Annotated in this window: 54 protein-coding genes, 1 tRNA gene and 1 pseudogene (1 of these 56 running past the window's edge); 30 read left to right on the top strand and 26 right to left on the bottom strand. The window is 58.8% G+C overall.

The window, feature by feature from the left end:
* From QRN20_RS21045 to QRN20_RS20995, 11 genes are all read right to left on the bottom strand, one after another.
* On the bottom strand, nt 1–306 hold the 5' portion of the coding sequence (locus QRN20_RS21045; RefSeq protein WP_004884656.1) for a NuoB/complex I 20 kDa subunit family protein. The gene continues 369 nt to the left of window position 1, outside the view; only the first 306 of its 675 coding nucleotides appear in the window; it begins with the start codon at nt 304–306; the stop codon falls past the left edge of the window.
* A 10-nt stretch (nt 307–316) separates the two neighbouring features.
* Nucleotides 317–730: an NADH-quinone oxidoreductase subunit A gene (locus tag QRN20_RS21040; RefSeq protein ID WP_002554011.1), complete on the bottom strand. Its 414-nt coding sequence runs from the start codon at nt 728–730 to the stop codon at nt 317–319.
* 453 nt (nt 731–1,183) lie between these two features.
* On the bottom strand, nt 1,184–2,509 hold the full coding sequence (aceA, locus tag QRN20_RS21035) for an isocitrate lyase (protein ID WP_058430517.1): 1,326 nt from the start codon (nt 2,507–2,509) through the stop codon (nt 1,184–1,186).
* Nucleotides 2,510–3,038: 529 nt separating this feature from the next.
* A complete protein-coding gene (locus QRN20_RS21030) occupies nt 3,039–3,770 on the bottom strand; it encodes a secretin N-terminal domain-containing protein (protein ID WP_025993063.1) in 732 nt (243 codons plus the stop codon).
* 185 nt (nt 3,771–3,955) lie between these two features.
* On the bottom strand, nt 3,956–4,378 hold the full coding sequence (locus QRN20_RS21025; protein ID WP_004884663.1) for a GNAT family N-acetyltransferase: 423 nt from the start codon (nt 4,376–4,378) through the stop codon (nt 3,956–3,958).
* On the bottom strand, nt 4,371–5,537 hold the full coding sequence (locus tag QRN20_RS21020) for a ribosomal protein uL16 3-hydroxylase (protein ID WP_004884664.1): 1,167 nt from the start codon (nt 5,535–5,537) through the stop codon (nt 4,371–4,373). Before QRN20_RS21020 ends, QRN20_RS21025 begins: the two co-directional genes overlap by 8 nt.
* A gap of 61 nt (nt 5,538–5,598) precedes the next feature.
* The gene (gene purB / locus QRN20_RS21015; protein ID WP_025993065.1) at nt 5,599–6,969 is read right to left on the bottom strand and encodes an adenylosuccinate lyase; all 1,371 of its coding nucleotides are present in this window, start codon (nt 6,967–6,969) and stop codon (nt 5,599–5,601) included.
* A gap of 130 nt (nt 6,970–7,099) precedes the next feature.
* A complete protein-coding gene (hflD, locus tag QRN20_RS21010; RefSeq protein ID WP_029241633.1) occupies nt 7,100–7,720 on the bottom strand; it encodes a high frequency lysogenization protein HflD in 621 nt (206 codons plus the stop codon).
* Nucleotides 7,720–8,850 (bottom strand): tRNA 2-thiouridine(34) synthase MnmA, encoded by a 1,131-nt coding sequence (gene mnmA, locus QRN20_RS21005; protein ID WP_096767790.1) that lies wholly within the window; start codon nt 8,848–8,850, stop codon nt 7,720–7,722. Before mnmA ends, hflD begins: the two co-directional genes overlap by 1 nt.
* Before the next feature lie 60 nt (nt 8,851–8,910).
* On the bottom strand, nt 8,911–9,357 hold the full coding sequence (locus QRN20_RS21000; protein WP_004884674.1) for an NUDIX hydrolase: 447 nt from the start codon (nt 9,355–9,357) through the stop codon (nt 8,911–8,913).
* Nucleotides 9,358–9,492: 135 nt separating this feature from the next.
* Nucleotides 9,493–11,718, bottom strand: coding sequence for an NADP-dependent isocitrate dehydrogenase (locus QRN20_RS20995; RefSeq protein ID WP_058430521.1), 2,226 nt, complete (start codon nt 11,716–11,718; stop codon nt 9,493–9,495).
* A 440-nt stretch (nt 11,719–12,158) separates the two neighbouring features.
* Here QRN20_RS20995 and QRN20_RS20990 point away from each other — a divergent pair.
* Nucleotides 12,159–12,781: pseudogene (locus tag QRN20_RS20990) on the top strand (isocitrate/isopropylmalate family dehydrogenase).
* An 82-nt stretch (nt 12,782–12,863) separates the two neighbouring features.
* Here the strand turns inward: QRN20_RS20990 and cspD are convergent.
* Nucleotides 12,864–13,133, bottom strand: coding sequence for a cold shock domain-containing protein CspD (gene cspD / locus QRN20_RS20985; protein WP_029241639.1), 270 nt, complete (start codon nt 13,131–13,133; stop codon nt 12,864–12,866).
* Between the two features lie 222 nt (nt 13,134–13,355).
* Between cspD and clpS the strand changes: the two genes are divergently transcribed.
* Together clpS and clpA are read left to right on the top strand one after the other, a co-directional pair.
* Entirely contained in the window at nt 13,356–13,718 is a 363-nt protein-coding gene (clpS, locus tag QRN20_RS20980; RefSeq protein ID WP_004884680.1) for an ATP-dependent Clp protease adapter ClpS, read from the top strand.
* Nucleotides 13,719–13,748: 30 nt separating this feature from the next.
* Nucleotides 13,749–16,022 carry an ATP-dependent Clp protease ATP-binding subunit ClpA gene (gene clpA, locus QRN20_RS20975; RefSeq protein ID WP_004884681.1) on the top strand — a complete coding sequence of 758 codons (2,274 nt, stop codon included), beginning with the start codon at nt 13,749–13,751 and terminating at the stop codon, nt 16,020–16,022.
* Nucleotides 16,023–16,135: 113 nt separating this feature from the next.
* On the opposite strand, the gene infA is transcribed toward clpA, so the two are convergent.
* The 3 genes from infA to aat form a co-directional block, all read right to left on the bottom strand.
* The gene (gene infA / locus QRN20_RS20970) at nt 16,136–16,354 is read right to left on the bottom strand and encodes a translation initiation factor IF-1 (protein WP_002553999.1); all 219 of its coding nucleotides are present in this window, start codon (nt 16,352–16,354) and stop codon (nt 16,136–16,138) included.
* Between the two features lie 101 nt (nt 16,355–16,455).
* Complete coding sequence (locus QRN20_RS20965; RefSeq protein WP_004884684.1) at nt 16,456–17,163, bottom strand: arginyltransferase; 708 nt, start codon at nt 17,161–17,163, stop codon at nt 16,456–16,458.
* A 49-nt stretch (nt 17,164–17,212) separates the two neighbouring features.
* Complete coding sequence (gene aat / locus QRN20_RS20960) at nt 17,213–17,902, bottom strand: leucyl/phenylalanyl-tRNA--protein transferase (protein ID WP_029244552.1); 690 nt, start codon at nt 17,900–17,902, stop codon at nt 17,213–17,215.
* 479 nt (nt 17,903–18,381) lie between these two features.
* Here aat and ftsK point away from each other — a divergent pair, with 479 nt between their 5' ends.
* The 6 genes from ftsK (at nt 18,382) to cysG (ending at nt 25,885) form a co-directional block, all read left to right on the top strand.
* Entirely contained in the window at nt 18,382–20,784 is a 2,403-nt protein-coding gene (gene ftsK / locus QRN20_RS20955) for a DNA translocase FtsK (RefSeq protein ID WP_025993122.1), read from the top strand.
* A 69-nt stretch (nt 20,785–20,853) separates the two neighbouring features.
* Nucleotides 20,854–21,477, top strand: a complete 624-nt coding sequence (gene lolA, locus QRN20_RS20950; RefSeq protein WP_004884692.1) for an outer membrane lipoprotein periplasmic chaperone LolA — start codon at nt 20,854–20,856, stop codon at nt 21,475–21,477.
* Nucleotides 21,478–21,496: 19 nt separating this feature from the next.
* On the top strand, nt 21,497–22,819 hold the full coding sequence (locus QRN20_RS20945; RefSeq protein WP_004884694.1) for a replication-associated recombination protein A: 1,323 nt from the start codon (nt 21,497–21,499) through the stop codon (nt 22,817–22,819).
* Nucleotides 22,819–23,193, top strand: a complete 375-nt coding sequence (crcB, locus tag QRN20_RS20940) for a fluoride efflux transporter CrcB (protein ID WP_122428966.1) — start codon at nt 22,819–22,821, stop codon at nt 23,191–23,193. The genes QRN20_RS20945 and crcB overlap by 1 nt, the downstream gene beginning before the upstream one ends.
* Before the next feature lie 16 nt (nt 23,194–23,209).
* Entirely contained in the window at nt 23,210–24,490 is a 1,281-nt protein-coding gene (gene serS / locus QRN20_RS20935; protein WP_004884697.1) for a serine--tRNA ligase, read from the top strand.
* Complete coding sequence (cysG, locus tag QRN20_RS20930) at nt 24,491–25,885, top strand: siroheme synthase CysG (protein WP_025993118.1); 1,395 nt, start codon at nt 24,491–24,493, stop codon at nt 25,883–25,885. It begins immediately after the preceding gene.
* Nucleotides 25,886–25,930: 45 nt separating this feature from the next.
* Here cysG and QRN20_RS20925 read toward each other — a convergent pair whose 3' ends face one another.
* From QRN20_RS20925 to QRN20_RS20880, 10 genes are all read right to left on the bottom strand, one after another.
* Complete coding sequence (locus QRN20_RS20925; protein WP_122413142.1) at nt 25,931–26,929, bottom strand: glutathione S-transferase family protein; 999 nt, start codon at nt 26,927–26,929, stop codon at nt 25,931–25,933.
* Between the two features lie 109 nt (nt 26,930–27,038).
* Nucleotides 27,039–28,040, bottom strand: a complete 1,002-nt coding sequence (locus QRN20_RS20920; RefSeq protein WP_029244550.1) for a glycosyl transferase family protein — start codon at nt 28,038–28,040, stop codon at nt 27,039–27,041.
* Nucleotides 28,037–28,372 carry a TusE/DsrC/DsvC family sulfur relay protein gene (locus tag QRN20_RS20915; RefSeq protein WP_058430525.1) on the bottom strand — a complete coding sequence of 112 codons (336 nt, stop codon included), beginning with the start codon at nt 28,370–28,372 and terminating at the stop codon, nt 28,037–28,039. The genes QRN20_RS20920 and QRN20_RS20915 overlap by 4 nt, the downstream gene beginning before the upstream one ends.
* The gene (gene tusB, locus QRN20_RS20910; RefSeq protein ID WP_088235502.1) at nt 28,369–28,665 is read right to left on the bottom strand and encodes a sulfurtransferase complex subunit TusB; all 297 of its coding nucleotides are present in this window, start codon (nt 28,663–28,665) and stop codon (nt 28,369–28,371) included. Before tusB ends, QRN20_RS20915 begins: the two co-directional genes overlap by 4 nt.
* A complete protein-coding gene (tusC, locus tag QRN20_RS20905) occupies nt 28,665–29,027 on the bottom strand; it encodes a sulfurtransferase complex subunit TusC (RefSeq protein ID WP_058430527.1) in 363 nt (120 codons plus the stop codon). The genes tusB and tusC overlap by 1 nt, the downstream gene beginning before the upstream one ends.
* A 1-nt stretch (nt 29,028) precedes the next feature.
* The gene (gene tusD / locus QRN20_RS20900) at nt 29,029–29,421 is read right to left on the bottom strand and encodes a sulfurtransferase complex subunit TusD (RefSeq protein WP_025993112.1); all 393 of its coding nucleotides are present in this window, start codon (nt 29,419–29,421) and stop codon (nt 29,029–29,031) included.
* Between the two features lie 141 nt (nt 29,422–29,562).
* The gene (locus QRN20_RS20895) at nt 29,563–31,815 is read right to left on the bottom strand and encodes a DEAD/DEAH box helicase (protein ID WP_122605941.1); all 2,253 of its coding nucleotides are present in this window, start codon (nt 31,813–31,815) and stop codon (nt 29,563–29,565) included.
* The gene (locus tag QRN20_RS20890) at nt 31,790–33,085 is read right to left on the bottom strand and encodes an ATP-binding protein (protein WP_122605939.1); all 1,296 of its coding nucleotides are present in this window, start codon (nt 33,083–33,085) and stop codon (nt 31,790–31,792) included. The genes QRN20_RS20895 and QRN20_RS20890 overlap by 26 nt, the downstream gene beginning before the upstream one ends.
* Complete coding sequence (locus QRN20_RS20885) at nt 33,082–35,520, bottom strand: tellurite resistance TerB family protein (RefSeq protein WP_285361112.1); 2,439 nt, start codon at nt 35,518–35,520, stop codon at nt 33,082–33,084. The genes QRN20_RS20890 and QRN20_RS20885 overlap by 4 nt, the downstream gene beginning before the upstream one ends.
* A 173-nt stretch (nt 35,521–35,693) precedes the next feature.
* Nucleotides 35,694–35,781: transfer RNA gene (locus tag QRN20_RS20880), tRNA-Ser, on the bottom strand.
* A 121-nt stretch (nt 35,782–35,902) separates the two neighbouring features.
* Between QRN20_RS20880 and QRN20_RS20875 the strand changes: the two genes are divergently transcribed.
* The 6 genes from QRN20_RS20875 to QRN20_RS20850 all read left to right on the top strand — a co-directional run bounded on the left by QRN20_RS20875 (nt 35,903) and on the right by QRN20_RS20850 (nt 43,512).
* A complete protein-coding gene (locus QRN20_RS20875; protein ID WP_004884720.1) occupies nt 35,903–36,574 on the top strand; it encodes a Bax inhibitor-1/YccA family protein in 672 nt (223 codons plus the stop codon).
* 496 nt (nt 36,575–37,070) lie between these two features.
* Nucleotides 37,071–38,510: a serralysin family metalloprotease gene (locus QRN20_RS20870; RefSeq protein WP_029244543.1), complete on the top strand. Its 1,440-nt coding sequence runs from the start codon at nt 37,071–37,073 to the stop codon at nt 38,508–38,510.
* A 57-nt stretch (nt 38,511–38,567) separates the two neighbouring features.
* Complete coding sequence (locus tag QRN20_RS20865; protein WP_285361126.1) at nt 38,568–38,957, top strand: protease inhibitor Inh/omp19 family protein; 390 nt, start codon at nt 38,568–38,570, stop codon at nt 38,955–38,957.
* A gap of 73 nt (nt 38,958–39,030) precedes the next feature.
* A complete protein-coding gene (locus QRN20_RS20860; protein WP_032664510.1) occupies nt 39,031–40,827 on the top strand; it encodes a type I secretion system permease/ATPase in 1,797 nt (598 codons plus the stop codon).
* Complete coding sequence (locus QRN20_RS20855) at nt 40,824–42,161, top strand: HlyD family type I secretion periplasmic adaptor subunit (protein WP_029244540.1); 1,338 nt, start codon at nt 40,824–40,826, stop codon at nt 42,159–42,161. Before QRN20_RS20860 ends, QRN20_RS20855 begins: the two co-directional genes overlap by 4 nt.
* A 1-nt stretch (nt 42,162) precedes the next feature.
* Entirely contained in the window at nt 42,163–43,512 is a 1,350-nt protein-coding gene (locus QRN20_RS20850) for a TolC family outer membrane protein (RefSeq protein ID WP_043305817.1), read from the top strand.
* Nucleotides 43,513–43,519: 7 nt separating this feature from the next.
* Here the strand turns inward: QRN20_RS20850 and solA are convergent, their stop codons facing one another.
* Nucleotides 43,520–44,695, bottom strand: coding sequence for an N-methyl-L-tryptophan oxidase (solA, locus tag QRN20_RS20845; RefSeq protein ID WP_096767798.1), 1,176 nt, complete (start codon nt 44,693–44,695; stop codon nt 43,520–43,522).
* 1,019 nt (nt 44,696–45,714) lie between these two features.
* On the opposite strand from solA, the gene QRN20_RS20840 reads away from it, so the two are divergent.
* From QRN20_RS20840 to QRN20_RS20770, 15 genes are all read left to right on the top strand, one after another.
* Nucleotides 45,715–46,638 carry a sigma 54-interacting transcriptional regulator gene (locus tag QRN20_RS20840; protein WP_029244537.1) on the top strand — a complete coding sequence of 308 codons (924 nt, stop codon included), beginning with the start codon at nt 45,715–45,717 and terminating at the stop codon, nt 46,636–46,638.
* 115 nt (nt 46,639–46,753) lie between these two features.
* Nucleotides 46,754–46,960 (top strand): type III secretion system major pilin HrpA, encoded by a 207-nt coding sequence (locus QRN20_RS20835; protein ID WP_004884739.1) that lies wholly within the window; start codon nt 46,754–46,756, stop codon nt 46,958–46,960.
* Nucleotides 46,961–47,029: 69 nt separating this feature from the next.
* The gene (locus tag QRN20_RS20830) at nt 47,030–47,980 is read left to right on the top strand and encodes a DNA-binding protein (RefSeq protein WP_122414548.1); all 951 of its coding nucleotides are present in this window, start codon (nt 47,030–47,032) and stop codon (nt 47,978–47,980) included.
* A 34-nt stretch (nt 47,981–48,014) separates the two neighbouring features.
* A complete protein-coding gene (gene sctI / locus QRN20_RS20825; protein WP_029244535.1) occupies nt 48,015–48,374 on the top strand; it encodes a type III secretion system inner rod subunit SctI in 360 nt (119 codons plus the stop codon).
* A 9-nt stretch (nt 48,375–48,383) separates the two neighbouring features.
* Complete coding sequence (gene sctJ / locus QRN20_RS20820; protein ID WP_029244534.1) at nt 48,384–49,175, top strand: type III secretion system inner membrane ring lipoprotein SctJ; 792 nt, start codon at nt 48,384–48,386, stop codon at nt 49,173–49,175.
* Nucleotides 49,172–49,789 (top strand): hypothetical protein, encoded by a 618-nt coding sequence (locus tag QRN20_RS20815; RefSeq protein WP_043305819.1) that lies wholly within the window; start codon nt 49,172–49,174, stop codon nt 49,787–49,789. The genes sctJ and QRN20_RS20815 overlap by 4 nt, the downstream gene beginning before the upstream one ends.
* Nucleotides 49,755–50,333, top strand: a complete 579-nt coding sequence (gene sctL, locus QRN20_RS20810) for a type III secretion system stator protein SctL (RefSeq protein WP_043305820.1) — start codon at nt 49,755–49,757, stop codon at nt 50,331–50,333. The genes QRN20_RS20815 and sctL overlap by 35 nt, the downstream gene beginning before the upstream one ends.
* A 70-nt stretch (nt 50,334–50,403) precedes the next feature.
* Entirely contained in the window at nt 50,404–50,625 is a 222-nt protein-coding gene (locus QRN20_RS20805) for an HrpF family protein (protein ID WP_004884749.1), read from the top strand.
* Entirely contained in the window at nt 50,612–51,022 is a 411-nt protein-coding gene (locus QRN20_RS20800) for a type III secretion system chaperone (RefSeq protein WP_285361105.1), read from the top strand. Before QRN20_RS20805 ends, QRN20_RS20800 begins: the two co-directional genes overlap by 14 nt.
* Nucleotides 51,015–53,030, top strand: a complete 2,016-nt coding sequence (gene sctC, locus QRN20_RS20795; RefSeq protein WP_032664507.1) for a type III secretion system outer membrane ring subunit SctC — start codon at nt 51,015–51,017, stop codon at nt 53,028–53,030. Before QRN20_RS20800 ends, sctC begins: the two co-directional genes overlap by 8 nt.
* A gap of 116 nt (nt 53,031–53,146) precedes the next feature.
* Entirely contained in the window at nt 53,147–53,338 is a 192-nt protein-coding gene (locus QRN20_RS20790) for a hypothetical protein (protein ID WP_122781932.1), read from the top strand.
* Nucleotides 53,331–53,684, top strand: a complete 354-nt coding sequence (locus QRN20_RS20785; protein WP_025993095.1) for a hypothetical protein — start codon at nt 53,331–53,333, stop codon at nt 53,682–53,684. Before QRN20_RS20790 ends, QRN20_RS20785 begins: the two co-directional genes overlap by 8 nt.
* A 100-nt stretch (nt 53,685–53,784) precedes the next feature.
* Nucleotides 53,785–54,183, top strand: coding sequence for a type III secretion system chaperone (locus QRN20_RS20780; RefSeq protein ID WP_025993094.1), 399 nt, complete (start codon nt 53,785–53,787; stop codon nt 54,181–54,183).
* A 140-nt stretch (nt 54,184–54,323) separates the two neighbouring features.
* Entirely contained in the window at nt 54,324–56,069 is a 1,746-nt protein-coding gene (locus QRN20_RS20775) for a pectate lyase (protein WP_285361100.1), read from the top strand.
* A gap of 1 nt (nt 56,070) precedes the next feature.
* Nucleotides 56,071–56,427 (top strand): hypothetical protein, encoded by a 357-nt coding sequence (locus QRN20_RS20770; RefSeq protein WP_004884774.1) that lies wholly within the window; start codon nt 56,071–56,073, stop codon nt 56,425–56,427.
* Nucleotides 56,428–56,612: the final 185 nt, after the last annotated feature.

The following is a 56,612-nucleotide window of genomic DNA, read 5'->3' as shown; positions in this document are numbered from 1 at the left end:
GATTACCATGAAATCCGCCTGACGTGGCGAAGCCCGGATAACCTCGGCGCCAAAGCGCGCGATGTCGTGAGGAGCCGTGAAGGCGGTGGTCATTTCCACGTAGCAGCACGACAGGCCGAAGTTGTAGGGCCAAAGAGAGTTCTTGCGCCCCCAGTTGACCGCACCGTTCAGCACGTCTTCAAGCTTGCCCATGAAAATGTTTTTGTGGACTTGATCTTCTAACGGATCGGAAACGGTTTCCCGTTTGCCGATGGGGTACTGCTCGTTAGGAGCGTCCGGGTCGATCCTTGTAAGGTTGTATTGCATCGCCAAAGCCTCATTGTTTCAGCTTCGCTTGCCGGTTACGGCGACCTTCAGGAGCCCAATCAAGTGCTCCAACCCGCCATAGGTAGACAAGACCTGCCAACAGAATTGCTATGAAAACGAGAGCTTCGACGAATCCGGTCCAGCCGCTTTCGCGGACGGACACAGACCAGGCAAAGAGAAAAAGGGCTTCAATGTCAAAGATCACGAAAAGCATCGCGACCAGATAGAATTTTGCGGAGAGACGCAGACGCGCGCTGCCGGTAGGCAACATGCCGGATTCGAAAGGTTCGTTCTTGCTGCGGCCCCACGCCTTGCTTCCGAGCAGGCTGGAGAGACCGAGCATGAAGGCGCAAAGGCCGACAACACCCAAAAGGAAAATGGCGAAGCCCCAGTTGTGGGCAATCAATCCTGTCGATTCGGGCATGCTGGCAGTCCTTGTTAGAGAGCAAAGGTCTCTGTGCTTGATAAAGAGTCGAGGCAGTGACGAAATGTCGCAGAGCAGTCAACGCGATGATTTTATGTGCAAACAGTTGGCAAGTAAATTTTCTACATCAAATTTATTCAACGAATCAATCGGCTATAAGCCCTTTGAGAGGCTGCAGGGCCTGCCAGGCGGGCGTTACAGGGCTTTTCATCCATTATGTATCAACCGGTCGAAAATGAATGAAACGCAATTTGAATGATAATTGATATCATTTGAGGGGTGCTGTAAGTTCTGCTTGCCATAGTTACGCCATGAGTTGATTAAACGCCTGCAGATTTATCGCATTACGTGCAGCGGCTTACATTGTCCCGGATCAATACCGCGCATCGATGCTCTGGAATAAAAAAACCGCCCCTTGGGGCGGTTTTTTCATCGAGCGCGTTGCCGGGTGGATCAGTGGAACTGTTCTTCTTCTGTCGAGCCGGTCAGGGCGGTGACCGATGACACGCCGCCCTGGATCACGGTGGTCATGTCGTCGAAGTAGCCGGTGCCCACTTCCTGCTGGTGGGCCACGAAGGTGTAGCCCTTGGCGGCGTCAGCGAACTCCTGCTCCTGCAGTTTTACGTAGGCGGTCATGTCGTTGCGGGCGTAGTCATGCGCCAGGTTGAACATGCTGTGCCACATATTGTGGATGCCCGCCAGCGTGATGAACTGGTGCTTGTAGCCCATCGCCGACAGCTCGCGCTGGAATTTCGCGATGGTCGAGTCGTCCAGGTTCTTCTTCCAGTTGAAGGAAGGCGAGCAGTTATAGGACAGCAACTGGTCCGGGTATTCCTTCTTGATCGCCTCGGCGAAGCGACGTGCTTCGTCCAGATCCGGTTTGGCAGTCTCGCACCAGATCAGATCGGCGTATGGCGCGTAGGCCAGGCCGCGTGAGATCGCCTGATCCAGGCCGGCACGTACCTTGTAGAAACCTTCCGGCGTGCGCTGGCCGGTCACGAACTGCTCGTCGTAAGGGTCGCAGTCCGAGGTCAGCAGGTCTGCCGCGTTGGCATCCGTACGAGCCAGAATGATGGTCGGCACGCCAGCGACGTCGGCAGCCAGGCGGGCAGCCACCAGCTTCTGAATGGCTTCCTGGGTGGGCACCAATACCTTGCCGCCCATGTGGCCGCATTTTTTCACCGAGGCCAACTGATCTTCGAAGTGCACGCCGGCAGCACCGGCCTCGATCATGCTTTTCATCAGCTCGTAGGCGTTCAGTACGCCGCCGAAACCGGCTTCGGCGTCTGCCACGATGGGCGCGAAGTAGTCGATATAGCCTTCGTCACCCGGGTTCTTGCCGGCTTTCCACTGGATCTGGTCGGCACGGCGGAACGAGTTATTGATGCGCTTGACCACGGTCGGGACTGAGTCAACCGGGTATAGCGACTGGTCCGGGTACATGGATTCGGCGGAGTTGTTGTCGGCGGCAACCTGCCAGCCGGAGAGGTAGATCGCCTGAATGCCGGCCTTGACCTGTTGAACCGCCTGACCGCCGGTCAGCGCGCCCATGCAGTTGACGAAGTCCTTGTCAGGCCGGAAGGATGGCCTGGCACCTTGCGTGACCAGATTCCAGAGCTTGTCAGCGCCCATTTTTGCGAGGGTGTGTTCCGGTTGAACCGAGCCACGCAAGCGGACCACATCGGCGGCGGAATAGGTACGGGTCACGTGTTTCCAGCGCGGATTTTCAGCCCAGTCTTTCTCGAGAGCCGCTATTTGTTGTTCGCGTGTCAGTGCCATGGAGATAAACCTCTAGAAGTAGGTCTTGTTGGAAAGTCCTGCTCCGCCAAAACGCCTTGTTTATCGAAGGCACGGTAGATGGCTGCTCGCTGACAGGAAACCCTGGATCGGGCCGCCGGTTAACGGATGGCGATGGGTGAACGATGGCTCGAGGAGAGAGAGCAGGGTGCCGGGCATGACTCAGTCAAGTGGACAGTCTGGCTCGTGGATGCCGTTATGCGTCACCAAAAAGCCTTGCCGGGTTACCGTTTACGCTTCCGTCCCTCGGGACAACTTCGTTCCAGTCGCAACCTCGTCAAACTGCCTTGTGGGCGGTGCGGACACGAATCGGCTCTAGTGGGTGAGTCAGAGCGGCGATTCGAAGGCCTGTTCAGGACCTCTGATCAGCGGGAGCGAGGCAATCATGCCTCGCGATTTTTGACCCGTCAAACAATTTGTAGTGCTTTTTAAAAATCACTACATATCTGTTTGAAAGCGACCGGCTGGTCATTAAAAGCCCCGCAGGTGCTGGGCTTCAGGCATGCGCACGCTATTCGAGGGTTTGCACCATCACGCGCAGTACCATGTCGTCCCGACCCTGGGTCGAATAGCGTTGAGCGACGCCGTTCTGATCGGCCATCGACTGGTCGCTGCTGCTGGCCAGCGTGATCCATTCGCCGAGGCGACCGCTGACCTGGCTGTCAGTGCTTTGTACCTTGATGGCGTCAGGCCGCTCCTGGCTCATCCGGTCGCGGTTGGTGCTGATATTCAGGTGCACCGTCTCGCCTGTGACGCTGGCGGTGACGTAAAACCCCTGAGTCACGTTGCGGTATTCGGTATTGCTCTGCGCGTAGCCATAGGAGTCGGTTGACGAGGTGGTCAGGGGCACGCTTTGTCCGACCTGAATGAGCGCTGGCGCACCCTCGGTGGCCTGTATCTGTTGCACCCCGCCTTCGCGACTGACTGTGCCATAGTTGATGACCCGGGACCCATTGGCGCTGCGCGAGGCGTTCTCACTGGTGTCCACGCTGATCAGCAAGCGCTTCGGCGCTGTGTCGAGCTGCGAAATCAAGGTGCGAAGTTCTTCGATCTTGCGCGAATCCGCGTTGACGACAAGCTGGTTTCCATAGGCGCTGACCGTGCCGTCCTGGCCCAGAAAAGACTTGGCAACGGGCAGCAGATCGGCGCTGGTCCGGTAATTGAGCGGCACGACTTCCGTCGCCGCGAGTGTGCAGGTGCTGAATAGGATCAGCAGCGAGGCGAGCAGGGTACGTCCTGACATGTCCAGTCTCCGCAATGATTGCGTAAAGCATGAGTGTGCCATGTTGTCGGCCTGTGGAGGGCAAGCTGAATGTCCGGATGGCAAAACGCCCCGACATTTGTGTTCCAGCATAGTCCGGCTGGAACAGGAAAATCGGGGCGTCATGTTTTTGTAGTGCGCTTTTTAACGCCTACATACCTTGGTGCTCAGGCCTGGCGTACCATGTTCACGTGTGGCAGTCCTGCTTCGAGAAACTCGTCACTGACCACGGTGAAGCCAAAGCGCTCGTAAAACGCGATGGCCTGAACCTGAGCGCTGAGTTTCTGCTCCTTCAGGCCGCGCTTCTCGGCCTCATTGATCGCAGCGGTCAGCAACGCTTCGCCGACTTTCAGCCCTCGCCAGTCCTTGAGCACAGACAGTCGACCAATTTCACCATCCTGCAGCAGGCGGGCAGTGCCGATCGGGTAATCGCCCTCTGATGCCAGGAAGTGCACGGCGTCCATGTCTTCCGAGTCCCACTCGAGTTCCGGCGGAACCGATTGCTCGGCGATGAAGACCGCATCGCGGATGCGCCTGATATCGGCGTTTTTTCTCTGCCAGTCTGCAACAGATACGGTGACTTTATTCATCGGCAAATCCCAGGCTTCCTTGTTTTACGAGTTCGCAAAGCAGATTGCGTCCTTCGTCATCGGCCAACCATTGGCCAAGGTTTTCGCTGTGCAGCGCATCGGCAGCGCAGATCAGTTTGAGCAGTTCGCGCAGGTTGCCCGGCAACAGGCGGCTCTGGCCACTGGCAAACAGTAGCAGATCATCGTCCACTTCCGACCAGGCCAGGCGTGCGCTCGGGTTGCGAATGAGCACTGCGCCCTGTTCCAGGCTGTCGAGCAGGTCTTCTTCGGCCAGTTCCGGGCCGGTCACCAGTTCCGGGTAGCGTGGCTCGGTCATGAACTGGCCGAACCAGGTCAGCAGCAGGCGCTCGTCGCCCATGTGCTCGGCCAGCAAAGCCTTGAGGCGGTCGAGTGCGTCATGCTGGATCTGGTGAGGATCACTAACCGGCTGTGCGTCGGCGTCGGTATAGCGCTCTTCATCAGTGATGAATTGGCTGAGGAAGTCGGTGAAATGGGTCAGCACTTCGGCTGCCCCAGGGGCGCGGAAGCCGACCGAGTAGGTCAGGCAGTCGTCCACGGCCACGCCGCAGTGGGCCAGACGCGGCGGCAGGTAAAGCATGTCGCCCGGCTCCAGCGTCCATTCTTCGGTCGCTTCGAAGTCGGCAAGAATGCGCAGGTCTGCATGCTGCAGGAGAGGGCTGTCGGAGTCGCACATCTGGCCGATCTGCCAGTGCCGCTTGCCGTGGCCCTGAAGCAGGAACACGTCGTAATTGTCGAAATGCGGGCCGACGCTGCCGCCGGGTGCGGCGTAGCTGATCATCACATCGTCGATACGCCAGCTTGGCAGGAACCGGAAGTGCTCCAGCAGTTCGCTGACTTCCGGAACGAACTGATCCACTGCCTGGACCAGCAGCGTCCACTCGCGCTCAGGCAGTTTGCTGAATTCGTCTTCGGCGAACGGGCCGCGACGCAGCTCCCAGGGACGCTCGCCTTTTTCGATGACCAGTCGCGACTCGACCTCTTCTTCCAGGGCCAGACCAGCCAGCTCGTCTGCATCGATCGGACTCTGGAAGTCCGGCAATGCCTGACGGATCAGCAATGGCTTTTTCTGCCAGTAATCACGCATGAAGACGCGCGCGCTGATGCCGCCCAGAAGTTGAAGAGGAATATCAGGATTCATGTGTAAGCCCTTGAAATGAAAACGCCCGGCACAGCCGGGCGTGTGCAAATTGTCTTGCGTGTCAGATGCGCTTGGCTTGAGCTGCCGCGTTGCCGATGTAATTGGCGGGGGTGAGCTTTTTCAGCTCGGCCTTCGCTTCGGCAGGCATGTCCAGGCCGTCGATGAAAGTTTGCAACGCTTCTGGGCTGATGCCCTTGCCGCGTGTCAGTTCTTTCAGCTTTTCGTACGGGTTTTCGATGTTATAGCGACGCATGACCGTCTGGATCGGCTCGGCCAGGACTTCCCAGCAGGCGTCCAGATCAGCCGCGATGCGCTGTTCGTTCAGTTCCAGCTTGCCAATGCCCTTGAGGCTGGCTTCGTAGGCAATCACGCTGTGGGCAAAACCTACGCCCAGATTGCGCAGCACGGTGGAGTCGGTCAGGTCGCGCTGCCAGCGGGAGATTGGCAATTTGCTAGCCAGATGCTGGAACAATGCGTTGGCGATGCCCAGGTTGCCTTCGGAGTTCTCGAAGTCGATCGGGTTGACCTTGTGCGGCATGGTCGAAGAGCCGATCTCGCCCGCGATGGTGCGCTGCTTGAAATAACCCAGGGAGATGTAGCCCCAGATGTCGCGGTCGAAGTCGATCAGAATGGTGTTGAAGCGTGCAACGGCATCGAACAGCTCGGCTATGTAGTCGTGCGGCTCGATCTGAGTGGTGTAGGGGTTGAAGCCCAGACCCAGTTCGTCTTCGATGAACGCGCGCGCGTTCGCTTCCCAATCGATATCGGCATAGGCCGACAGGTGAGCGTTGTAGTTGCCCACTGCACCGTTGATCTTGCCCAGCAGGGGCACTGCCGCGATCTGTGCGATCTGGCGTTCCAGTCGGTAAACGACGTTGGCCAGTTCCTTGCCCAGCGTAGTGGGGGAGGCTGGCTGGCCGTGGGTGCGCGACAGCATTGGCACGTCGGCGAAACGGATGGCCAGTTCACGGATGGAATCGGCGATCTGGCGCATCAGCGGCAGCATGACGGTGTCGCGGCCTTCGCGCAGCATCAGGGCGTGGGACAGGTTGTTGATGTCCTCGCTGGTGCAGGCGAAATGGATGAACTCGCTGACGTTTTCCAGTTCGGGCAGCTTTGCGGCCTGTTCCTTGAGCAGGTATTCCACGGCTTTCACGTCGTGGTTGGTGGTGCGCTCGATCTCTTTCACGCGCTCGGCGTGTTCCACGGAGAAGTCTTCGGCCAGCGTGTTGAGGATGGCGTTGGCCTGCGCGGAGAATGCCGGCACTTCAGTGACCTGCGGATGAGCCGCCAGACGCTGAAGCCAGCGCACTTCGACCATCACGCGAAAACGGATCAGGCCGTATTCGCTGAAAATAGGGCGTAGGGCCTGGGTTTTGCCGGCGTAGCGGCCATCAACAGGGGAAACCGCGGTGAGCGAAGAAAGCTGCATGGGGTGCTCTCGGACAGTCGGGCAACGAAAAGGGCGCGTATCATACATGAAAAATCAGTCCGACTGAGGCGGACTGACCAGCGTAGATCGCACCGTGCCTGTGGTGGTGGGGATCATTGCGGCGCGGCGGTCAGCCGTGCAGCAATGGGTAAAGTTCTTTCAATAGCTTGCGTCGATTGAAGACCAGCTGCCAGCGATGACCGCCAACCTGCCGCCACAGCCGCGCCGAGCGAATCCCGGCCAGCAGCAGGGCGCGAATCTTCGATGCATTGTTGGGTTGCTGCAGGTTGCGCATATCGCCATGTACCTGAATACGCTGGCGCAATGTGCTCAGCGTGTCCTGATACAGGGCGCCGGTAGCAGCGATCACGTTCTCGTGGGCCACGCCAAAGTGCTCGGCCTGGGACTGAATCACCGGAATCCGCTTGCCGATCACTTCCAGCATGTCGTCACGCTTGGCCAGTTGGCGTTCCAGGCCCAGCATGGCCAAGGCGTAGCGCAACGGCTCGCGTTGCAGTGTCGCGGGGTCGCGTTCCAGAGCGCTGACCATTGCGCGATAGCCTTCATGCAGGTTCAGATCGTCGCCGCCGTACACGTCCAGCGTGTCCTTGGGGTCGATCACCAGCAGGCTACCGATCATGCAGCTCATCGCCGCTTCGCTGACCTGACCGGTCTTGGCGATCCGGTCGACCAGTACGGCGGCCTGGAACACGCCACCCAGGGCGGTCAGTTGTTCCTGAGTCGGGGTCATCAACGCTTGTCCTTGCTGGTCCAGGGTTCGGCGACTTCGATTACGCCACCGCCCAGACAGATTTCACCCTCGTAGAACACGACGGACTGGCCGGGTGTGACCGCACGTTGCGGCTCGTCGAACGTGGCGCGATAGCCATCAGCGGTCTTTTCCAGCGTGCAATGCTGGTCGCCCTGGCGATAGCGGACCTTGGCGGTCAGCTTGCGCGGGCTGCTCAGGTCGATGGGATTGACCCAATAGATCTCCGAGGAGACCAGCGCCCGGGAGAACAGCCATGGATGATCATTGCCCTGGCCCACGATCAGCTCGTTATGTTCCAGGTCCTTGACCAGCACGTACCACGGATCATCGCTGGCGTCTTTCAGGCCGCCGATGCCCAGGCCCTGGCGCTGGCCGATGGTGTGGTACATCAGGCCGCTGTGGCGACCGATCACTTCACCGTCGGTGGTCTTGATCTCGCCGGGCTGGGCGGGCAGGTACTGGCGCAGGAAATCCGTGAAGCGACGCTCGCCGATGAAGCAGATCCCGGTGGAATCCTTTTTCTTGGCGGTCGCCAGGCCATGCTTTTCAGCAATGGCGCGCACTTCCGGCTTTTCCAGTTCGCCGACCGGGAACAGTGTTCTGGCGATCTGTTCGCCACCCACGGCATGCAGGAAATAGCTCTGGTCCTTGTTCGGGTCCAGACCCTTGAGCAGTTCGGTGCGGCCATCGATATCGCGGCGACGCACATAATGGCCGGTGGCAATCAGGTCGGCACCCAGCATCAGGGCGTAGTCGAGGAAGGCCTTGAACTTGATTTCCCGGTTGCAGAGGATGTCCGGGTTGGGGGTGCGCCCGGCCTTGTATTCTTCCAGGAAGTGTTCGAACACATTGTCCCAGTACTCGGCGGCGAAGTTGGCGGTGTGCAGCTTGATGCCGATCTTGTCGCACACAGCCTGGGCGTCGGCCAGGTCTTCGCGGGCGGTGCAATATTCCGTTCCGTCGTCTTCTTCCCAGTTCTTCATGAACAAGCCTTCCACCTGATAACCCTGCTCCATGAGCAGTACGGCGGAAACGGAAGAGTCCACGCCGCCGGACATGCCGACGATCACGCGCTTCATTTCTGAGTTGGAGGGAGCTGGATCACGCATAGGGATTCAATGGGTGGCCTTGAAAAGGACGCGATTCTATCAGGCTGAGGGCGTCCAGTCTCACGCCTTGTCGCGCAGCAGGTCGAGACTGAATCGTTCGGCATTCAAATAGTCGTCCACGCAGCGCAGTACCAGTTCGCTGCGCCAGCGGTCCTGCTCGGCAAGCAGTTCGTCGCGAGTGAGCCAGATCGGGCCGACGATGCCGTCATCGAGTGCGTAGTCGGGATGATGGCGCAAAGCCTTGGCGGCAAAGCAGATACGCTGATAGGTCACGCCGTTGCTGGGCGCTGTATAGAGGTAAATCCCCACCACGCTGCTCAGTTCGACATCCCAGCCGGTCTCTTCCAGCGTTTCGCGAACAGCCGCGCGCTGCAGGCTTTCGTTCGGGTCAAGATGGCCTGCGGGCTGATTCAGCACCTTGCGACCGCCCTTGATCTCTTCGACGAACAGAAATCGCCCCTGATCCTCGACAATCGTGGCGACGGTAACGTGGGCTTGCCAATCCATAAAGGGCTCCTTCAAGAGAGGAATGAAGCGCGAAGTATAGGGGCTGGAGCCTGCTCTTCGCTTGAACGAAAAAGCCCCGGCGCATGGTCGGGGCTTTCAGGGAGCGACGCTGGATGGCGTCGCCCGGGTTGCCTCTTACAACGCGGCGATGGCTGCGTTCAAGGTTGCGCTTGGACGCATGGCTTTGCTGGTCTTCTCGGCGTTGGCGTAGTAGTAGCCACCGATTTCCACTGGCTTGCCTTGAACCGCATTGAGCTCGGCAACGATTTTTTCTTCGTTGTCGGTCAGGGTCTTGGCCAGCGGAGCGAACTGCGCCTTGAGGGCTGCATCGTCATTCTGAGCTGCCAGCGCCTGTGCCCAGAACAGGGTCAGGTAGAAGTGGCTGCCACGGTTGTCGATGCCGCCGACCTTGCGCGAAGGCGACTTGTTGCGGTCCAGGAACTCGCCAGTGGCCTGGTCGAGGGTCTTGGACAGAACCAGTGCTTTCGGGTTGTTGTAGGCGTTGCCCAGATGCTCCAGGGAAGCAGCCAGGGCGAGGAACTCACCCAGCGAATCCCAGCGCAGGAAGTTTTCTTCCACGAACTGCTGAACGTGCTTCGGTGCCGAGCCGCCAGCGCCGGTTTCGAACAGGCCGCCGCCATTCATCAGCGGGACGATAGACAGCATCTTGGCGCTGGTGCCCAGTTCCATGATCGGGAACAGGTCGGTCAGGTAGTCGCGCAATACGTTACCGGTTACCGAAATGGTGTCCTTGCCGGCGCGGGTGCGTTCCAGGGTCAGCTTCATGGCTTCGACCGGCGACAGGATCTGGATGTCCAGGCCTGAAGTGTCGTGGTCACGCAGGTACTGACGTACTTTCTCGATCATCACGCTGTCGTGCGCACGGGAGGCGTCGAGCCAGAAAATGGCTGGAGTGTTGCTTGCGCGAGCGCGGTTGACGGCCAGTTTGACCCAGTCCTGGATCGGTGCGTCCTTGGCCTGACACATGCGCCAGATATCGCCGGTCTCGACCTTCTGCTCCATGAGCAGATTGCCCTGGCTGTCGGTCACGCGGACCACGCCGTCGGTATTGATCTGGAAGGTCTTGTCGTGCGAACCGTACTCTTCGGCTTTCTGAGCCATCAGGCCGACGTTCGGTACGCTGCCCATGGTGGTCGGATCGAATGCGCCGTTCTTCTTGCAGTCTTCGATGACTGCCTGATAGATGGTGGCGTAGCAGCGGTCCGGGATCACGGCCTTGGCATCGTGCAACTGGCCATCGGTGCCCCACATCTTGCCGGAGTCACGGATCATGGCAGGCATGGACGCATCGACGATCACGTCGCTCGGTACGTGCAGGTTGGTGATGCCCTTGTCGGAGTTGACCATCGCCAGTTGCGGACGAACGGCGTAGACCGCAGCGATGTCAGCCTTGATTTCGGCCTGCTTGTCGGCGGGCAGGGCGCTGATGCGGTCGTACAGGTCGCCGATGCCGTTGTTCAGGTTGAAGCCGATCTGCTTCAGCGTGTCAGCGTGCTTGGTCAGCGCATCCTTGTAGAACTCGTCGACGATCTGGCCGAACATGATCGGATCGGAGATCTTCATCATGGTGGCTTTCAGGTGCACCGAGAACAGTACGCCCTGCTTCTTGGCGTCTTCGATTTCAGCGGCGATGAAGCTGCGCAGTGCCTTGGCGCTCATGACCGAGCAATCGACGATCTCGCCCGCTTTCACGGCGGTTTTTTCTTTCAGGACGGTGGTGGTGCCATCCTGAGCGACCAATTCGATCTTGACGGTGTTGTCCGCTTCGATCTGGGCGGCTTTTTCGCTGCCGTAGAAGTCGCCGTTGCTCATGTGGGCAACGTGGGCCTTGGAGTCGGAAGACCAGGTGCCCATCTTGTGCGGGTGCTTGCGAGCGTAGTTCTTGACCGACAGTGGCGCGCGACGGTCGGAGTTGCCTTCACGCAGAACCGGGTTTACAGCGCTGCCCTTGACCTTGTCGTAGCGGGCGCGGGTTTCTTTTTCTGCGTCAGTGGTCGGTGCTTCAGGGTAGTCGGGAATCTTGAAACCCTGATCCTGAAGCTCCTTGATGGTCGCTTTCAACTGCGGAACCGAAGCACTGATGTTGGGCAATTTGATGATGTTGGCTTCTGGCGTGGTGGCCAGTTTGCCGAGCTCGGCGAGATGATCCGGCACTTGTTGATCGGCGCCAAGCGACTCCGGGAAGCTGGAAAGAACGCGGCCTGCCAGGGAGATATCACGTGTTTCCACGTCGATATCGGAGGAGGCGGTGAACGCTTCGATAATGGGCAGCAGCGAATAGGTGGCGAGGGCCGGAGCTTCGTCGGTGAAGGTATAGATGATCTTCGAGCGGTTGGACATTCGTATTAACTCTCTGTTTTGCTGAGCATGCACAAAATCTCGATACGCGCAGGGTATGCACTCTGCTCACAGTTCAGTCATGAGCCTGGGTCGAGGTTTATTCGCGGTGATGTTGGGTGCATCAGTCGAGCGTCAAGCTGCCGGGCCGAGCTCCGGTCCGGCGCATCTGTAAGGCTGAGAGGTCTGGTTCAGACGGGTCAGCCTTTATGACTCTGCGGTCACGGCGCGCAGTATATCAAACCCTTGGCGCCAAGCATTAATGCTATGCGTGCTATCGAATAATGAATATTCGCCGTTGGTCGAACGAGACCGCTCTGGGTCAATGTTTTCGGGTGTTTTATGGTGTTCACACAGGGCGCTTCGGTTGGCGGTTGACAGTGGACGTGGCTACGCTGAATGCCTGTCACGCAGTCCAATCAGACCCGAAAGCGGAGTCAGTCATTGAATACCAGAGAATAAGCATTCCAGATGGTGGGTGAAAAGATAACGGTCAACCCCGATCACTCCCTGAGCGTACCCGACACACCGATCATTCCCTATATAGAAGATGACGGAACCGGTGTCGACATCAGCCCGGTGATGATCAAGGTCTTGGATGCGGCTGTTGAAAAGGCGTACGGCGGTCAGCGCAGGATTTCCTGGATGGAGGTCTATGCGGGAGAGAAGGCGACCCAAGTCTATGGCCCCGACACCTGGCTGTCTGATGAAGCCCTCGACACGGTCAGGGAATACGTTGTGTCCACAAGGGATCGCTGACCACGCTTGTCGGCGGCATACGCTCGCTCAATGTTGAGTTGCGCCGGGCACCAGGCTGTCGGACACCGTTGCGATGTTCGAGGTCGCGCGGGGTACTGCTCCCGGGCAGGAGGGCAAGGACCAGGTCAATCCGGGGTCGGTGGTTCTATCGGCCGAAATATGGATGTGTGGAGGCGGGGGGATCATCAAAGGCACCAACGGCGCAATCTCCGCTAAAACGGTGACCTATGACTTTGAGCAGTTGATGGAGGGCGCAACGTTGTTGTCCTCCTCAGCGTTCGGCGATGCGCTCATTGAGCACATGTAAACCGCCCCAGCTATCAGAAACGGCCGGTTCAATCACTTCAGAACCGGCTGCCTCCTATGGCTGGCGTTTGTGGTGGTTCGCCCTAGGCTGGCACATTTGAAGCTTTCTGGGTTGCATTCGAACCCTCGGTCGCAGCGCTGACGCCTGCCGTGACCGTGGTTATATTGACTGCATGCAAACCCTTCGGGCCCTGGATAATCTCGAAGCTGACCGGCTGGCCCGCCTTGAGTGTTTTGTATCCATCCATGTGGATAGCCGAATAATGAGCGAACAGATCTTCATCATTGCCGTCGGCAAGGATAAATCCATAGCCTTTTGCATTATTGAACCACTTGACTTTACCACTGAGCATAGCCATATCCCTCTGCAAAGGACTCCGTCTGGAGTATCATCCACCTCAATCCGCCTGACCTAAAAAATTTTGGTTGACTGCGCGGACCCTTTTTACCCAATGTGGGCTCTATTGTTTGTAACACCGTTTAGCTGATAGTCAAGGTCATGCGGCAGTCCAATTCAAAACTGGTCAGATCGCGACTCAGGCTCAATCCGCCCTTTACCACGAACGTTTCTTTCCATGCATGCATTCAGCAAGATTCGACTAACATTCAATCAGGATGGTCCGCAATCACACGAGGACGACTCGGCTGGCATCGCAGTGCAGGACGCCAAGCCGACCCTGCAGGCGCCACCGATGTACAAGGTGGTTTTATTTAACGATGACTACACCCCGATGGATTTCGTCGTTGAAGTGCTCGAGGTGTTTTTTAACCTGAATCGTGAGCTGGCTACCAAGGTCATGCTGGCCGTCCATACAGAGGGACGGGCAGTCTGCGGATTGTTTACCCGCGACATCGCCGAGACCAAGGCAATGCAGGTCAATCAATACGCCAGGGAGAGCCAGCATCCACTACTCTGTGAGATCGAGAAGGACGGTTAATCGCCGACCACTTGGGTATGAGGTGAAGCTATGTTAAACCGTGAGCTCGAAGTCACCCTCAATCTGGCCTTCAAGGAAGCTCGTTCAAAACGTCATGAGTTCATGACGGTCGAGCACCTCCTGCTGGCCTTATTGGATAATGAGGCTGCAGCCACTGTCTTGCGTGCCTGCGGCGCAAACCTCGATAAGCTCAAGCATGATCTGCAGGAGTTTATCGACTCCACCACTCCACTGATCCCCGTCCACGACGAGGATCGCGAAACCCAGCCGACGCTGGGTTTCCAGCGCGTCCTGCAGCGCGCAGTCTTCCACGTACAGAGCTCCGGCAAACGTGAAGTGACCGGTGCCAATGTGCTGGTTGCGATTTTCAGCGAGCAGGAAAGCCAGGCCGTGTTTCTGCTCAAGCAGCAGAGCGTTGCCCGGATTGATGTCGTCAATTACATCGCCCACGGGATCTCCAAGGTTCCAGGGCATGGCGAACACTCTTCTGAAGGTGAGCAAGATATGCAGGACGACGAGGGCGGTGAAGCATCTTCCTCTGGCAATCCTCTGGATGCCTATGCCAGCAATCTGAACGAACTGGCCCGTCAGGGACGCATCGATCCGCTGGTCGGCCGCGAAAGCGAAGTCGAGCGTGTCGCACAGATCCTGGCGCGTCGTCGCAAAAACAACCCTTTGCTGGTCGGTGAGGCGGGTGTCGGCAAGACAGCGATCGCCGAGGGTCTGGCCAAGCGCATTGTGGACAATCAGGTCCCTGACCTGCTTGCCAGCAGTGTCGTCTACTCGCTCGACCTCGGTGCGCTGCTGGCCGGTACCAAATACCGTGGCGATTTCGAGAAGCGCTTCAAGGCGCTGCTCAATGAACTGCGCAAGCGTCCGCATGCGATTCTGTTCATCGATGAGATCCACACGATCATTGGTGCGGGTGCTGCGTCCGGCGGCGTCATGGACGCTTCGAATCTGCTCAAGCCATTACTGTCTTCGGGTGATATTCGTTGCATCGGCTCGACCACCTTCCAGGAATTCCGCGGGATTTTCGAGAAGGACCGAGCGCTTGCACGCCGCTTCCAGAAAGTCGATGTGTCCGAGCCTTCGGTCGAGGACACCATTGGCATCCTGAGAGGCCTCAAGGGGCGTTTCGAGCAGCATCACAGCATCGAGTACAGTGATGAGGCGCTGCGCGCCGCAGCCGAACTTGCATCACGCTACATCAATGATCGTCACATGCCTGACAAGGCAATCGACGTGATCGATGAGGCGGGCGCCTACCAGCGTCTGCAGCCGGTGGAGCAGCGAGTGAAGCGGATCGACGTGCCTCAGGTCGAGGACATCGTCGCCAAGATCGCGCGTATTCCCCCGAAACACGTCAACAGTTCCGACAAGGAACTGCTGCGTAATCTGGAGCGCGACCTCAAGCTCACGGTGTTCGGTCAGGATGCAGCAATCGATTCGCTGTCCACTGCGATCAAGCTGTCCCGTGCAGGCCTCAAGTCGCCGGACAAGCCAGTCGGCTCGTTCCTGTTCGCAGGTCCGACCGGTGTCGGCAAGACCGAGGCGGCTCGTCAGCTGGCCAAGGCGCTGGGCGTCGAGCTGATTCGTTTCGACATGTCCGAGTATATGGAGCGGCACACCGTTTCACGTCTCATCGGCGCGCCTCCGGGTTACGTCGGGTTCGATCAGGGCGGTCTGCTGACCGAGGCCATCACGCGTCAGCCGCATTGCGTGCTGTTGCTCGATGAAATCGAGAAGGCGCATCCGGAAGTCTTCAACCTGCTGCTGCAGGTCATGGACCACGGTACGCTGACTGACAACAACGGGCGCAAGGCCGATTTCCGCAACGTGATCGTGATCATGACCACCAACGCCGGTGCTGAATCGGCTGCGAGGGCCTCGATCGGTTTCACTCATCAGGATCACTCTTCCGATGCAATGGAAGTGATCAAGAAGAGCTTCACGCCGGAATTCCGCAACCGTCTCGACACGATCATCCAGTTTGGCCGTCTCAGCCACGAAGTCATCAAGAGCGTGGTGGACAAGTTCCTCACCGAGCTTCAGGCGCAGCTGGAAGACAAGCGTGTACTGCTCGAAGTCTCCGACGCGGCCAGAAGCTGGCTGGCGCAGGGTGGCTACGATGCGGCGATGGGCGCTCGACCAATGGCTCGTCTGATTCAGGACAAGATCAAGCGGCCACTGGCTGAAGAGATCCTGTTCGGCGAATTGTCAGAGCACGGCGGTGTGGTCCACATCGACATCAAGGACGGCGAGATCACGTTCGACTACGAAACCACGGCAGAGATGGCGTGATGGAGTAGGGGATGCGCCCGGAAACGGGCGCGGTCCCGGATCTGTTCGGATTGTCCTCAATTGTTAGAAACAAAAACGCCCGGCATATGCCGGGCGTTTTTGTTGATGCCTGATTAACGAGCGCGGTAGGTGATACGCCCTTTGCTCAAGTCATAGGGCGTCAACTCTACACGCACCTTGTCACCGGTCAGAATACGGATGTAATTCTTGCGCATCTTGCCGGAGATATGCGCGGTTACGACGTGCCCGTTTTCCAACTCCACGCGAAACATGGTGTTGGGCAGGGTGTCGACGACAGTGCCTTCCATTTCGAAGCTGTCTTCTTTCGACATGCAGTAAAGCCCTCGGTATACAAATGAGTGGCCCGGTGCAAGTGGCGCCAGGCAAAAGCGGCGTGCATTGTGCCCGAAAAAACCTGTTTAAGCCAAGGGGTTCAATACAGAGTGACCCATCTTTGATTGGTAAGCAGCTCGATGGGGCGATATTGGGTCTTGTAATTCATCTTTTTGCAGTTCTTTATCCAGTAGCCCAGGTACACCGCATGCAACTGCAACCTCGCGGCTTCAGCGATCTGCCACAAGATTGCATAACGGCCCAGGCTTCGGCGTTCTTCTTCGGGCTCGTAAAAGGTATAGACCGCAGAAAGACCGTTGGGCAGCAGGTCAGTCACCGCCACTGCGAGAAGACGACCCTCGAGACGGAACTCATAAAAGCGTGAAAACGGTAGGTCGCGCACCAGAAACGTCGAAAACTGATCGCGACTCGGTGGAAACATGTCGCCATCGGCATGCCGCTGTTCGATGTAGCGCTGGTAGAGATCGAAGTATTCCTGAGTAAAAACCGGCTTGGTACTGCGCACCTGAATGTCGGCGTTGCGCTTGAGAATGCGTTTTTGCTGGCGGTCGGGCACGAACAGATTCACGGGGATGCGTGCAGGCACGCAGGCACTGCAGTTCTGGCAGTGAGGGCGGTAAAGGTGATCGCCGCTACGCCGAAAACCCATATCGGACAGGTCGGCATAAACCTGAACATCCATAGGTTGGCTGGGGTCCAGAAACAGCGTCGTCGCCTGCTCTTCAGGCAAGTAACTGCAGGTATGGGGTTGAGTGGCATAAAACTTAAGCCGCGCCAGCTCCGTCATGATCGCCCCCTTGTCGAAAAACCTTTAATCATGAGTGTATGCCAGCCTGTCAAACTCGCCTAGGCAACCAGTCTGCGTTAGTCGGTTGATCCAGATGACGGTTCAAATAATCGGCAAAGGCCTGCCGTGGAATCGAACGGGCGCCGAAGCTGTGCAAGTGCTGAGTCGGCATCTGGCAGTCGATCAGAACGAAGCCCCAGGCTTGCAGGCGTTCCACCAGCGTGGCGAATCCGACCTTGGAAGCGTTGTCTGCGCGGCTGAACATGGACTCCCCGAAAAACAGTTGCCCCATCGCCAGGCCATAAAGGCCACCGACCAGAACATCGTTTTCCCAGACCTCGACGCTGTGGGCGTGTCCACGGCGATGCAGCTCAAGGTAGGCGTCCTGCATCGAACGGGTTATCCAGGTTTCATTGGCGTAACTGCGAGGCGCAGCGCAGGCTTGTATGACGGCGGCGAAGTCCTGATCGAAGGTGACGGTGTAGCGAGCCTGGCGCAGAACCTTGCCGAGACTGCGCGAGACGTGCAGTTCTTCTGGCAGCAGCACGGTTCTCGGGTCGGGCGACCACCACAGGATGGGCTGGCCGTCCTGAAACCAGGGAAAGCAGCCGTGACGGTAGGCGCGAATCAGGCGGTCGGCAGAAAGGTCTCCACCCGCAGCGAGCAATCCGTTTGGCTCGCGAAGGGCCTTGTCCAGTGGCGGAAAATCGAGGCTGTTGCGTTGTAACCAGGTCAGCATGGGCATCACGACTTTGCGGAAGGGGAGGGCGCATGCGATGCGTGTGTGCAACTCCGTGCGGCAAACGCGGTCACAAGCGGTCGTCATTATGGCGCTTGTCGGCTGCTTGCGGTAGGGCGCGCAAAGGATCGCGGGGTCATGGGCGCCGTGTTGCGGGCTGTTGGCAGAATCCTGCCATAAGCCTTTGTCACAAAAGAAAATGCGTGCTCAAATTGAACGCTGTCGACGATGCATGAGGATGGTCGACCTCTACGCAGGCTTTTTTATCAGGCATGAAACCGTTCAAGCGAGTTTTCGTACAGACCTCAAGGCCTCTAAGGCCTTACAATGCCGGCTTTGCGCATTATCATTCAAACGGTTCTCGATCAGGCCTCACAGCGGGCTGTGGCCTTTTTTATCAGGGCGCAGCCGGTGCCGGCGACAGCCGTTCAACGTCAATCAACGAGATGTTCGCGCTCCAGCGCAGGAAATAAAGCGTTTTGAAGAAATCCACACCAGCACCCAGCGCTGTTCCGCTTTGGCGACAGCAACTGCATTACCGGCTCAAGGAAGGTGCCTTGATCGCCTTCGGCGCCCTGTGCCTGTACCTGATGATGGCGTTATTGACCTACGATCAGAGCGATCCGGGCTGGAGCCATACCAGCAGCGCCGCTCAAGTGCAGAATGCTGCCGGGCGTGCCGGTGCGTTCTGTGCCGACATCCTGTTCATGGTGCTGGGTTACTTCGCCTATATCTTTCCGCTGCTGCTGGCCATCAAGGCCTGGCAGGTGTTCCGTCATCGTCACGAACCCTGGCAGTGGAGCGGCTGGCTGTTCTCCTGGCGCCTGATCGGTCTGGTGTTTCTGGTGCTGGCAGGTGCTGCGCTGGCGCACATCCATTTTCACTTCGCAGCAGGCTTTCCGGGTTCTGCCGGTGGCGTGCTGGGTGAAGTCCTAGGCGATTTGGCCAAGAAAGCATTGAACATCCAGGGCAGCACCTTGCTGTTCATTGCGCTGTTCCTGTTTGGTCTGACCGTATTCACCGACCTGTCCTGGTTCAAGGTCATGGACGTGACCGGCAAGATCACCCTGGACCTGTTCGAGCTGTTCCAGGGTGCCGCCAACCGCTGGTGGGCTGCCCGTGTCGAGCGCAGGCAGATGGTCGCGCAATTGCGTGAAGTCGATATGCAGGTCAACGACGTGGTCGCGCCTGCGGCGTCCGATCGCCGTGAGCAGGCCAAGGCCCGCGAGCGGATCATCGAGCGTGAAGTGTCCCTCAGCAAGCACATGACCGAGCGTGAAAAGCATGTGCCTGCGGTCATTGCTCCTGCACCTTCGCGTCCGCCCGAGCCCAGCAAGCGCGTGCAGAAGGAAAAGCAGGCCCCGCTGTTCGTTGACAGCGCAGTCGAAGGCACCCTGCCACCGATCTCGATTCTTGATCCGGCGGAGAAGAAGCAGCTCAATTATTCCCCCGAGTCCCTGGCGGCTGTGGGGCATCTGCTGGAAATCAAGCTCAAGGAGTTCGGTGTCGAGGTCACGGTGGATTCCATTCATCCGGGTCCTGTGATTACTCGCTACGAAATCCAGCCGGCGGCGGGCGTCAAGGTCAGCCGTATTTCCAACCTGGCCAAGGACCTTGCGCGTTCGCTGGCAGTGACCAGCGTACGTGTGGTCGAGGTCATTCCCGGCAAGACCACTGTGGGTATCGAGATTCCCAACGAGGACCGCCAGATCGTGCGTTTCTCCGAGGTTCTTTCGACGCCGGAATATGACAACGCCAAGTCTCCGGTGACGCTGGCGCTCGGTCACGACATCGGCGGCAAACCGGTGATTACCGATCTGGCCAAGATGCCGCACCTGCTGGTGGCGGGTACCACCGGTTCCGGTAAGTCGGTGGGTGTGAACGCGATGATCCTGTCGATCCTGTTCAAGTCCGGGCCGGATGATGCCAAGCTGATCATGATCGACCCGAAGATGCTGGAACTGTCGATCTACGAAGGCATTCCGCACCTGCTGTGTCCGGTGGTGACCGACATGAAGGACGCTGCCAACGCGTTGCGCTGGAGCGTGGCCGAGATGGAGCGTCGCTACAAGCTGATGGCCAAGATGGGCGTGCGTAACCTGTCGGGCTTCAACCAGAAGGTCAAGGACGCCCAGGACGCCGGCGAGCCGCTGGCAGATCCGCTCTACAAGCGTGAAAGCATCCATGACGAAGCGCCGCTGCTGACCAAGTTGCCAACCATCGTGGTCGTGGTGGACGAATTCGCCGACATGATGATGATCGTCGGCAAGAAGGTTGAAGAACTCATTGCCCGTATCGCCCAGAAGGCTCGTGCTGCGGGTATTCACCTGATCCTCGCGACCCAGCGGCCGTCGGTCGATGTGATCACCGGTCTGATCAAGGCCAACATCCCGACGCGCATGGCGTTCCAGGTGTCGAGCAAGATCGACTCACGGACCATCATCGATCAGGGCGGTGCCGAGCAACTGCTGGGCCACGGTGACATGCTGTACATGCCTCCGGGCACCAGCCTGCCGATTCGTGTGCACGGTGCGTTCGTTTCCGACGAAGAGGTGCACCGCGTGGTGGAGGCCTGGAAACTGCGCGGCACCCCGGACTACAACGACGATATTCTGGCTGGCGTCGAAGAGGCCGGCAGCGGCTTCGATGGCGGTGGCGGTGAAGGCGGTGAGGACAGCGAAAGCGATGCGCTCTACGACGAAGCCGTCAAATTTGTACTCGAGAGTCGTCGTGCGTCGATTTCCGCTGTACAGCGCAAGCTCAAGATTGGCTACAACCGCGCGGCGCGCATGATCGAGGCGATGGAGATGGCGGGTGTCGTGACCTCCATGAACACCAACGGCTCCCGCGAAGTCATTGCCCCCGGCCCGATGCGTGACTGATTGCAAAACTGCGTCGACAGCGGGTTCTGCCCGCTGTCGTGACATCCAATGACTGCAAAGAGGAATTCCATGCGTCTTATCCGCATGCTGCTGGCAACCGCACTGACTTTTTCCGTGATCCCCGCCCATGCAGACAGCAAGGACGTGACACGCCTGACCCAGTTGCTGGAAAACTCCCGCACCCTGACCGCACGCTTCTCCCAGTTGACGCTGGATGGTGGCGGCACCCAATTGCAGGAAACCACGGGTGAAATGGCGCTGCAACGCCCCGGCCTGTTCAACTGGCACACTGACGCACCTCAGGAACAACTGATGGTGTCCGACGGCAAAAAAGTCTCGCTCTGGGACCCGGATCTCGAGCAGGTCACCATCAAGACCCTCGATCAACGCCTGACCCAGACCCCGGCGCTGCTGCTCTCCGGTGACGTGTCGAAGATCAGCGAAAGCTTTGATATCACCGCCAAGGAAGCGGGTGGCGTGATTGACTTCGTGCTCAAGCCCAAGACCAAGGACACGCTGTTCGACAGCCTGCGCCTGTCGTTCCGTAACGGCATCATCAACGACATGCAGTTGGTCGACAGCGTCGGCCAGCGCACCAATATCCTGTTCACCGGCGTCAAGGCCAACGAGCCTATCGCTGCCAGCAAGTTTCAGTTCCAGATTCCCAAGGGTGCTGATGTCATTCAAGAGTAAGAAGGCCTGATCCCGAACCATGGACCTGTTTAGCCGTGAACCCATCGCCCAGCCACTGGCCGCACGTCTGCGTGCGACCAATCTGGACGAATACGTCGGTCAGGAGCACGTGCTGGCTCATGGCAAGCCTCTGCGCGAGGCGCTGGAGCAGGGCGCGCTGCACTCCATGATCTTCTGGGGGCCGCCGGGCGTGGGCAAGACCACGCTCGCCCGGCTGCTGGCCAAGGTGTCGGATGCCCACTTCGAAACGGTTTCTGCCGTATTGGCCGGGGTAAAGGAAATTCGCCAGGCCGTCGAGGTCGCCAAGCAGCAGGCAGGCCAGTACGGTCGACGCACGATCCTGTTCGTTGACGAAGTGCACCGTTTCAACAAGTCGCAGCAGGATGCGTTTCTGCCGTATGTCGAAGACGGGACCCTGATTTTCATCGGTGCGACCACCGAGAACCCGTCCTTCGAACTGAACAACGCCTTGCTGTCCCGGGCACGGGTCTATGTGCTCAAGAGCCTCGACGAAACCGCACTGCGCAAGCTGGTTCATCGTGCACTGACCGAGGATCGCGGTCTGGGACAGCGCCAGCTGACCTTGAACGATGAAGGCTTTGCGATTCTCATGGCGGCCGCCGACGGTGACGGGCGTCGCATGCTCAACCTGCTCGAGAACGCTTCCGATCTTGCCGAAGATGGCAGTGAGATCGGCACCGAACTGCTGCAAAGCCTGCTGGGCGATAGCCGACGTCGTTTCGACAAGGGCGGTGAAGCGTTCTACGACCAGATATCCGCGCTGCACAAGTCGATTCGCGGGTCCAACCCGGATGCTGCCCTGTACTGGTTCGCGCGTATGATCGACGGCGGCTGTGACCCGTTGTACCTGGCGCGCCGTGTCGTGCGCATGGCCAGTGAGGATATCGGCAACGCCGATCCGCGCGCTTTGCCGCTGTGCATGTCGGCCTGGGATGTTCAGGAGCGCCTCGGCAGTCCGGAAGGCGAGTTGGCGGTCGCTCAGGCCATTGTCTATCTGGCCTGCGCGCCTAAAAGCAACGCGGTGTACATGGCGTTCAAGAGCGCCATGCGCGAAGCGTCCGAGCACGGGTCGCTCGAGGTTCCACTGCACCTGCGCAATGCACCGACCAAGCTGATGAAGCAACTCGGCTATGGCGAAGAATACCGCTACGCCCATGACGAGCCCGATGCCTATGCGGCAGGCGAAGATTACTTCCCTGACGAACTTGAACCGCGCCAGTATTATCAGCCGGTTCCTCGTGGGCTCGAACTCAAGATCGGCGAAAAGCTCAGGCACCTGAACGCGCTGGATGAAGCCAGCCCCCGCAAGCGGAGAAAGTAGTGATTCAGACCATTCTTGCGGTGTCGATCGCCGGTATCGCTGGTACATTATTGCGCTTCGCGGCAGGTACCTGGGTCAGTGCCCACTGGCCGCGCTATTTTTATACGGCGACGCTGGCGGTCAACATCGTCGGCTGCCTGATCATCGGCGTACTGTACGGGCTGTTTCTGCTGCGCCCTGAAGTGCCCATCGAAATTCGAGCCGGCCTGATCGTCGGTTTTGTAGGGGGTCTGACGACCTTTTCATCCTTTTCACTGGATACGCTGCGCCTGCTGGAAAGCGGGCAACTGCCGCTGGCCCTGGGCTATGCCGGTATCAGCGTGTTCGGCGGGCTGCTCGCAACCTGGGTTGGCCTGTCCCTGACCAGACTTTGATAGACGAGAGAACGATATGCTCGATTCCAAACTGTTACGTACTCAACTTCAGGACGTAGCGGATCGCCTGGCTTCCCGTGGCTTTACACTGGACGTGGCCCGTATTGAAGCGCTGGAAGCTCAGCGCAAGGTTGTGCAGACCCGCACCGAACAGTTGCAGGCCGAGCGTAACGCCCGTTCCAAATCCATCGGTCAGGCCAAGCAACGCGGCGAAGACATTGCGCCACTGATGGCGGACGTCGAGCGCATGGGCACCGAACTGAGCGAAGGCAAGGTCGAGCTGGACGGCATTCAGGCCGAGCTGGACGCGCTGGTACTCAATATCCCGAACCTGCCACACGAATCGGTTCCGGTAGGCGCCGATGAAGACGGCAACGTCGAGGTGAGCACCTGGGGCACGCCAACCCGCTTCGATTTCGAGGTCAAGGACCACGTCGCGCTGGGCGAACAATACGGCTGGCTGGATTTCGAAACCGCCGCCAAGCTGTCTGGCGCGCGTTTTGCCCTGCTGCGTGGCCCTATCGCACGTCTGCATCGTGCGCTGGCCCAGTTCATGATCAACCTGCACATCAACGAGCATGGCTACGAAGAGGCTTACACGCCTTATCTGGTTCAGGCGCCTGCGCTGCAGGGCACCGGTCAATTGCCGAAGTTCGAAGAAGACCTGTTCAAGATTTCCCGTGAAGGCGAAGCGGATCTGTACCTGATCCCGACCGCCGAAGTGTCGCTGACCAACATCGTGTCTGGGGAGATTCTGGACGCCAAGCAGCTGCCGATGAAGTTCGTCGCCCACACGCCATGCTTCCGCAGCGAAGCGGGCGCGTCGGGTCGTGACACTCGCGGCATGATTCGCCAGCATCAGTTCGACAAGGTCGAGATGGTGCAGATCGTTGCGCCGGACGAGTCCATGGCCGCCCTTGAATCGCTGACCGGCAACGCCGAACGCGTGCTGCAACTGCTGGAGCTGCCTTACCGCAAACTGGCGCTGTGCACCGGCGACATGGGTTTCAGCGCCGTGAAGACCTACGACCTTGAAGTCTGGATTCCGAGCCAGGACAAGTACCGTGAAATCTCCTCGTGCTCCAACTGCGGGGACTTCCAGGCGCGTCGCATGCAGGCTCGCTGGCGCAACCCGGAAACCGGCAAGCCGGAACTGGTGCATACACTGAATGGCTCCGGTCTCGCGGTAGGGCGTACGCTGGTCGCGGTGCTGGAAAACTATCAGCAGGCAGACGGTTCGATTCGTGTGCCTGACGTTCTCAAGCCCTACATGGGCGGCCTTGAGGTCATCGGTTAAATGGAATTTCTGCCGCTGTTCCATAACCTGCGTGGCAGTCGCGTGCTGGTGGTCGGCGGCGGTGAAATCGCCCTGCGCAAATCCCGGCTGATCTTCGAGGCGGGTGCCGTTATTCGCGTCGTCGCACCGGAAATCGAAAGCCAGTTGCGCGAACTGGTCGTCCAGAGCGGCGGTGAGCTGATTCTGCGTGGTTATCACGAAGATGATCTGGACGGCTGCGTGCTGATCATCGCCGCGACCGACGATGAACCCCTCAACGCCCAGGTTTCCCACGATGCCCGTGCGCGTTGCGTGCCGGTCAACGTGGTGGATGCGCCTGCGCTGTGCACGGTCATCTTCCCGGCCATCGTCGACCGCTCACCGCTGGTGATTGCAGTGTCCAGTGGCGGCGATGCGCCGGTGCTGGCGCGACTCATCCGCGCCAAGCTGGAAACCTGGATTCCCTCGACCTACGGGCAACTGGCCGGTCTGGCCGCGCGCTTCCGTCATCAGGTCAAAGGGCTGTTTCCGAACGTCCAGCAGCGCCGTGCATTTTGGGAAGATGTTTTTCAAGGTGCCATTGCCGATCGTCAACTGGCCGGGCAGGGCGCGGAAGCCGAGCGCCTGCTGATTGCCAAGATCGCAGGTGAACCGCCAGCGGAAACCGGCGAGGTTTATCTGGTGGGCGCAGGCCCTGGCGATCCTGACTTGCTGACGTTCAAGGCCTTGCGCCTGATGCAGCAGGCGGACGTGGTGCTCTACGACCGTCTGGTGGCGCCGACCATTCTCGATCTGTGCCGCCGTGATGCGGAACGGGTCTATGTCGGCAAGCGCCGTTCCGAACATGCCGTACCGCAGGATCAGATCAACAAGCAACTCGTCGATCTGGCCAAGCAGGGCAAGCGGGTGGTTCGTCTCAAGGGCGGCGATCCGTTCATCTTCGGCCGTGGTGGCGAGGAAATCGAAGAACTGGCGGCTCACGGCATTCCGTTTCAGGTGGTTCCCGGCATTACAGCCGCCAGCGGTTGTGCGGCCTACGCCGGCATTCCGTTGACCCACCGCGATCATGCGCAATCGGTGCGTTTCATCACCGGTCACCTCAAGGATGGCTCCACCGATTTGCCGTGGTCCGATCTGGTGGCCCCGGCGCAGACCCTGGTGTTCTACATGGGATTGATCGGTTTGCCGGTGATCTGCCAGGAGCTGATCAGGCATGGTCGTTCTGCGGACACGCCAGCGGCGCTGGTTCAGCAGGGCACCACGACCAATCAGCGAGTGTTCACGGGCACGCTGGCCAACCTGCCGCAACTGGTGGCCGAGCACGAAGTGCATGCGCCGACGCTGGTGATCATTGGCGAAGTGGTTCAGTTGCGTGAAAAGCTGGCCTGGTTCGAAGGCAATCAGGCGACCGTCTGATGCCACTTGATGGATAGCCCGCCGGGCTATCCATTGTCATGCCGTTTACTTCTGCCAGACGCCCATCCCGGACAGCCGTTCGCGATCATGGCTGGCCTCAAGGTTCAATGCCGGGCCTTTGGGGATGATCCCGGTCGGATTGATGGTGCGATGGCTAGCGTAATAGTGGCCTTTGATGTGCTCGAAATTCACCGTCTCGGCGACACCCGGCCACTGGTACAGCTCGCGCAACCAGTTGCTGAGGTTCGGGTAGTCCGCGATACGCCGCTGGTTGCACTTGAAGTGGCTGTAATAAACCGCGTCGAAGCGCACGATGGTGGTGAACAGCCTCACGTCAGCCTCGGTCAGGTGCTCGCCTGCCAGATAGCGCTTCTCGCCCAGCAGGTTTTCCAGTTCGCCCAGTTCAGCAAACACGTCATCGAACGCTTCTTCGTAGGCATGCTGCGAGGTGGCAAAGCCTGCGCGATACACGCCGTTGTTGACGGCGGGGTAAATGCGTTCGTTGAGCTCGTCGATAGTCGCCTGCAGCGCTGATGGATAGAAATCCAGGCGGTTGCCGGTCAGTTCATCAAATGCCGAGTTGAACATGCGGATTATCTCCGCCGACTCGTTGCTGACAATGCGCTGCTGCTGTTTATCCCACAACACCGGCACGGTGACCCGGCCCGTGTATTGAGGGTCATCCGCGGTGTAGCGCTGATGCAGGAAGGTCAGGTTGTCGAGGGCGTCGCCGCTGGAGCCTTTCTGCTGGTCAAAGGTCCAGCCGTTTTCGAGCATCAGCCAACTGACGACCGAAACGTCGATCAGACTCTCCAGCCCCTTGAGCTTGCGCAGGATCAGCGTGCGATGCGCCCATGGGCAGGCGAGGGAAACATACAGATGGTAGCGGCCTGCCTGTGCTTCGAAACCGCCATCGCCTGACGGTCCAGGTTTACCGTCGGCTGTAACCCAGCTACGACGCTGGGCGTTTTCGCGCTGGAAGGCACCGTCTTTGCTGCTTTCGTACCACTGGTCCTGCCAGCGTCCTTCGACCAGAAGGCCCATGTCTGAATCCCCATTTCTGAATTAAGTACAGCTTGGAGATCAGTCTAGTGACATCGGTTCGACCGAAAAACGCAAATTCTGACCGATCATTATCGATAAAGCCGATCGGTCACAGATCCTTGTTGCGGCGCTCCCAGAATGTCTGCGCCTGCACAAACGCTTCATCACGCGCGATGCCGAGGCCGCGTAACGCCAGGGCCATGGTCGAGATCAGCGCGAGTTGCGGGTAACTGTCCTCAAGTTCGCCTCTCCACAAACCGACCAGTTGCGCCGGGTCGAGCGTGGCGGGTTTGACGTGGCGTCGCGGCGAGAGGGCTGGCCATTCCTCGTCCCAAGGCTGTCCGCCGGTCGTGCCGTACAGATGGCTGATGGTGTCCGGGTTGATCTCGATCTCACCGCCATCGCCCTTGACCACGATGGCGTTGTCACCCAGCAGGCTGCTGGCATCACGGTGAACGCTCTGATAACCCGGATGGAAAATGCTTTGCAGCCCGCAGCGCGCCTGCAAAGGATTGAGAATCCGCGCCAGCGAATGAATTGGCGAGCGCAGCCCGAGCGTGTTGCGCAGGTCAATCATGCGCTGCAGTTGCGGTGCCCAGTCGGCGAGTGGCATGAACGCCAGATTGCCCTGTGCCATCGCTGTTTCGACCGACGACCAGTTGCGACACAGCGGAATATTCAGCAAACCGAGCAACTGCTCGGTGTACAGCCGACCGGCCGTATGAGCTCCGCCGCCGTGCAGCAGGATCCTGATGCCGTTCTGGGACAGGCACTTGGCGGCCAGCAGATACCAGGGCAGGTGACGTTTCTTGCCTGCGTAGGTCGGCCAGTCGATGTCGATCGTGATCGGTGGCGCATTCAGGCGTTCGCGTACGGCTTCGGTGAAACCGGCCAGTTCCTCCGGGCTTTCTTCTTTATGGCGCAGCAGCATCAGAAAGGCGCCGAGCTGTGTGTCCTCGACCTTTTCATCGAGCACCATGCCCATGGCCTCGCGCGCTTCTTCGCGCGTCAGGTTGCGTGCGCCACGTTTGCCTTTACCCAGAATGCGGACGAACTGGGCAAAAGGGTGTTCTTCAGGTGTTTCGGTGACAAGCGGGGCGTAGTCGTTCATATGCAGTTGGTCGGCTTTGGCAGGCCCGCCAGCTTGGCGGCAAGTTTGGCGGGGGTGCCGTTGAACAGGCGATTGAGGTGCATGCTGTTGCCTTTTTCGGCACCCAGTTTCAGTGCGGTGTACTTGATCAGCGGCCGGGTCGCCGGAGACAGCTGAAACTCTGCATAAAAGCCACGCAATAGTTCGAGGATCTCGACGTGTTCAGGCGTCAGCGTCAGGCCTTCTTCGCCAGCCAGTGCATGGGCGACGTCCATCGACCAGTCGTTCAGGTCTTTGAGAAATCCGTCCTTGTCGAGTTCCAGCGTGCGCCCGGAGGCGATCAACTGTTTCATAGCCAGGTGTTCACTTTGTCAAAACGGATCGACAGTTCGACGAAGCCTGCGTAATCCACGCTGACAATACCGGCTGGCAACGGGAGGTTACGGGCCTTGAGGTCTTCGTCCAGTACGAACAGCGATTGCGAACCGGCCTGCTGCAGCTTAAGCGAAACAGGGCTCGACGGCGTCAGGGCGTAGGTGGCGTCGCCACACAGCAGAATGCCGTCGTTGTCGCCCAGCAAACGCAGGCAGCTGTCCAGACGGTTGTCGGTAAAAGGGGAATGGGAAAGAACGTGCAAAGTGCTCATCAGATCGTAATCACCTGGTCATAGCGCTCGAACAAGGCCGACAGCTCGGTCCGGCCGGACAGCAGGCAGATGTCGTCATCCAGGCCAGCGCTCGGGACACCGCGCTCGGCAATGCTCTGCGCGCAGGCATAGAGGTCTTCAACGCCGAACATCGACAATGCCTTGAGATTGGCGGTCAGGTCTTTCTGTTGCAAGGCTGCTGCGCTCTGTTGCGGCAGCAGCTGCAGCACGCCGTCATCCAGAAACAGCAAACCGATGGGCAGATCGAACGCGCCGCCTGCCAGCACGATGTCCAGTGCCTCACGCGCGCCGGGACCCGACCAAGGCGACTGACGGCTGACAATCAAAAGTGACTTGGGCATTTCAAGGCCCTCCGAAGCAGATCAGTCGGTCTGCCGATTGCACGGCGTCATGCAACTGACCCAGCCCCGATAATTCCCAAGGCTCCAGCAGATTGGCCGCAGGGCGCTGATAACGCTCGGCTTCCTCCTGATTCAGAACGCCGCGACGCAGCGCAGCGGCGATGCACACCACGCCATCGAGTTGGTGCTCGACGATAAAGTCGCGCCACTGACGCGGCACATCCTGTTCATCCTGAGGCGTAACGGCGTTGGCCGACGCGCTATGCACGCCGTCCTGATAGAAGAACAGCCGGACAATCTCGTGCCCGCCCGCGAGCACCGCTTGGGCAAACAGCAGCGCACGCCGGGAAGAGGGCGCATGGCCCGCAGAAAAAAGGGAAATGGCGAATTTCATAGTCGGCTCTGCCAGCAAAACATGCGCAATGATAAAGAATTCGAGGGCGGGGGTGTGAGTTTGCCGAGACAAAGGGGCTTTGCCGAGGCGTCAGCAGCCCTTTTTTCGTCATGTATGCGGATAGCATGATGCAACGCAGAGTCAGGATGAGCCGTCACTGAGCGACAACACCTTCGCAAGCTCAATTGCCCCTCCCAGATCCAGTTGGCTGGAAGCGAATGATTTGATAAGCAGTGGCAAAGGCAGCGCCCAGTCCCATTTTTCCCTGATCAGGTTTTTCACCTCTTTCAGGAGTGATTCCACGTCGGTGGCATCCAGACAGGCAATTTCGCGCAGCGCTGCCATGAGGCTTTCCTTCGGCGCGCCGATGTCCAGTACGAGCCCCGAGCACTCGCACATGACGCCTTCCCGGTTGAGCAGCAGCGAAAGTGCGTCATTGATGTAGTCGCCTTTCCAGGTCAGCAGATAGGTTCTGGATGCTGATCCGGCCAGATGCTGTTTATCAAGTCTCAGCGAACGAAAGGTATGGCGTGCTTCTTCCAGCAGTTTCTGTGCATTGGCATCAATGAACGGGCAGGGAGCCGTTTCCATGAGTACGGATCGCATCTCCTGCCTGACATCGTCGTGAATCTTTGCACTCAGACCGTCGAATGTCGGAGGCTCGCCGCCACGCGCGGGTTTGACGACGATGACTTTCTTCTCAAGGTCTATGTCCATCACTTGCCAGCGTCTGCCGCCGAATATGATGCGCTGGCCTTGGGTGAGCGGCCGGCTGACGGGCACGGAGCCCAGAGACTTGCCGTCGCGAATGAGCCTGAACTCCTCGTCGCTCTGGAATGCACTGTAAAACTCGTAATGATTGACCAGTCGTTCACCGATCTCTCCGGGTAACAACAGTCCGGAGCTGTCCTGTACAACGAGTTTTTGCTCGCCCAGCGCCTTGAGCATGGCCAGAAAGTCCGGCCTGGTGATGGCTGAAAACGTTCCGCTGGCAACCAGCGCGCTCCACAGCTCCGAAGCACTGGCGCCACCTTGCTGTGCAATCACGGACAGGCATTGCTGAACAAGTGTTGAGGCGTGAAGCCCATAGGCTCTGGGAGGTTCGAACCATTTGTTTATCAGCAGCCGAATCATCGCGATCGTCTGCACCAGATTTTGCCTGAGCTGATTGGACAGGTCTGAATCAGGTGTCAGGGTGCTTTCCTCGCAGTACACCCTCAAGGTCGCGGGTTCCCCCTCCCGGCGTCCAGACCGGCCCAGACGCTGACGCAGGCTTGCCACCGATGGCGGTGAATTGATTTGCGCCACTGTCCTGATGTTGCCGATGTCGATACCGAGTTCGAGGGTTGTCGTGCAGACCGCAGAGGCGGGCGGCGTACCTGCCTTGAGGGCGCGTTCTGTGTCTTCGCGCAAATCCCGAGACAGGCTTCCGTGATGCGGGAAAAATTCATTTGGAAGGCCATCCTTCTCGCAAAGATGACGCAGCCTGTCGGCGTACCACTCGACCATGTCACGGCTGTTGGGAAAGATCAGGTTGTTACTGCCGCGCAGGAATTTATAGAGGTGTGCGGCGATTGCATGTCGGCTTCCCGACTCGTTTTCTTGCTCGTTTTCGTCGTGATCTGTTGTCTCGGCGGGTTTTTGCCCTGAGATGAGTTTGATCATGGGAGGCAGGGTGTAGCCGCGTACCTGAATTTGAAGATTCTGGCCGGAGGATTTTGATTCGATCACCTCCATTCGCTGATTCTGGCCCGGTCGCAGGAACTCTCGCGCCAGCGACATTTCACCCAGCGTGGCAGAAAGGCCAACGCGGGGAAGTTGTCTGCCTGCGACGCGTTCGACACGTTGCATCAATGACTGGAGCTGTTTGCCGCGTTCGCTGCCGATAAACGCGTGAAGTTCGTCTACCACGATGTACCGCAGTTGCTGAAACAATCCTTTAACGGCAGAGCCCCTGTTAACGAACAGGGCTTCGAGCGACTCCGGTGTAATGAGCAGGATGCCGCTGGGCGATGTGAGAAACCGGTGCTTTCTGCTTGCTGAGACGTCGCCGTGCCAGGCAACCACCGGCACCTCCAGTCGCTCGCAGAGGCGGCTCAACCGATCCCATTGATCGTTGATGAGTGCTTTGAGCGGGCTTATATAGAGAACGGCCCCGGCAGGTTGGTCGTTGACCAGCAGGTTGGTCAGGATAGGAAGGAAAGCCGCTTCGGTCTTGCCCGCGGCGGTCGAGGCCGCAATGATCACGTCACGGTCGGCATCGATCAGCGCAGGGATGGCACATTCCTGAGCATCCCTGAGCGAGGTCCAGCCCTGGGACCAGACCCAATGCTGCACATCCGGATGCAGCCGTTCGAATGACGATGATTCAGAGCCTGAAACTGGTGAGTTCATCATCTGCCTCTACGTCGAGATCGCTTCGACCACCGTCATCCCGTGCGATTTCCACTGCGTCGAGCAGCGTACGCCAATCGCTACCAGGGTTCTGCTCGAGTACCGCCAGAAGGTTGATAAATGCCGTGATCGTGGTGCGAGGCGTACGAAAGTACGCTTCTCCAAGTCGTTGGCCGCAGTGGTCGATGAAGATCGGTAACGCTTCGTCCGGAAGCAGGTATTTTTCCGGGTCGCCGGAGGCGTAGACGTTGCGCAGGTTCTGCAGCAGGACGTAGAAGTCTTCGGGGGTAAGACTGGTGAGGCGAATGACCGGCCCGGATAGATCAACATAGCCGGCCTTGGCGAAGGTGTTCTCCGCCAGTCGTGATTGCAGGGCAGGATAGCTGTACAGCCCGCGGCGGGTGTCCATAAGGAATTCCGGTGTGCCGCCGAGCACGAAGCCCAGACCGTCGGTCGAACCTTGCAGTGAGTCGTTGAGAATGCGCAGGATCTGTTCGTAGTTGGCGTTGCGTGCCTGTGTGTTCGCAAGCTTGTACAGATTCACCAGCTCATCCAGACAGACCATCAGTCCGCCGAAACCCGCCAGCCGCACGAATCGGGAGAGCAGTTTGAGCTGGTCATAGATAGACGCATCGTCAATGCAGGTTCTTACCCCGAGCGCCGCACGAGCATCGGTTTTGGTCGTGAACTCGCCTCTCAGCCAGCGAATGGCATCGGCCTTGAGTTGTTCATTGCCGTCTTCAAAGCCACGGCAATAGGCGGCTATGACTTCGGCAAAGTCATAGCCGTTGACCATCTCTGTCAATTCGGCGAGGTACTGGCGAATGACGGCTTCGCTTTCGATGCCTTTGCTCTTCGCCTCGGTCTTGGCCTGGGAGATGAATTTCTCCACGATGCCTTGCAACGCGCCACCATCTGGCTTGGTACGCGTGGACATGTTCTTCGCAAGCTCGGCATACAGCGAGCGGGCCTGGCCTCCAGAGGCGTGCAGCCGCCGGTCGGGGTTGAGGTCTGCGTGCATGGTGACAAGCTTGCGCTCCATCGCGATGCCTCTGACCAGATTGAGGAAGAAGGTCTTGCCCGCGCCGTATTCACCAATGACGATACGGAATGCCGAGCCACCTTCCGCCAGGCGGTTGATGTCTTTTATAAGGGCATCCAGCTCTCCAACCCGGCCGACCTGAATCAGGTGTTGTCCGACCCTCGGAACGACCCCTGCGCGTAATGACTGGATGACCGCGTCGCGGTCTCTGGCTCGTATCGTACTCATAAGGCTAACTCGCTCAGGATGTCCGGATTGATGTCGACCGGATCATCGCCTTCGGATATCGGCATATTGAAAAGCTCAAATGCCATTTCGTTGATCTGCTCAAGCGCACCGTCGAGCATCAGTTCCATGTCTGAAGCGGTGTTCTCCAGTTCTTGCCGACTCCATTCGGTACGAGACACCAACAAGCGCAAGAACGCCGAGTGTTCGGCATCGAGTCCGTACAGACGAACGCCAGTCTCGGGGGCTATTTGCGGAACGTCTTCTGTAATGATCGGGGTTTGTTCCTCCTGCTCATCTGTGAAAACGGTGGCCAGAAGTGCTGATACCTGAGCTGTCTCGCGTTGCAATTGCGCGACCCGAGCCATGTCCAGAACGATACCGGAGCCTGCGCGCCTGTTTGTCGGTGAAGTCGACGTTTGCTGAGCGCCAGGGATGTTTGATCCCGACACGCCAATCACATTCGGGCCTTTGAGCGAATTCGCGGCCGCCCCGTGCAGGTCGCTGTATATCGATTGAGGATCGAGTTGAAGTGCTTTGTAGACACGTTCGAGCAACTTGATTTCATCAGGCGTAACGGTCCCGTCCGCCTGGGCCAGGTGTGCCAGAAAACAGACGATGGTGCGCTTGTCTTCCTGTCGCAGAGGCTCCAGCTTCTTCTTCAGGCTTGCCAGCGATGGCGGTTGTAGCAACTGAATCTGCAGGTGCGCCTTGAGACGCTTGCGATGGGCGACACACAGATGGCTCCATGAGTCGATATGCAGCCCAAGCAGTGCGACTTCGTCCTGGCTCGTTTCGCCATCCGCTGCCGCCACAGCACTGGCCAGATCCAGCGTAACGACTGCAGCGTGATAGTCGGGGGTGGCGCGTAGCGTGCCGTCTTCCGGCTCTGCTGCAAACAACACAATGGTGTCTTCAGCTTTAGGCGTACGGCTGCCGGACAACACGTCGGGCTCCATTCCGATATTTCGTTCCTCAAGCGCTTTTGCCAGCGCAACGACCTTATCCCGTGACAGCGTTTCGATGGAGTCGAACCGTTGAGTCAGTTCACTGAGTGTCATCAGAATTGCGTCATGCGCTACGCCTGCCTGCAAGGCGGACAGCTCCTGTTTCGCAGGGTCGGGCCATAGGGCGGTTGGCAGGCGGAGCAGACCGTCCAGAACATAAGGGTTTTCAGGATTTCGGCCCACATATCGGCTGAACGGTTCGAGTACCTGAGCGCATTTCTCCACGATAATTTGAAGCTTTTTGCGTGTACCGGAAGTGGCAGTGACATCTGGAAGATCGCCTACGGACAACTTCTGAGTGTTGATTTTGGGTGATATCGGCCAGTACGAGGCCTTGAGACGTGTCTTGTTGTTCGGCAGGGCCAGGCCGCGAGGAAACTTCGCGTCGTATTCTTCCCGGAACAAACGTTGAAACAGCTCCGGGCATCTCACGGCCGGTGTGCGCAGTGAAATATTCGGATCAGTCAGGGCCCAGGCCATGGCCCAACCGGCGTTGAGCGGGTACTGATCGGTCGCCATCTGGCCGAGCGCAACTCGCACAGAAACAGGCACTTCATGAATGCCCATCGCTGGTCCTGAAGGTTCATTCAAATACATCCGTGTCGGAATGACCGACATACTCAGGTAATCCAGAAGCCTGGAAGCATGGTTATAAAAAGAGGCGTCGCTGGAATACAGCGCCCTCAATCGTTCCACTTCTGCTTTTATGACAGGTATTTCTTCACGTGCGGTCGCATCGGATGTCGCATCCACCAGCGCGCGACGCTCCAGACCGTAAAAGAACATGAATGCGTAGCCGATTTCTGCGCAAGGATCACAGCGACCGCCCGCCAACCACTGTAGATAGCCTCTACGTGCTTCTGGACTGAGGGAGACATAAGTCGACAGATAGAGCGCCCGCGGTGTCAGCAGATCTACAGGCGAACTGCTGGCCGGCAAGGCGGTATCGATGAAAGAGGGCTCGATATTCCTGAGCCTTGCGTCCTTCCCACCTGCGTAGATCATGCCATCGGGCAGTGTCAGTCCGGCAACGGTGATCGATTCCCCTGGTTTGATCCATTGGGACCCGGTCTGCAGATCAGGCGCTTTGGGAATACTGAAGGACTGTCCATATGCTGAGTCATCTCGAACGATGAAGAACTCGGATGTGCTGTCGGCAAGCGGCTGAGTACCGCCAATCAGATTCGTGGAAGGACGACTGAAGCGTGCGTAACGCCCTATGGCGAGGTCTTCAAATGTATCCCGGGGTCCTCTGGGCTTGAACCACCCCGTCAGATGCTGTCTTTCGGTATGCTCAGGGCCTGGCTGAGGGCGAAGAGGATCGCCGGGAACAGGATACGTGCCACCGATCAGGTTGCTTGAAGGGCGACTGAAGCGTGCGTACCGCCCAATGGCGAGTTCTACTGTCATGGCTGTCGGGCTGTATGCCATTTCAGTCTTCCGTGATCGTGGGCTGGCCAGTGGGCAGTATCCACAATTCAGGAGCGCGGGCCAAGCTCTGGCGTCTGTTGAGGGATCAGGACGAACACCCGACATCCGATCCTGGCGTGTAAACCCCAGAAACGACAAAGCCCTGAATGATCAGGGCTTTGCGCTACCAAATATGGCGGAGGCATAGAGATTCGAACTCTAGGACCTGTTACAGTCGGCAGTTTTCAAGACTGCTGCCTTAAACCACTCGGCCATACCTCCACTTCGTTGCGGGCGCCATAATACCGGAATGAAACAAGCTGTCAAACTCTCTGACTAGCCAGTTGCAGCGCCTCTGTTATGATCTTTGCAACTCAACATTTCATCAGTAAGGAGTTTCGCAATGCGCGAACAGGATTACGCCCTTAAAACCGGCATGCAGGCCGACCAGCTAGAGGTTAGTCGTGTCCTGCGCAATACGTATGGTCTTCTGGCCCTGACCCTCGCATTCAGCGGTGTCATGGCGTTCATGGCTCAACAGATGCGTGTCGGCTACCCGAATATTTTCGTGGTGCTGATCGGCTTCTACGGCCTTTTCTTCCTGACCAACAAACTCCGTGACTCGGTATGGGGTCTGGTTTCGACCTTCGCCCTGACAGGGTTCATGGGTTTCCTGCTGGGCCCGATCCTTAACCGTTATCTGGGTATGGCGGGCGGCGCTGAAGTGGTCAGCTCTGCGTTTGCGATGACCGCGCTGGTGTTCGGTGGTCTTTCGGCTTACGTGCTGATCACTCGCAAGGACATGAGTTTCCTGGGTGGCTTCATAACCGCAGGCTTCTTTGTTCTGCTGGGTGCGGTGCTGGCCAGCATGTTCTTCCAGATCAGTGGCCTGCAGCTGGCGATCAGCGCCGGTTTCGTACTGTTCTCGTCGGTCTGCATTCTGTTCCAGACCAGCGCCATCATTAATGGCGGCGAGCGCAACTACATCATGGCCACGGTCAGCCTGTATGTTTCGATCTACAACCTGTTCGTCAGCCTGCTGCAGATCTTCGGCATCATGAGCCGCGACGACTGATAACGGCTTGTCGCTCACAGAGGCTTGCTTCTGCTGAATGAACACAAGGTTTGCCACGCAATAAACAAACGCCCCGACTTGTCGGGGCGTTTGCTTTTGTGAAATTGGGAAGTGGGCGATTGGTGCCGCTGAAGAGCAGGGCACTCGAACCTCAAGCGCCGTCTGGAAGGGTTCAGGTCAGCCTTGATACGCTGTGAAAATCCCTGACCCTTCGATCAAAAATTCCATGACCGATCGGTCATATTTATCAAGGTTGTTACAAGTCTTTCAGCGGCTTATGGCGCATTGGCATATCACTAAAATAATTATCAGGTTATTCCCCAACGCCTGTAGGCATTTTCCTGCTTTTGGCTAATTGACATCATCGCAGAGGGATAGACACAGGATTTCCAAATGTGTCAGTTTGCTTACGCTTCAAAAGCGAGTGACAGGACTCTCTCGCTACCCGAGGGAGGCTGTCGTACCAAACTGTTCTATCTGTAGACAAGGAAGTGACATGTCGAAAGTTAAAGAAAATGCTGCTCTCTCGGCCGTGCAACTGGCGGCAACCGGAAGCTCGGCGTTCAACCAGATCGATACTTTTGTCCATACCTACGATCGCGGTGGCAATCTCACGATCAATGGCAAACCGTCGTATTCTGTCGATCAAGCTGCTGACTACATCCTCCGCGACGACGCTGCATGGGTGGATCGTGACGGCAACGGCACCATCAATCTCACCTATACGTTCCTGACGGCTCGACCTTCCGGGTTCGATACGTCGCTTGGGACCTTCAGTGCATTCAACGCGCAGCAGAAGGCTCAAGCTGTGTTGTCGATGCAATCCTGGGCGGATGTCGCCAAGGTTACGTTCACCCAGGCCGCTTCCGGCGGTGACGGGCACATGACCTTCGGCAACTACAGCGACGGCAGCAGCGGCGGAGCGGCGTTCGCTTACCTGCCAAGCGGCAACAGCCGGTACGATGGTCAGTCCTGGTACCTGACCAATAACTCCTACACGGTCAACCTGACGCCAGACAACGGCAACTACGGTCGCCAGACACTGACTCACGAAATCGGCCATTCCCTGGGCCTGTCTCACCCTGGCGATTACAACGCCGGCGAAGGCAACCCGACCTATAACGATGTCAGCTACGCAGAAGACACGCGTGGCTACAGCGTCATGAGTTACTGGAGTGAGTCCAACACCGATCAGAACTTCGTCAAGGGCGGCTCGCCGACCTATTCGTCGGGGCCGTTGATGGATGACATCGCAGCCATCCAGCAACTCTACGGTGCCAACATGAGCACCCGTGCCGGTGATACGGTGTACGGTTTCAACTCCACTGCCGGTCGTGATTTCTACAGCGCAACCTCCGCCTCTTCCAAGGTGGTGTTTTCGGTCTGGGATGGCGGCGGCAAGGACACGCTGGATTTCTCCGGTTTCACTCAAAACCAGAAAATCAACCTCAACGAAGCGTCGTTCTCGGACGTCGGCGGCATGGTGGGCAACGTTTCCATCGCCAAGGGCGTTCTGGTCGAAAACGCCGTGGGCGGATCGGGCAACGATCTGCTGGTCGGTAATGCTGCGGCCAACGACCTCAAGGGCGGTGCCGGCAACGACATCATCTACGGTGGTGGCGGTGCTGACTCCCTGTGGGGCGGCGCGGGCGCGGACATTTTCGTGTTCGGTGCCAGTTCCGACTCCAACCGGGCAGCGCAAGACACGATCCGTGACTTCACCCGCGGTCAGGACAAGATCGACGTGTCGGCCATCTCGTCGCTGACCTCGCTGCAGTTTGTGAACGCGTTCAGCGGTCATGCGGGCGAAGCGATCCTGAGCTACACCCAGAGCACCAACCTGGGCAGCCTCGCCATTGACTTCACCGGTCAAGGCGTCGCTGACTTCCTGGTCGGCACTGTCGGCCAGGCGGTTGCCACCGATATCGTGGTGTAAATAGTAGTACTCATGGGTGGCTCGCATGAGCCGCCCATGTTCTGGAATATGGCCATCATGATCATCCATCACCTTTTTCGAAACATTGCGGCAGCCGTTGCGCTGCTGGCAGCGATTTCTGGAGTCAGTATGGCGACGAGTTTGAAGCTATCCAGCCCCGCTGAACTCAGTGGCAAGTGGAGACTGTTCGCTCAGGCCCGGCCGAGTGAGGCGTGTGAGTTGCAACTCAATACCGACGCGCCGCAATTGGGCGGAGACCCGGCCTGCGCTTCGCGCTGGCTGAGCGATACGCCAACGGGATGGTTTCCCACGCCTGACGGGCTGGCGTTTACCGACAAGGAAGGCTCCGGTCTGATCCATTTCAACCACATGGGCAATCAGCTGTATCAGGCCCGGTTGCCTGGAGGCGACCTGCTCACGCTGGCACGTCTTATCGAGCAGGACTGAGCCGCACGGATTCGTAAACCGATAACTTTTATCGATGTGACCCGGCTGCGAACGCGGCCTTCAAGGAAGAATCATGAGTGCGTTGCCGTTGGGTGCCCACCCTCCGCTTTATAAAGCCCTGGGGCACTACAAACGCGCGCTGATCAGCGTCGGTTGTTTTACCGCGCTGATCAACGTGTTGATGCTGGCTCCATCCATTTACATGTTGCAGGTCTACGACCGCGTCCTGACCTCCCAGAATCAGACCACACTGGTCATGCTGACCCTGATGGTGGTCGGCTTTTTTGCCTTCATTGGGCTGTTGGAAATGATCCGCAGTTTCGTGGTGATCCGCATCGGCAGTGAGCTGGAGCGTCGCTTCAATCTGCGTGTCTATCAGGCGGCGTTCGAAAGCAATCTGCATGCGGGGCAACGTCAGGCAGGGCAGGCGCTGGGTGATCTGACGTTCATTCGCCAGTTTCTGACCGGTCCGGCCTTGTTCGCGTTCTTCGATGCGCCCTGGTTTCCCATCTATCTGGCGGTGATTTTTCTCTTCGATCCCTGGCTGGGGCTGCTGGCCACCGTGGGCGCCGCGTTGCTGGTGGCGCTGGCCTGTCTGAACGAGTGGCTGACCCGTAAACCCCTTGGCGAGGCCAGCGGTTTTTCGCAGCAGTCCTCGCAACTGGCGACCCGTCATCTGCAGCAGGCCGAAGCGATCCAGGCCATGGGCATGCTCGATGCCTTGCGCCGACGCTGGTTCGATGTCCACGCGCGTTTTCTGGCTCGTCAGAATGACGCCAGTGATACCGGGGCGGTGATCAGTTCGATCAGCAAGGCGTTGCGCCTGTGTCTGCAGTCGTTGGTACTGGGCCTCGGTGCGTTTCTGGTCATTCGCGGCCAGATGACCCCCGGCATGATGATCGCAGGTTCGATTCTCATGGGGCGGGTATTGAGTCCGATCGATCAACTGATTGCCGTCTGGAAACAATGGAGTTCGGCGCGTCTGGCGTATGGACGGCTGGATCAGTTGCTCAAGACCTACGCCGAACCCGCACAACGCATGGCGTTGCCGGTGCCACGCGGTCAACTGGGGCTCGAACAGGTCAGCGCCGCACCGCCAGGTGTGACCGTGCCGACCTTGCATCAGGTCAACTTTCAGCTGAAAGCCGGCGAAGTGCTCGGCGTGCTGGGGGCGTCCGGTTCCGGGAAATCGACCCTGGCGCGTGTGTTGATCGGCATCTGGCAGGTGCTCGGTGGCACGGTGCGACTCGACGGTGCCGACATGCATCGTCTGGATCGCCAAGCGCTCGGGCCTTACATCGGTTATCTGCCGCAAGACATCGAACTGTTCAGCGGCACCGTGGCGCAGAACATCGCGCGCTTCCGTGAAGGTGACGCCAGCGAGGTGGTGGCTGCGGCGCAACTGGCGGGTGTACACGAGCTGATTCTGCGTCTGCCGCAGGGCTACGACACGCGCCTGGGCGACGACGGCGGCGGCTTGTCCGGCGGGCAGAAGCAACGGGTGGCACTGGCCCGCGCGCTTTATGGCGAACCGAAGCTGGTGGTGCTCGACGAACCCAACTCCAACCTGGACACCGCAGGCGAGGCCGCATTGACCCGAGCAATCGGTGAGCTCAAAGCACGTGGCTGCACGGTGGTGCTGGTCACCCATCGAACCGCGTCCTTGTCTCAGACCGATCAACTACTGGTGCTCAACGAAGGACGAATGCAAGCATTCGGACCCACGGCACAGGTTCTTCAGGCCCTGTCCGGGCAGGCTTCTCAGCCGCAACCTTCCATGCAGCCGCAACCACCATCATCACCGCGTCCGGCCGTCGGGCTTTCCATGAGCCGCCAGTACGGCACACAGAACAGGCAGTCCGAAGTATGAGCAGCCCACACCTCAACGATTACGCCGTTCCGGGCAAGGAACGCGGCGTGCAGTTCTTTACCCGTGCCGGTTGGCTGCTGACGCTCGTCGGTGCCGGCAGTTTCTTTTTATGGGCAAGTCTTGCGCCACTGGATCAAGGCATCGCAGTGCAGGGCACGGTGGTGGTATCGGGCAAGCGCAAGGCGGTGCAGTCGCTGGACAGCGGCGTAGTGAGCCGGATTCTGGTCACCGAAGGACAGGCTGTAAAAGAAGGCGAGCCGCTGTTTCGTCTGGATCAGACCCAGGTCGAAGCAGATGTTCAGTCGCTGCGCGCCCAGTACCGTATGGCCTGGGCGAGCCTGGCGCGCTGGCAGAGTGAGCGCGATAACCTGAGCGAAGTGAATTTTCCTGCGGAGTTGATTGCTGCCGGGCATGGACAGGATCCTGATCCGCGGCTGGCAATGGTGCTCGAAGGGCAGCGTCAGTTGTTCAGCAGCCGCAGGCAGGCCCTTGCGCGCGAACAGGCCGGTTTGCAGGCGAGCATCGAAGGTGCAGGCGCGCAACTGGCCGGCATGCGTCGGGCGCGCTCCGATCTTCTGGCACAGGCCGATTCGCTGCGCCAGCAGTTGAGCAACCTGCAACCGCTGGCGCAAAACGGCTTCATTCCGCGCAACCGCCTCCTGGAATACGAGCGCCAGTTGTCCCAGGTCCAGCAGGAAATGGCGCAGAACGCCGGAGAAACCGGGCGGATCGAGCAGGGCATCGTCGAGTCACGGCTGCGCCTGCAGCAACAGCGTGAGGAATACCAGAAAGAAGTGCGTACGCAGTGGGCCGACGCGCAGGTCAAGACCCTCACACTTGAGCAGCAGCTGGCGTCTGCGGGTTTCAGTCTGCAACACAGCGAGATTCTCGCGCCTGCTGACGGCATCGCCGTAAACCTCGGCGTACACACAGAAGGCGCCGTGGTGCGCGCCGGTCAGACCCTGCTGGAAGTTGTCCCGCAAGGCACCCGGCTCGAAGTCGAAGGCCGCCTGCCGGTCAACCTGATTGACAAGGTCGGCAGTCATCTGCCCGTGGACATTCTGTTCACGGCCTTCAACCAGAACAGCACGCCCCGGGTAACGGGCGAGGTGAGTCTCATATCGGCCGACCAACTGGAAGACGAGAAAACCGGCCAGCCCTATTACGTCCTGCGCACCTCGGTAAGTGATGCGGTGATGGAGAAGCTCAACGGTCTGGTGATCAAGCCCGGTATGCCAGCAGAGATGTTTGTACGCACCGGCGAGCGTTCACTACTCAATTATCTGTTCAAACCTTTGCTGGATCGTGCCGGCTCCGCGTTGACCGAGGAATAGGATGATCCACTTGACCCGTAAAGCTGCCGCGCTGGCAGCCATGTTGCTCTGCGTCTCTCCCGCAAGCCATGCCCTGGGGCCGTTTCAGATCTACGAGCAGGCGCTGCGCAATGATCCGGTTTTTCTGGGTGCGCTGAAGGAGCGTGATGCGGGGCTGGAAAATCGTGCCATCGGCCGCGCAGGCCTGCTGCCCAGAGTGTCGTACAACTACAACAAGGGGCGTAACGACTCCAAAGCGACCTTGAAGGGCGGGCGTGAAGACACCACCGATCATCGTCATTACAACAGTTTCGGTTCCAGCCTCACGATCCAGCAGCCCTTGCTCGATTATGAGGCCTACGCTAATTACCGCAAAGGCGTCGCTCAGGCGTTGTTTGCCGATGAGACCTTTCGCGGCAAAAGTCAGGAACTGCTGGTTCGGGTTCTGACGGCCTACACCCAGGCATTGTTCGCTCAGGACCAGATCAATATCGCCCAGGCCAAGCAACAGGCTTTCGAGCGTCAGTTCGAACAGAACCGACAGATGTTTCAGCAAGGCGAGGGCACTCGCACCGACATTCTCGAAGCCGAATCGCGCAACGAACTGGCGATTGCCGAGCAGATCGAAGCCCGCGATGAGCAGGATGCTGCCTTGCGTGAACTGGGCGCTCTGCTGGGCGAACAGGCGATCTCCATCGAGCAGCTGGATCCGCTCAGGGACAGCTTTCAGGCCATGGTGCTGGAACCGTCGAGCTACAGCGAGTGGCACGCGCTGGCAATGGCCAACAGCCCGATTCTCGCCTCGCAACGTCAGGCACTTGAAGTGGCTCGTTACGAAGTGGAGCGTAACCGTGCCGGTCATCTGCCTCGGGTCAATGCATACGCGAGCATTCGCCAGAACGAGTCCGACAGTGGCAATACCTACAACCAGCGTTACGACACCAATACGGTGGGCATCGAAGTCAGCCTGCCGCTTTACGCAGGCGGTGGTACCAGCGCTTCGGTGCGTCAGGCCAACAGCGTGAGGGAGCAGGCGGAGTACGAGCTGGAAGGCAAGACCCGGGAAACCCTGATCGAACTGCGTCGGCAATTCAATGCGTCCACTTCCGGGGTGAATAAACTGCGCGCCTATCAAAAGGCGCTGGTGTCGGCGCAGGCGCTGGTCGAGTCGACGCGTCAGAGCATTCTGGGTGGCGAGCGCATCAACCTCGATGCGCTCAACGCCGAACAACAGCTCTACAGCACGCGCCGCGACCTGGCGCGCGCTCGTTACGACTACCTGATGGCCTGGATCAAGTTGCACTATCACGCAGGCACCTTGCGCGATACCGATCTGGCGCGCATCGATGAGGCATTCGTGCAGCCGCGTTGAGCGAGCGTCAGGCGGTTTTGCCGAAACGCTTGAGCGAGAATGCCGACAGGTCCACATCGCTGGTGCCGCGCAGACAACGCTGCGCCAGCGCCAGCCCCAGACCAGCGGAATGCTTGAAGCCGTGTCCTGAGCAGGCCGAGACCACGGTCACGTTCTTCAGGTGCGGGTGGTCGTCAATGATGAAATGGTAGTCCGGCGTCACGGTGTAGGCGCACACCGATGACTTCACCACGTCTGCCTTTATGCCTGCAATTTTGCCGCTGACCTGCGTCTGGAACATCGTCTGTTCGTCCTCGGCACTGACGCTGCGGTCCAGCTCGCAGGCCTGTGACGCATGCAGATACTGCTCAGTGGCAATCTTCATGCTGCCTTCACCGGGTAAGGGCGGGAAGCCGTAATTGATATCCACCTCGCCAGGGCCGTGGGTCAGGATGAAGCTGGGCGATACCGGGGCGAAGGCGGCAGTGTCTTCCAGTGCGAACCAGAACAGCTGCTGCCGACAGACGCGCAGCAGATCGGTAAAGGGCTCGCCCAGCAGTTGCGACGACCACATCCCGGCACTGACCACCACCTTGTTCGCGATAATCGATCCCTGATCGCTGGTGATGCGCACCTGATCACCATGAGCCTGCAGGCGGGTCACCGTTTCGTTCAGGCGGATACGTGCGCCCAGTTTTCCGGCCAGTTGCAACTGGGCTGCGATGCAGCGCTCGGGCCTTACGAAACCTCCGTCAGGTTCGAAGTAGCCGATGGCGGTGTCCAGGACCGGGCTGAACTGCGGAAATCGTTCGCGAATGTCTGCGGCTGAAAGCACTTCATGCCTTACGCCGTACTCGCGGGCGAGGGCGATCGTCTTGTGGGTGAAATCTTCCGGGTCGTTTGGGTCATAGGCCGGGCTGGATGTCATCACCAACACGCCGCACTGCTCGAACAGGGATTCGCCGGTCAATGCTTCAAGCTCGCGCCAGATGCGGTGCGAATTGCGCACCAGCGGCAGGTATTGCGGCCCTTCGCCTACCGACAGCCGGGTGATGCGCGTATCACCATGGCTGGAACCCAGCGTGTGGGGCGGTGCGTACTGGTCGATCCCCAGCACATCCGCGCCTTCTCTGGCCAACTGATAAAGCGTGGCGGCACCCATCGCGCCAAGGCCCAGAACGGCCACGTCACATTGTTGCTCCATCTGCAGACTGCCTCGCGTAAAGGATCCATTTCAGAGGTAAGCGCGCCAGGAAGCAACAGTCAGTTTCATCTATCGATAGGCCGGGGCACGGCCATGCATATTCGGGGCTGGATTTGCAGTAGATAGATGTAAGATTTTTGGCTTGCGCTCTTGAACGGTTTTAAGGTTCGAAATTTGCCATAAGTTGTCCACGGAAATCGTGGGTATGTCTGTGGGTAACTTTTTGAAACCCTTGATTGGCGTGGGGTGCAGCTGTGTGGTTAATTTATGAACAGCTCATGATCTGCTCTGCTGCTCTGCAGAGATTTGTCCGGGAATTCCGGTCTGGCGGAGTGTCATGACGCACAAGACGGAAATTTTTTCGTTGCGTCGGGCTTGCAAAAATCTGCCGCCTGCGTGAGAAAAATCTGCCGCCGATTGCTCCTGAGTGACCTGAGTGCCAAGCCGGTTCCATGACCGTTGCTGACGTCGTTTCGAGCGTCTTCGATGACCTCGATCCGGCTGCGCAGAGTGCGAAAATGGAGCTGTCACAATCGAATGCTATGTTTTTTTGCTCTGCACAACGCTCGAAAAATCTATCGTGGTACAGAATTCAGCCAACTAAGCTGCTACCCATGCGTTCGGAAAACCGAATATTTTGTACCGGATCACGGTGCAATTCCGGTGCGCGTTACAACAACTACTGGCGGGACGACGTCAAACAAGAGGTGAACGGACAGCCTTGCACTTCGTTGATGACATCCTTATTAAATCATTTGCTGGAAGTTGCGCATCATTGTGCAGATTTTGCAGGCATGCCCTGTTTCAGTGCTGCGCCACATTCGGTAAACCGAATGCCGTCATGATTGCCTCAATAGGCACGATAGAAAAACACCACAAGATAATTGTCTTACATTAATTTAAAGTATGCGGTTCGCGGCACCGGACGCCTGACCGCTCTTGAAGTCCGTACCCGAAGTATTCCTGATATTCGACGGAACTGATTATCATCGTAAGGGGAATGGATGGATGAGTGTGCTATGAACAACGACTCATTGCCGATGGAGCATGAGGTTCTCGATATCTTTGGCACTCTGCAGTCCTTTATCCGCAAGGCAGCTCCGCTCAATGTCGATATGGTTCTGGAAGGCGAAACCGGCACAGGGAAGGACACGCTTGCCCGCCGGATTCACCAGCTGTCCGGCCGGGAAGGGCCGCTGGTTGCGATCAACTGTGCGGCGGTGCCCGAGCAACTGGCCGAGAGCGAACTGTTCGGTGTGATGGCCGGTGCCTACACCGGCGCCTCCAAGTCCAGAGCCGGGTATATCGAAGCTTCTCATAACGGCACGCTGTATCTGGACGAGATCGACAGCATGCCGCTGCTGTTGCAGGCCAAGCTGTTGCGTGTGCTGGAGATGCGCGGAATAGAGCGGCTGGGTTCCACCCGGTTCGTGCCGCTGAACCTTCGGGTGATCGTGGCAACCCAGACTCCGCTGGAAAAACTGGTCGAGGAGGGCAAGTTCCGCCGCGACCTGTTCTTTCGGCTCAATGTCATCAAGATTCAGCTGCCGACCTTGCGCTCCCGACTGGATCATCTGCCTTCGCTGTTCGAGCGATTTGTCGTCGAGACCGCCGAAAAGCATGGCCAGCCCATTCCGGTTCGCGACCCGCATGTCCTCAACCGTCTGCTCAGCCACCGATGGCCCGGCAATATTCGCGAACTCAAATGTGCGGCCGAACGTTTTGTCCTGGGTATGCCGCCGCTGAGTAGCGAGAACGATTCTCAGACCGAAAACAGTATTCATTTGAAGAGTTACCTTCGGCAATTCGAGAAGGCACTTATCCAGGATTGTCTGTCGCGCCATCCCAAGAGCATCGACTCGGTTATCAATGAACTGGGTATTCCAAGACGCACCCTGTATCACCGCATGAAGAGCCTGAGCATCAATTCGCCCGAGCTGTGATCATCACCTTGAAATGATTGTCGTCATTCAATGGAACTGCTTTTGACTGTCGGCCACTCATGCTTCGAACACACATGATGTGTTCGAACATTCTCGATGATCAGGAGTAATAACTATGGCTGGTACTGCTTCGCTCGGCGCTTCGATGGCTGCAATGACCAAAATGGATGCAACTGCAGCTGCAACCACAACAATGAACGCTGAAGCCCAATCCAACAAGATGATGACCGATACCGTGAACGGTATCGCCAGCGCCTATCAGGACTCCGCCACCAAGGCGCAGAACTCTGCACAGCAAACCGGTAAGGCGATCAACTACTAAGTGGTTGGCGTGCCCTCTCGGTCTACACCGAGAGGGCTTCAACCTGTGCGGTTTTCAAGGAGTGGATTCATGATTTCTTCTACTGCAAGCGTTCCACAAAGTGCCTCCTTCCAAAGTACCTTCGCCAGCACGCAAATGACCTCCATGCAGTCCGATTCGGGCGGCGCGGCAGGCAAGATCGCTTCGCTGCTGGGCGATTCGATGTTCGAAAAGCACGGCAGCGGTGCCAACATCCGCGATACCGAAAATCCATTGCTCGGCATGGTCGCCGATCACATGGACAAGAACCCGGGAAAGTACGGAAAACCTGACGACGCCACAGGCAAAGTCAATGGTTGGCGCGACGAGCTTTCCGAAGACAAGTACCTGAACAGTGAAGAGAAGGAAGCCTTCACCAAAGGGCTTGAAGGGCTGATCACCGAGTTCCTCAGTGGCGGCTCGACCGGCAGCGCTTCGGGCGGCACGGGTACCGGCACCGGGCAGGGTGTTGGCTCCGGTCAAAATCCCGCTTCCAACTGGGGCGCACCGGCTGCCAACAGCGGCAATGCCTCCGGCGGCGGTCTGCAGGAACTGCTGGCAGCGCTGCTCGGCAGCCTGGGCGAGGAAAAGCTCGACAACCTCCTGCAGCCCAACACCAGCCCCAACGCCAAGAGCGGTCAGACGACGTTCTCGTTCGAAGACAAGGATGTGCTCAAGGAAGTGTCGCGTTTCATGGACATGCACCCTGAAGAGTTCGGCAAGCCTGATGGCAAGTCCAAGGACTGGATGGGCGAGTTGTCCGAAGGCGACAACGTCATGTCCAAGGGCGAGAGCGAGCAGTTCCAGAAAGCCATCGACATGATCAAGGGCGAAATCAAGGGCAGCGCGCAGGGCGACTCGCTGGGTGGTCTGTTTCCGAATGCGGAGCAGAACTTCCAGAACGGCGGCGCGGGCAACACCCTGAAAACCGATGCCAGCATCGCGGCGGGCAACGTCCTGTCGGTTCTGGTTCAGCAAAGCACCACCAACTATCGCGGTTGATGGGTAAACCTTCGTCTTGGCAGGAGAATCAACTATGGCGATCACTCGCGTATCCCACCATCAACCGGGTCTTCCCGAACTTGATGCAGCGTCAGATGCGGCTCCTGCCGAGGCGGACATCAGCTGGTTCAACGCGGCAATGCGCTCGAACGCAGCGCCTGCACAAAACGACCCGCAACGGATGATCTCGCCGATCTCCGAGGCGTCGCTTGCCTACCAGAAAGATTCGGAGAAGGTCGACCGCAATCTGCAGCGCGCGGCCCGTTCCAACGACCCGCAAACCCTGATCGAGGCCAACCGTTCGTTGTCCTCGTTCTATCTGGAAAGCCTGTTGAGCGCCAAGCTGGTGAGCAAGGCCGCCCAGACCGTGGAAAAACTGACCAGTCTGCAATAAGGCGTGATTATGCATCCCAGGACAGTCAGGCTTGTTGTAGTCGTTCTGTTGGCATTACTGATGGCCGGTTGTGGTGATCGCATGGAATTGCATCGCGACCTGACCGAGCAGGACGCCAACGAAGTTCTGGCCGAACTCGCCGGCAAAAACATCGATGCGCAGAAGCGCCTGGACAAGGGCGGCGTTGCAGTGCTCGTGTCCACTCAGGACATCTCCAGGGCCGTGCGGGTGCTGGAGGCCGTGGGTCTGCCGCGTCGTTCCCGCTCCACGCTCGGCCAGGTGTTTCGCAAGGAAGGCGTGATCTCATCGCCGCTGGAAGAACGGGCGCGCTACATCTATGCGTTGTCTCAGGAACTTGAGCAGACCCTGTCGCAGATCGACGGCGTGGTCGTCGCCAGGGTCCATGTGGTGCTGCCCGAGCGCATCGCGCCGGGGGAGCCTGTGCAACCGGCCTCGGCTGCGGTGTTCATCAAGCACCGGGCTGACCTCGAACCCGACAGCGTGCTGCCACGCATCCGGCGTATGGTCGCCAGCAGCATTCCCGGCATGACCAATGCGGACGAACGAAAACTGGCCGTGGTGTTCGTGCCGGCTCAGGGTTATCAGGAGTCGGTGGAAATGGTCAGCATCGGACCGTTCAACGTCACACGCGAACGTTTCGAGTTCCTGCAGTGGGTGGCGGTGCTGTGTGGTGTCGGGCTGGTGCTGTTGCTGGCCGGTCTGTGGGCACTCAATCCGCGGCTGCGAGAGCGTCTGCTGCGTAAAAATACTGCGCAGGCGTCGAGCGAAGCCACACCATGAACATCAGCGAACCTCAGGCGCTGATCTGGGTTCGCTGGTGGGCTCAGGGCTGGCGCGACGCACATTCCAGCTGGCAACTGTTGGAGCAGGCCAATGCCTCGACCCTTCACCTGTTGGAGCAGGTCAGTGCGCAGTCGGCCGATCGCTGTCTTGGCATGACGTCGGCGATACCGCCCATGCCCGAGGCGCTGCTCATCCCGCTGCTGGATCTTGCGCCGCAGGAGTGGACGCTGGCGCTGAGGCTGTGTGTGACGGTCTGCGCCGGTACCCATAGGCCGCGAACCGCTGATCTGGATGAGTCTGCCCATCTGTGGTGTCGTCGGCTCGGCAAGGGATTGCAGCCCGGTTGCTGGATGCCTGAACAATGGAGCCCCGATCCCTGCGAAGTGGCCGGACTGAGTCTGTTGCGCCGCCGTGTCGGTGAGCGGCTGTGGCAAAGGTTGCGACTCAGGTTTGATCGCACTGCGGTCGAGGAGGCCGAGCGGATGGTTTTCGAAGAAGTGCCTGCCGTGCGTCTGCGTGCGCTGTGGCAGGCCATTGCCGGGTACGTACTGAACGCTCGTAATGAAGGAAACACTCATGTTGACCCGTCGCAGTCTGAACCTTCCAGCTGATCGAATCACACTCATCGAGCCGCTGCTGCGTCGGGAGACTCTTGAGGAATGTCTACTGGCCGATGAGGTGTTGCACAACGCCCGCACCCAGGCCGAGACGATTCTCGCCGAGGCCTACGCCGAAGCCGATGTGCTGCGTCAGTCCTGTGAAGAGCAGGCACGGGCCCAGGTCTGGGAAGAAGCGCAGGTGTTGCTCGATGACCTGCGCACCCAGCGCGAGCAGGCGCTGGAAACGCTGGTCGAAACCGCCGCGCAACTGGTGAGCCAGGCGTTGGAGAGCCTTCTGGAAAAAGTACCGACCGATAAAAAGGTCAGGTCGGTGATTCGCCAGCTGGCGTTGGCCAGTTCGAATCAGGACGCTGCGTTGCTGTTCTGCCATCCCGATCAGTTGGAGGCGGTGGCGCTGAGTCTTGAAACGCATGATCAGCCAGGCTGGACCCTGCGAACCGACGCCAGTCTGGACCCGGACGCCATCAGCCTGCGCACCGAACACGGCGATTTCAGCCTCGGCTGGAGCGGGTTGCAGCAACATATCTGGCCTTGAGCATGAAGTTCTGGAACCAAAGCCGGTGCCTTGCCACTCAGTCAGCAGTTCCCGGACCAGGAGTATCACCATGCTTTCTTCAGATGCACTCAGACGCCGTCTCGACAGTAATTTTGAAAATGCCCAGCAGGATCTGGATTCGGCTGCGCTGAATATGGATGCCTTCTCCCCTGAAGACTGGCACGCCTTCAACTCCGCCATTCGCCAGTCATCCACCGCCAGCTGGGCCGCCAACCAGGAGATTGTGGTCAAGCACAACCTGGCCAAGGCGATCATCAATGAAATCCGTTGACCTGCTCGCCACGGTCGAGCGCTGGCTCGACAGTGGCACGGCCGAGTTGCTGCTGCAGATCGATCAGCAACCGTTGCGCATTCAGCGCGGCACCAACGGGCTGATCTATACCGCGCCGCTCAGCGCTGCCTGGCGTGGCGACGATGAAAGCCTGGCCGCCGCGCTGCGTCTGTCGGGCCCCAGCATTCGACGCTTCAGTGCTGCGCTGGCACTGGATCCGCAAAGCCATCGGCTTTGCCTGGTGCAGTTTCAGCCCTTCCAGGGTACCTCGCCGGTCATCAGCATCATTGAGGCGCTGGTCAACCAGCGCGACGTGTGGGAATCGATGCTCGAAGCGTCAGCATCGCCTGCAAAACGCCCGGTTCGTCCTCTGTCTCTGGGGAATTCGTATGTTTAAGCAGTGCCTGAAACGGCTTTTCTGGATCTCAGTGTTGTGTGTGCAGGCTGAAGTCGTAACTGCGGGTGTGCCTGAAGAGTGGCGCCAGTCCGCCTATGCGTATGAGGCGTCGCAAACCCCGTTGACCAAAGTGTTGTCGGATTTCGCCAGCTCGTATGGCGTGGGTCTCGACAGCCGCGGTATCACAGGAGTGGTGGATGCGAAGATTCGCGCGGGCAATGCCCAGGAGTTTCTCGACCGGCTGGCGCTGGAACATCAATTCCAGTGGTTTCTGTACAACGGCAAGCTGTACGTCAGCCCGCAATCGGGCCAGGTGTCCCAGCGCCTTGAAGTGTCGGCTGACGCAGCGCCGGATCTGAAGCAGGCCCTCACCGATATCGGTCTCTTGGACAAGCGTTTCGGCTGGGGCGAGTTGCCGGATGAAGGCGTGGTACTGGTCAGCGGACCGGCGCGCTATGTCGAGCTGATACGCGGTTTCAGCAAGGAAAAGGTCAAGGCGCAGGACAAGCATCAGGTCATGATGTTTTCGTTGCGATATGCCGCCGTAGCTGACCGCGAGATTCAATATCGCGAGCAGAGCATCACCATTCCAGGTGTCGCGACCCTGCTGGACGGCTTGCTGGAAAGCCAGCACAGGCCTCCGTTGCCGCAGGACCCGGCCGCCAATATCCGCGCCATGCAGGACATGGCCGACATGGGCCAGAGCAAGATCATGAACCTGGCCAGCAACCGCAAGGCCACACCGGCACGTAGCGGCGAGAGCAAATCGAACAGCAACCGCCGTGTGGTGGCAGACGTGCGCAACAACGCGGTACTGATCTACGATGATCCAGAAAAGCGCGAGACCTACCAGCAGTTGGTGCAGCAGCTCGATCAGCCCAGCAACCTGGTGGAAATCGACGCGGTCATCCTCGACATCGATCGCAGCCAGCTGAGCAGCCTGGAATCCCGGTGGTCTGCACGGGCTGGCTCGGTGAACTTCGGCAGTTCGTTGCTGACCGGTGGTTCGTCGACCCTGTTCATCAACGATTTCGACCGGTTCTTTGCCGACATACAGGCGCTCGAAGGGCAGGGTGTTGCTTCGGTCATTGCCCGGCCTTCGGTGCTGACGCTGGAAAACCAGCCGGCTGTGATCGATTTCAGCCGCACGGCTTACATCACCACCACAGGCGAGCGGGTTGCGAACGTTCAGCCGGTGACGGCGGGCACCAGCCTGCGGGTCATTCCCAGAACCATTGCCGGTGAGCAGCCCAACCGGTTTCAGTTGATCGTCGATATCGAAGACGGCCAGCTCGAGCGTACCCGTGATAACGATACGCCGGATGTGAAGCGCGGCACGGTCAGCACCCAGGCGGTCATCGGAGAAAACCGTTCGCTGGTCATCGGCGGTTTTCATGTCGATGAAAGTGGAGAGCGTCAGGACAAGGTACCGATTCTTGGAAGCCTGCCGGTGATCGGTGCGCTGTTCACTTCAAAGCGCCATGAAGTCTCGCGACGTGAACGTTTATTCATCCTCACACCGCGACTGGTGGGCGATCAGCTCGATCCGTCGCGCTATATCGCCAGGGAAAACCGCCCGCAGCTCGACAGAGCCCTTGCGCTGAGCGGCTCGCCCAGTACCCGGCAACAGAAAAGGGATCGGGTGAGCAAGACGTTTTCGGAGCTGGCCAACGGACGGCTGCCGCCTGATATCAAAGAGTCATCATCTGGCGTGGCGCTGAAGGACCTGTGTAGAGTGGATCACGGCCTGTCGATCGATGCGTCCCGGGGACAGTGGTTCAGGGGCGATACCTTCGATATCACCGTCGGTGTGGTTCGCAACGACAGTGCCCGCGCCAAGGCATTCTCGCTGGCGTCCTGCGCCGGAGCCCGGACACTTGCAGTAACAATGTTACCCGTAACGGAGTTGCAGCCAGGCCAGTCCACCGAAGTGTTCGTGGCCACGAGGCCCGCCGCTGCCACTGCGGTTCCAGCAGCCCCCGTGAGAGTTTCAATATTGCCGCCTTGAGGCCGATGACGATACAGGGATATATCGTGCGCTTAAGGCGCGGTCGCTCATATCCGGCACTCGTATTACGTGTTAACGGTCATTTCAATACAGTCCTTTTGTCGGGAGATTCATAAATGAAGTGGGTGCGTGTGGGTACCTTGTTTGTCGTCGCGGTATTGTTGAGCGCCTGTGCGACAATGCAAACATCTTGTTTTTCCAGTGATTGTCAGCAACTTGGCGCCAACAGTTCCAGCCTTAAAGTTTGGTGGTCGCCGGAATTGCGCAACGATTCATCTGAATACAGCCTGGTACATCTGAATGACTGAAACGATTTTGCGCAGTAATGATCAGCGGGACTTCTTCGTCAGTATCGGTCAGCAACGGCCGAGTACCTGGCAGTGGGCTCCGGGGATCGACTTCGTTCATCGCAAGGATAGCGTGGGCTGGGGGCTGTCGCTGATGATCGAGCGCAGAGCCCAACGGCCAGATCTGTTTTCCGACGCGCTCAAGCGTCGATTCGAGAATATCGAATCTTATGATGGTTACTATATTTGCCTGGACAGCCAGCAACGTTTTGTCGTGTGGCATGAACTGGACCCTGAGTATCGGCGTGAGGACGCCCTTCAGGAACTGGTGGGCGAGTTTCTGATGCTGGCAGGGTTCAATAACTGAATTCGGAATATTTGTTCCAGCCGGAACCGGACGCCATTAATTTTCCACTCACTTGTCGCCGCGGTCTGTTTACCGCACCGACTAACTTGAGGATTATTCAATGGCGAACTCCCAACGCGACATGCAACGTTTTATTGCCCGTCTAAGTGCCACTCTCGGTACACCGTTAACCCTCCAGAATGGCGTGTGTGCGCTCTACGACGGTCAGCAGCGTCAGGCGGCTGTTATTGAAGTCGCTGCGCACAGCGACCACGTGGTTATTCACAGTCGGCTCGGCCAATTGCGCAAAAGCCCGGAAAACCTGCAACGCCTCCTTTCTGCCAACTTCGATACCGCAAAACTTCGCGGCTGCTGGCTCGCCCTCGATCAGCAGGATGTACGTCTGTGCACCCAGCGTGAGCTGGCTGGCCTGGACGAAGGCACTTTCTGTGATCTGGTCAACGGCTTCATTGCCCAGACCCAGCAGACCCGCACTGCAGTGGTTTCTCTGCTCAATTGACCGAAACGTCGGGAACCGCAGGTCCGCAGCAGTCCACACAGCGATGAGTGTCATGGCGGTCATGCCTGCCAGTGACACCGACGGATCGGCGGAATCGACTGTCGTTTTCCGACACATTCACTGATGGAGCGGGGTAAGCAATGTCTGATTTAACAAGCCTTTCAGGTTCGATGGGAAACCTGTCCAGCCTTCCCGGCGTGGGCGGCACGAGCATGGGTATCGGTGCTTCACTGACCGGCGCTGGCCAGGGCGCTCAGGGCGGCCAGTCCGCGCTGCAGGAGCTGGCTGGGATGCTGGCCGAGATGCTGCTGGGTTCCGGGTCTGGTTCGGGCTCGGGCTCGGGTGCAGGCGGGGGGCAGTCGGCCGGTAAAGGCGCTCAGGGCGGGCAAAGCGATCTGGATTCGTTATTGCAGTCGCTTCAGGGCAACGGGCAGAACGGTGACAGGCAGACCAAGGATTCCGGCACCGCTGGCGGCGGCGAAAAGGAGCTGCTGACTCAAGTGTTGATGGCCCTGTTCGAGAAAATCCTCGGTGGCTCGGATTCGTCTTCCGGCGCAGGCAACGGTTCGGGTGGTGGTTCGGGTGGTGCCAGCGGTATTGGCGGCGGCGGAACCGGTGCAAGCAAGGATGCCGGTGCGCTGGGTCAGGGCCAGGGGCTGGGCGGCACTCAGGGCGCGGCGGGCGGATCTAGCACCGAGGATCTGGTCAACACGCTCATGCAGAAACTGGGTGGCGGATCGCTGGACAACTCCATTCAGCCGACTGCCGATGGCGGCGGTGAGGTGTCTCAGAACGGCAAGCTCAAAGAGCTGCTGGAAATGATCGCCCAGTTCATGGACAGCCATCCGGAAACCTTCAGCCAGCCGTCTGATGGCGCGAGTAAAGGTGGTGGTGGTGGTGGTGGTGGTGGTGGTGGTGGTGGTGGTGTCGCACCGACAGGCACCGGAGGTGGCGGTGGTGGTGGTGGTGGTGTCGCACCGACAGGCACCGGAGGTGGCGGTGGAGCACCTTCTGTTGGCGGTGGCGGTGGCGGTGGCGGTGGCGGTGGGTCTCCGTCCGTCGGCGGCGGTGGTGGAGGTGGAGGTGGAACACCTTCCCTGGGTGGCGGTGGCGGAACACCTTCCATCGGAGGCGGTGGCAGTACTCCAGCGCCAACACCGGGCGCGGGCGGCGGCACGCCGACACCGACTGGTCCGACTGGAACACCTTCACCTACCGGTCCGACCGGCACTGGCACCAGCGGCTCGGCCACGCCGGTCTCCTTCCCGACGGCCTCAAGCAATCCGACCGTCATCAACGAGACCATCAAAGTGGGTCCTGGCGAAACGTTCGACGGCGGCGGCAAGACCTTCACCGCAGGCAAGGCTCTGGGGGATGGTGGACAGGGCGAGGGACAGAAGCCGATGTTCGAACTGGCTGAGGGCGCCACCCTGAAAAACGTGGTGCTGGGTGACAACGCTGCCGATGGCGTGCATGTGCGCGCCGCCAGCGAAAAGGCCGTGAACGTGGATAACGTCCACTGGACCAATGTCGGCGAAGATGCGCTGACCGTGAAAGGTGAGGGCGGTGCCAAGGTCACCAACCTGAACATCACCAACAGCAGTGCCCAGGGCGCCAATGACAAGGTGTTCCAGCTCAATGCCGATGCGAACGTGAACGTGGACAACTTCAAGGTCAAGGACTTCGGCACCTTCATGCGCACCAACGGCGGTCAGCAGGGTGACTGGAACCTGGACCTGAAAAACATCAGTGCTGAAAACGGCAAATTCTCCTTCGTGAAAAGTGACAGCGAAGGCTTGAACCTGTCCACCAGCGGCATCGATCTGAAGAACGTCGAGAACGCCTACAGCAAACTGCCAGGCTCGACCAACCACAAGGAGGCTTGAGATGACGGTCACGCGACAACCGCAAGCGTTGCAAGAGGCGCAGGACACTCCTGAAGAGCGCTCCTGGGCAGCGCTGGTGCGTGCAGGGGGCTACCTGTCTCCGGCGCAGCGCCAGGCCTTCGAGAAAGCCATCGCACTGGTCACCGACCGGATGCGCGACACCCTGGAGAAGCCGGCCACTCAGGTGGGCGATCGCTTCAGTCTGGATCATTACGTCGACAGCCTTGAACCGGGCTTCAAACGTGATGCCGGGCAGGGCGAACTGCAGGGCGATGCGGCGCTGACAGCCTTCTGGATCGTACGCCTGATGGCCGACCGTTTGCTTGAAGCGGCGGGCGGCAAACCGAACGTGCATTGAAGCGCTGATCGAGGAAAACAAAACGGGCTCTTGTGAGCCCGTTTTTTTATAGGTGGGTTTTACCGAATCTGCGTCTGGCTGGATAGCGCCGGGAGCGCTGTCGTGCGGCATGCCCACGCAGAGCGCTCATCGTTATACACAAGTCATCTGGCTATCCAGTGAGGCAGCAGCGCTGATGCGCTTTT

It is taken from the genome of Pseudomonas sp. fls2-241-TYG-175, assembly GCF_030209155.1.
Classification (GTDB): Bacteria; Pseudomonadota; Gammaproteobacteria; order Pseudomonadales; family Pseudomonadaceae; genus Aquipseudomonas; species Aquipseudomonas viridiflava.
The sequence above is the reverse complement of the archived record's forward strand: the minus strand, read 5'-3'. Positions and strand labels throughout refer to the sequence as shown.

Bases quoted from the DNA above. Each gene is read 5' to 3' on its own strand.
- QRN20_RS21040 (WP_002554011.1), bottom strand. From the start codon at position 730: ATGCCCGAATCGACAGGATTGATTGCCCACAACTGGGGCTTCGCCATT.
- aceA (WP_058430517.1), bottom strand. From the start codon at position 2,509: ATGGCACTGACACGCGAACAACAAATAGCGGCTCTCGAGAAAGACTGG.
- QRN20_RS21030 (WP_025993063.1), bottom strand. From the start codon at position 3,770: ATGTCAGGACGTACCCTGCTCGCCTCGCTGCTGATCCTATTCAGCACC.
- QRN20_RS21025 (WP_004884663.1), bottom strand. From the start codon at position 4,378: ATGAATAAAGTCACCGTATCTGTTGCAGACTGGCAGAGAAAAAACGCC.
- QRN20_RS21020 (WP_004884664.1), bottom strand. From the start codon at position 5,537: ATGAATCCTGATATTCCTCTTCAACTTCTGGGCGGCATCAGCGCGCGC.
- purB (WP_025993065.1), bottom strand. From the start codon at position 6,969: ATGCAGCTTTCTTCGCTCACCGCGGTTTCCCCTGTTGATGGCCGCTAC.
- hflD (WP_029241633.1), bottom strand. From the start codon at position 7,720: ATGACCCCGACTCAGGAACAACTGACCGCCCTGGGTGGCGTGTTCCAG.
- mnmA (WP_096767790.1), bottom strand. From the start codon at position 8,850: ATGCGTGATCCAGCTCCCTCCAACTCAGAAATGAAGCGCGTGATCGTC.
- QRN20_RS21000 (WP_004884674.1), bottom strand. From the start codon at position 9,357: ATGGATTGGCAAGCCCACGTTACCGTCGCCACGATTGTCGAGGATCAG.
- QRN20_RS20995 (WP_058430521.1), bottom strand. From the start codon at position 11,718: ATGTCCAACCGCTCGAAGATCATCTATACCTTCACCGACGAAGCTCCG.
- cspD (WP_029241639.1), bottom strand. From the start codon at position 13,133: ATGCTCAGTGGTAAAGTCAAGTGGTTCAATAATGCAAAAGGCTATGGA.
- clpS (WP_004884680.1), top strand. From the start codon at position 13,356: ATGCATGCATTCAGCAAGATTCGACTAACATTCAATCAGGATGGTCCG.
- clpA (WP_004884681.1), top strand. From the start codon at position 13,749: ATGTTAAACCGTGAGCTCGAAGTCACCCTCAATCTGGCCTTCAAGGAA.
- infA (WP_002553999.1), bottom strand. From the start codon at position 16,354: ATGTCGAAAGAAGACAGCTTCGAAATGGAAGGCACTGTCGTCGACACC.
- QRN20_RS20965 (WP_004884684.1), bottom strand. From the start codon at position 17,163: ATGACGGAGCTGGCGCGGCTTAAGTTTTATGCCACTCAACCCCATACC.
- aat (WP_029244552.1), bottom strand. From the start codon at position 17,902: ATGCTGACCTGGTTACAACGCAACAGCCTCGATTTTCCGCCACTGGAC.
- lolA (WP_004884692.1), top strand. From the start codon at position 20,854: ATGCGTCTTATCCGCATGCTGCTGGCAACCGCACTGACTTTTTCCGTG.
- QRN20_RS20945 (WP_004884694.1), top strand. From the start codon at position 21,497: ATGGACCTGTTTAGCCGTGAACCCATCGCCCAGCCACTGGCCGCACGT.
- serS (WP_004884697.1), top strand. From the start codon at position 23,210: ATGCTCGATTCCAAACTGTTACGTACTCAACTTCAGGACGTAGCGGAT.
- cysG (WP_025993118.1), top strand. From the start codon at position 24,491: ATGGAATTTCTGCCGCTGTTCCATAACCTGCGTGGCAGTCGCGTGCTG.
- QRN20_RS20925 (WP_122413142.1), bottom strand. From the start codon at position 26,929: ATGGGCCTTCTGGTCGAAGGACGCTGGCAGGACCAGTGGTACGAAAGC.
- QRN20_RS20920 (WP_029244550.1), bottom strand. From the start codon at position 28,040: ATGAACGACTACGCCCCGCTTGTCACCGAAACACCTGAAGAACACCCT.
- QRN20_RS20915 (WP_058430525.1), bottom strand. From the start codon at position 28,372: ATGAAACAGTTGATCGCCTCCGGGCGCACGCTGGAACTCGACAAGGAC.
- tusB (WP_088235502.1), bottom strand. From the start codon at position 28,665: ATGAGCACTTTGCACGTTCTTTCCCATTCCCCTTTTACCGACAACCGT.
- tusC (WP_058430527.1), bottom strand. From the start codon at position 29,027: ATGCCCAAGTCACTTTTGATTGTCAGCCGTCAGTCGCCTTGGTCGGGT.
- tusD (WP_025993112.1), bottom strand. From the start codon at position 29,421: ATGAAATTCGCCATTTCCCTTTTTTCTGCGGGCCATGCGCCCTCTTCC.
- QRN20_RS20895 (WP_122605941.1), bottom strand. From the start codon at position 31,815: ATGAACTCACCAGTTTCAGGCTCTGAATCATCGTCATTCGAACGGCTG.
- QRN20_RS20890 (WP_122605939.1), bottom strand. From the start codon at position 33,085: ATGAGTACGATACGAGCCAGAGACCGCGACGCGGTCATCCAGTCATTA.
- QRN20_RS20885 (WP_285361112.1), bottom strand. From the start codon at position 35,520: ATGGCATACAGCCCGACAGCCATGACAGTAGAACTCGCCATTGGGCGG.
- QRN20_RS20875 (WP_004884720.1), top strand. From the start codon at position 35,903: ATGCGCGAACAGGATTACGCCCTTAAAACCGGCATGCAGGCCGACCAG.
- QRN20_RS20870 (WP_029244543.1), top strand. From the start codon at position 37,071: ATGTCGAAAGTTAAAGAAAATGCTGCTCTCTCGGCCGTGCAACTGGCG.
- QRN20_RS20865 (WP_285361126.1), top strand. From the start codon at position 38,568: ATGATCATCCATCACCTTTTTCGAAACATTGCGGCAGCCGTTGCGCTG.
- QRN20_RS20860 (WP_032664510.1), top strand. From the start codon at position 39,031: ATGAGTGCGTTGCCGTTGGGTGCCCACCCTCCGCTTTATAAAGCCCTG.
- QRN20_RS20855 (WP_029244540.1), top strand. From the start codon at position 40,824: ATGAGCAGCCCACACCTCAACGATTACGCCGTTCCGGGCAAGGAACGC.
- QRN20_RS20850 (WP_043305817.1), top strand. From the start codon at position 42,163: ATGATCCACTTGACCCGTAAAGCTGCCGCGCTGGCAGCCATGTTGCTC.
- solA (WP_096767798.1), bottom strand. From the start codon at position 44,695: ATGGAGCAACAATGTGACGTGGCCGTTCTGGGCCTTGGCGCGATGGGT.
- QRN20_RS20840 (WP_029244537.1), top strand. From the start codon at position 45,715: ATGAACAACGACTCATTGCCGATGGAGCATGAGGTTCTCGATATCTTT.
- QRN20_RS20835 (WP_004884739.1), top strand. From the start codon at position 46,754: ATGGCTGGTACTGCTTCGCTCGGCGCTTCGATGGCTGCAATGACCAAA.
- QRN20_RS20830 (WP_122414548.1), top strand. From the start codon at position 47,030: ATGATTTCTTCTACTGCAAGCGTTCCACAAAGTGCCTCCTTCCAAAGT.
- sctI (WP_029244535.1), top strand. From the start codon at position 48,015: ATGGCGATCACTCGCGTATCCCACCATCAACCGGGTCTTCCCGAACTT.
- sctJ (WP_029244534.1), top strand. From the start codon at position 48,384: ATGCATCCCAGGACAGTCAGGCTTGTTGTAGTCGTTCTGTTGGCATTA.
- QRN20_RS20815 (WP_043305819.1), top strand. From the start codon at position 49,172: ATGAACATCAGCGAACCTCAGGCGCTGATCTGGGTTCGCTGGTGGGCT.
- sctL (WP_043305820.1), top strand. From the start codon at position 49,755: ATGTTGACCCGTCGCAGTCTGAACCTTCCAGCTGATCGAATCACACTC.
- QRN20_RS20805 (WP_004884749.1), top strand. From the start codon at position 50,404: ATGCTTTCTTCAGATGCACTCAGACGCCGTCTCGACAGTAATTTTGAA.
- QRN20_RS20800 (WP_285361105.1), top strand. From the start codon at position 50,612: ATGAAATCCGTTGACCTGCTCGCCACGGTCGAGCGCTGGCTCGACAGT.
- sctC (WP_032664507.1), top strand. From the start codon at position 51,015: ATGTTTAAGCAGTGCCTGAAACGGCTTTTCTGGATCTCAGTGTTGTGT.
- QRN20_RS20790 (WP_122781932.1), top strand. From the start codon at position 53,147: ATGAAGTGGGTGCGTGTGGGTACCTTGTTTGTCGTCGCGGTATTGTTG.
- QRN20_RS20785 (WP_025993095.1), top strand. From the start codon at position 53,331: ATGACTGAAACGATTTTGCGCAGTAATGATCAGCGGGACTTCTTCGTC.
- QRN20_RS20780 (WP_025993094.1), top strand. From the start codon at position 53,785: ATGGCGAACTCCCAACGCGACATGCAACGTTTTATTGCCCGTCTAAGT.
- QRN20_RS20775 (WP_285361100.1), top strand. From the start codon at position 54,324: ATGTCTGATTTAACAAGCCTTTCAGGTTCGATGGGAAACCTGTCCAGC.
- QRN20_RS20770 (WP_004884774.1), top strand. From the start codon at position 56,071: ATGACGGTCACGCGACAACCGCAAGCGTTGCAAGAGGCGCAGGACACT.